A 56,338-nucleotide genomic window follows, 5' to 3' on the forward strand; every position below is an offset into this window, starting at 1 on the left:
CGACGAGGTCCTCCGGGGGGACCGCCGCTTCCCCGCCTCCGGAGGGAGCGCTGGTAGTCACTGTCATGCGTTCACCTCCGTGTGCTTGTCCGCCCAGGCCGTCGACCTGGCCGGGTCGAAGGGGCAGCCGCGGCCCGTGATGTGCTGCTCGTACTCGTCGCGGAAGTACTTGAGCGAGGAGAAGATCGGCGAGGCGGCACCGTCGCCGAGGGCGCAGAAGGACTTGCCGTTGATGTTGTCGGCGATGTCGTTGAGCTTGTCGAGGTCGGACATCACGCCCTTGCCGGCCTCGATGTCGCGCAGCAACTGCACGAGCCAGTAGGTGCCTTCGCGGCAGGGCGTGCACTTGCCGCAGGACTCGTGGGCGTAGAACTCGGTCCAGCGGGTGACGGCCCGGACGACGCAGGTCGTCTCGTCGAAGCACTGGAGTGCTTTCGTGCCGAGCATGGAACCCGCGGCGCCCACTCCTTCGTAGTCAAGAGGGACGTCGAGATGCTCGTCGGTGAACATCGGGGTCGAGGAGCCGCCCGGCGTCCAGAACTTCAGCCGGTGACCGGCGCGCATCCCGCCGCTCATGTCGAGGAGTTGGCGCAGCGTGATACCGAGCGGCGCTTCGTACTGGCCCGGGCTGGTGACATGGCCGCTGAGCGAATAGAGCGTGAAGCCAGGAGACTTCTCGCTGCCCATCGACTTGAACCATTCCTTGCCCTTTTGGAGAATTGCGGGAACTGACGCGATGGACTCGACGTTATTCACAACAGTCGGGCACGCATAGAGTCCCGCGACAGCAGGGAAAGGAGGGCGGAGCCGCGGTTGTCCACGGCGGCCTTCGAGCGAGTCGAGCAGCGCGGTCTCTTCACCGCAGATGTACGCGCCCGCGCCCGCGTGCACGGTGAGCTGGAGGTCGAGTCCGCTGCCCAGGATGTTCTCGCCGAGGTAGCCCGCCTCGTACGCCTCGCGTACGGCTTCGTGCAACCGCCGCAGGACGGGGACCACTTCACCCCGCAGATAGATGAACGCATGCGAAGACCTAATGGCATAACACGCGATCACAATGCCCTCGATGAGGCTGTGCGGGTTCGCGAAGAGGAGCGGGATGTCCTTGCAGGTTCCCGGCTCCGACTCGTCGGCGTTGACAACTAGATAGTGTGGTTTGCCGTCTCCCTGCGGAATGAACTGCCATTTCATTCCGGTGGGGAATCCGGCGCCGCCGCGGCCGCGCAGTCCGGAGTCCTTGACGTAGGCGATCAGGTCGTCCGGCGACATGGCGAGTGCCTTGCGCAGGCCCTCGTACCCCTCGTGCCTCTTGTAGACGTCCAGCGACCAGGACCTGTCCTCGTCCCAGAAGGCCGACAGCACGGGTGCGAGCAGCTTTTCGGGACTGGTTTCGTTGATCTCTGCTGCCAAGGTCATCACTCCCCCTCCTCTGCGACCGGACCCGCCGGATGGGACGGGTCGGAGGCCGACGTGTCCTGCGGCGCGTCGTGCGAACTCTGGTGTCCGGCCGGCGGCTGCCCGGGCGGCGTCCGGTCCTCGGAGGTCCTCTCCCGGGGTGCCTCTCCGCCTCGCGGATGCACCACGCGCGCGGGGGTGCTCTCCCCCTTGGCCAGCCGCAGGCCGACCAGGGAGGCGTGGCCCGCGCTGCCGCCGCCCTCGACGGCGCCCTCGCGCTCGTCGGGGAAGCCGGCCAGGATCCGGGCGGTGTCCTTGAAGGTGCACAGCCGGGCGCCACGGGTCGGTTCGACGTCCGCTCCCGTGCGCAGGTCGTCGACGAGGCGCTTGGCCGAGTCCACGGTCTGGTTGTCGAAGAACTCCCAGTTGACCATCACGACCGGGGCGAAGTCGCAGGCCGCGTTGCACTCGATGTGCTCCAGGGTGACCTTGCCGTCGCCGGTGGTCTCTCCGTTGCCCACGCCGAGGTGGTCCTGCAGTGCCTCGAAGATGGCGTCGCCGCCCATCACGGCGCAGAGGGTGTTGGTGCAGACACCCACCTGGTAGTCGCCGCTCGGCTTGCGCCGGTACATCGAGTAGAAGGTCGCGACCGCGTTGACCTCGGCGGTCGTCAGACCGAGGACGTCCGCGCAGAACCGCTGCCCGGTGCGCGTGACGTGGCCCTCCTGCGACTGCACGAGATGCAGCAACGGAAGGAGCGCCGAGCGGGAGTCGGGGTAGCGGGCGATGATCTCGCGCGCGTCCGCCTCCAGCCGGGCTCGGACGTCGTCCGGGTAGTCGGGCGCGGGCAGTTGGGGCATGCCCAGGCTGACGCCCTCGGGGGTGGTGGTCACCGGTCGACGCCTCCCATCACGGGGTCGATGGACGCGACGGCGACGATGACGTCGGCGACCTGGCCGCCCTCGCACATCGCCGCCATGGCCTGCAGGTTGGTGAAGGACGGGTCGCGGAAGTGGACCCGGTAGGGGCGGGTGCCTCCGTCGGATGCGACGTGCACCCCGAGCTCGCCCTTGGGTGACTCGACGGCGACGTACGCCTGTCCCGGCGGCACGCGGAAGCCCTCGGTCACCAGCTTGAAGTGGTGGATCAGGGCCTCCATGGAGGTGCCCATGATCTTCTTGATGTGGTCGAGCGAGTTGCCGAGACCGTCGGGGCCGAGCGCGAGCTGGGCGGGCCAGGCGATCTTCTTGTCGGCGACCATGACCGGGCCGGGCTGCAGCCGGTCCAGGCACTGCTCGACGATCAGCAGCGACTGGCGCATCTCCTCCAGGCGGATCAGGAAGCGCCCGTAGGAGTCGCAGGTGTCGGCGGTCGGGACCTCGAAGTCGTAGGTCTCGTAGCCGCAGTAGGGCTGGGACTTGCGCAGGTCGTGCGGCAGGCCCGCCGAACGCAGGACCGGGCCGGTGGCACCGAGGGCCATGCAGCCGGCCAGGTCGAGGTAGCCGACGTCCTGCATACGGGCCTTGAAGATGGGGTTCCCGGTGGCGAGCTTGTCGTACTCGGGAAGGTTCTTCTTCATCTTCTTCACGAACTCGCGGATCTGGTCCACCGCGCCCGGCGGCAGGTCCTGGGCGAGTCCGCCGGGGCGGATGAACGCGTGGTTCATCCGCAGGCCGGTGATCAGCTCGTAGATGTCGAGAATGAGTTCACGATCACGGAAGCCGTAGATCATGATCGTCGTGGCGCCCAGCTCCATGCCGCCGGTGGCGATGCACACCAGGTGGGAGGAGAGCCGGTTCAGCTCCATCAGGAGCACGCGGATGATCGTGGCGCGGTCGGGGATCTGGTCGGTGATCCCGAGGAGCTTCTCGACGCCGAGACAGTAGGCCGTCTCGTTGAAGAACGGCGTGAGGTAGTCCATGCGCGTCACGAACGTGGTGCCCTGGGTCCACGTGCGGAACTCGAGGTTCTTCTCGATGCCGGTGTGGAGGTAGCCGATGCCGCAGCGGGCCTCGGTGACCGTCTCGCCGTCGATCTCCAGGATGAGCCGGAGCACGCCGTGGGTGGACGGGTGCTGCGGGCCCATGTTGACGATGATGCGCTCGTCGTCGGACTTGGCCACGGACTGGGCGATCTCGTCCCAGTCGCCGCCGGTGACCGTATATACGGTGCCCTCGGTCGTCTCGCGGGGCGAAGCGGCCGATGCCCCTGAAGGGGTCTGCGTGCTCATGAGTACGACCTCCGCTGGTCCGGAGCCGGGATCTGGGCGCCCTTGTACTCGACGGCGACGCCGCCGAGGGGGTAGTCCTTGCGCTGCGGGAAGCCCTGCCAGTCGTCAGGCATCATGATCCGCGTCAGCGCGGGGTGACCGTCGAAGATCAGCCCGAAGAAGTCGTACGTCTCGCGCTCGTGCCAGTCGTTCGTCGGGTAGACGGTGACCAGGGACGGGACGTGCGGGTCCGCGTCGGGGGCGCTGACCTCCAGGCGGATCAGCCGGTTGTGGGTGATCGAGCGCAGGTGGTAGACGGCGTGCAGCTCGCGGCCCTTGTCGTGCGGGTAGTGGACCCCGGAGACGCCGGTGCACAGCTCGAAGCGGAGCGCCGGGTCGTCGCGCAGGGTCTGCGCGACGCGGACCAGGTGCTCGCGTTCGATGTGGAAGGTGATCTCGTCGCGGTCGACGACCGTCTTGTCGATGACGTTCTCGGGGACGAGTCCCTGTTCCTCCAGGGCGCCCTCCAACTCGTCGGCCACCTCGTCGAACCAGCCGCCGTAGGGGCGGTTGGCCGAGCCGGGGAGCCGGATCGAGCGGACCAGGCCGCCGTAACCGGAGGTGTCGCCGCCGTTGTTGGCGCCGAACATGCCGCGCTGGACGCGGATCTCCTCACCCTGGTCGCCTCGCTGGCCGGGGAGGTTGGAGGCGCTGAGGTCCTTCTCGGGGTTGACCCCGTTGCCGTTCGCGTCGCTCACCGCAGCAGGCCCTTCATCTCGATGGTGGGGAGCGCCTTGAGCGCCGCTTCCTCCGCCTCGCGGGCCGCCTCCTCGGCGTTGACGCCGAGCTTGGAGGTCTGGATCTTCTGGTGCAGCTTGAGAATCGCGTCGATCAGCATCTCGGGCCGCGGCGGGCACCCGGGCAAATAGATGTCGACCGGGACGATGTGGTCGACTCCCTGCACAATGGCGTAGTTGTTGAACATTCCGCCCGATGAAGCACAAACCCCCATGGAAATGACCCACTTGGGGTTGGGCATCTGGTCGTAGACCTGTCGCAGCACCGGCGCCATCTTCTGGCTGACCCGGCCGGCCACGATCATCAGGTCGGCCTGGCGGGGCGACCCGCGGAAGACCTCCATACCGAAGCGCGCCAGGTCGTATCGCCCGGCGCCGGTCGTCATCATCTCGATGGCGCAGCAGGCGAGTCCGAATGTCGCGGGGAAGACGGACGCCTTGCGCACCCAGCCCGCGGCCTGCTCGACCGTTGTCAGCAGGAATCCGCTCGGCAGCTTTTCTTCGAGTCCCATGTCTTAAAGGCCCCTCAGTCCCATTCCAGGCCGCCGCGCCGCCATACGTACGCGTACGCCACGAAGACGGTGAGCACGAAGAGCAGCATCTCCACGAGCCCGAAAACACCCAGGGCGTCAAAGGTGACGGCCCAGGGGTAGAGGAAGACGATCTCGATGTCGAAGACGATGAAGAGCATCGCCGTCAGGTAGTACTTGATGGGAAAGCGCCCGCCGCCGGCCGGCGTGGGGGTCGGCTCGATGCCGCATTCGTAGGCTTCGAGCTTCGCGCGGTTGTAGCGCTTCGGACCGATCAGCGTGGCCATGACCACGGAGAAGATCGCAAAGCCTGCCCCGAGGGCTCCCAGTACGAGGATCGGCGCATACGCGTTCACGCTCCTCGCTCCTCTCAGTCGGCACTGACTGGTGGCGGTTCCAGGGCCTGAACACCCGCCTCGCCAGCGCCGCGAACCTCACCCGTCCCGGCGAAGATCGCGGACATGTGAAGCAGGTCACAAGCCCAACTGCCTCGCATCTTATGCCCGGCGGTCTGTGATCTGCGACACGGGGTATTGCACAAGCTTTGTGATCTCCACCACCTGACGAACGATCATGAAGTCGGATGAGCGGTGATCTTCGTACGCGAAGCGTCCGGTCGATCACCAGACGTGACATTTCCGCTCGTCACCGCAGGTCCGAGGCGTCGTCTCCATATCAAGAGACTTCCGACGCATGCAAATTGGTGCTGGACGAGCGGCCTTGATAGAGGACGGCGTTCACACTTCAGGGGAGCGGAGCGGACGGGTGTGGACGCGTGCACGCGTTCACGAGCGGAGGGAAGCCCGCCGCTCGCGCGGGACGCGACCAGCCCGCGGACCGTTCCGTGACCTGCGCCACATCTACCTGTGAGTCAGATAAGCCGGGCTTGGCCATGGGACTCAACCGATGGTAGGTCGCGGGCAATTCGGACGTATTACTGAAAGGCCATGATCACGGGCTCGGTGGACGTTGTCCGCAATGCCCGTTACGGCGTCAATAAGGAGTGACGCGCGTTGAATTCGGCCGTCGATTGAACAACTGTGGCGCACCACACGTTTCTTGAAGGTATGGAGGAGCCCCTGGTACCGCTTGTACCCATGTCCCACACCGCTCACATACGAAGCCACCGAAAGCCCCGTCGCAACGCGTCGTCGCTCGCGATGCGCGCCGGAGTTGCCGGTGGCGTTCTCAGCACCCTGGCCGTCGCCGGGGCGGCTGGTTCGGCGAACGCTGCCGAGCCCGTCACGCAGACGCTCGAACTGCCGACCCTGACGGCCGACCTGGCCACGCAGGTCGCGCAGTCCGCGGACGCCACCCAGCAGACCGCGGCCAACTACGAGCTCCAGGCGGAGCGCGACGCGGCCGCCGCCAAGGCCGCCAAGCAGGCCAAGGCCGACCTGGCCGACGCCAAGAAGAAGGCGGAGGCCAAGAAGAAGGCCGAGGCCGCACGGAAGGCCGCGGCGGCCGAGGCCGTCTCGCGTTCCTCGGAGCGCACCGTTCTGTCCGCTTCCGCCGGTTCGTCCACCTCGACGAACGTGGCCGCCCCGGCCAGCGGCAGTGTCGCGACCGTCGTCGCCTTCCTGAAGGCTCAGGTCGGCGACGCGTACGTCATGGGCGGCACCGGACCCAACGCGTGGGACTGCTCGGGTCTGGTGCAGGCGGCGTTCAAGCAGGTCGGTGTCGACCTGCCGCGCGTCTCGGAATCCCAGTCGACGTCCGGTACGCCGGTTTCGCTGTCCGATGTCCAGGTCGGCGACATCCTGTACTGGGGTTCGGCCGGCTCGGCGTACCACGTCGGTGTGTACATCGGTGGCGGGCAGTACCTCGACGCGGCCAACCCGTCCAAGGGCGTCGTGATCCAGGACCTTTCGGGCTACCCGGCGACGGGCGCGGTGCGGGTGCTCTGACCCGCGGGTGACCTTCGGCGGACCGCTTCCCTCAGGGGAGGCGGTCCTTCGGGTTGTCCGGGCTCCTCACCCCGTTCGGGCACGACGCGCTCCGCCTCTGCGGGAGAGTGGGCTCCGGCGCCGGGGAGTCGGCGGGCCGCCGTCGGCCGCGGTGCCCGCGCACCCGAAGGAGACAGCGATGCCCCGTGTGTTCGTCCAGGGAAACCCCGTCGGCTCATATCCCCCGCTCACGCCGGAGGCCCGCCGAGGCACGGTCCGGCGGATCACCGAGGTCGGTGAAGAGGTCCTGCACCGTCCCTGCCGGGACGTGACCGAGTTCGGTCCCGACCTCGCCGCGCTCATCGACGACATGTTCCTGACCATGTATGTCGCCGACGGCGCGGGCCTGGCAGCGAACCAGGTCGGTGTCGGTCTGCGCCTGTTCGTCTACGACTGCCCGGACGACGACGGGAACCGTCACGTCGGCCACATCGCCAACCCCGTCCTGGAACGCCTCGCGCCGTCCGGCCGGCGGCTGCTGGACGAGGGTGAGGGCTGTCTGTCCGTCCCGGGGGCCGTCGTGGACGTGCCACGGCCCGACCGTGCCGTCGTGCGCGGCGTCGACAAGGACGGGAACACCCTGGTCGTCGAGGGGACGGGGTACTTCGCGCGGTGCCTCGCGCACGAGAGCGACCACGTCGACGGCCACGTCTATCTGGACCGCCTCGCCCGGCGCGAGCGGAAGGACGCCCTGCGGCAGGTGGCCGAGCGGCGCGACCAGGTCCTGGCCCGCCGCGCCGCCAGGGAGTCCGAGCTGACGGGCAGCCGGGGCTGACGGCGGCGAGCGGCGGCCCCGGTCGATCGGGCCGCCGCTCGCTGTGTCCGTCAGACGGGTCGGGCCGGTCGGGTCAGGCCTTCGGCGCCACCTTCGAGAGGCCGTTGATGATGCGGTCCGCGGCGTCACCGCCGGTGGGGTCGGTGAGGTTGGCGAGCATCTTCAGCGTGAACTTCATCAGCATCGGGTGGGTCAGACCGCGCTGGGTGGCGATCTTCATGACCTTCGGGTTGCCGATGAGCTTCACGAAGGCGCGGCCGAGGGTGTAGTAGCCGCCGTAGGTGTCCTTGAGGACACGCGGGTAGCGCTGGAGGGCGAGTTCACGCTGGTCCGGGGTGGAGCGCGCGTGAGCCTGGACGATCACGTCGGCGGCGATCTGGCCCGACTCCATGGCGTAGGCGATGCCCTCGCCGTTGAAGGGGTTCACCAGACCGCCGGCGTCGCCGACCAGCAACAGGCCCTTGGTGTAGTGCGGCTGGCGGTTGAAGGCCATCGGCAGGGCGGCGCCGCGGATCGGGCCGGTCATGTTCTCCGGCGTATAGCCCCAGTCCTCCGGCATCGAGGCGCACCAGGCCTTCAGTACCTCGCGCCAGTCCAGCTCCTTGAAGGAGTCGGAGGTGTTGAGGACGCCGAGACCCACGTTGGACGTGCCGTCGCCCATACCGAAGATCCAGCCGTAGCCGGGCAGCAGCCGGTCCTCGGCACCCCGGCGGTCCCACAGCTCCAGCCAGGACTCCAGGTAGTCGTCCTCGTGACGCGGCGAGGTGAAGTACGTACGCACCGCGACGCCCATCGGGCGGTCCTCCCGGCGGTGCAGGCCCATCGCGAGGGAGAGACGGGTGGAGTTGCCGTCGGCCGCCACCACCAACGGGGCGTGGAAGGTCACCTCCCGCTTCTCCTTGGAGTCCGCGTCGCCGATCTTCGCGTGCACGCCGGTGATGCGGCCGGTGCGGTCGTCGATGATCGGGGCACCGACGTTGCACCGCTCGTGCAGGCGCGCGCCCGCCTTCTGCGCCTGCCGCGCCAGCTGCTCATCGAAGTCGTCCCGCTTCCGGACGAGTCCGTAGTCGGGGAAGGAGGCGAGATCCGGCCAGTCCAGCTGGAGCCGGACGCCGCCGCCGATGATGCGCAGCCCCTTGTTGCGGAGCCAGCCCGCTTCCTCGGAGATGTCGATGCCCATCGACACGAGCTGCTTGGTGGCGCGCGGGGTCAGTCCGTCACCGCAGACCTTCTCGCGCGGGAAGGCGGTCTTCTCCAGCAGCAGGACGTCGAGCCCCGCCTTCGCCAGGTAGTAGGCGGTGGTGGAACCGGCTGGCCCGGCCCCGACGACGATGACGTCGGCGGTGTTTTCGGAGAGGGGTTGGGGCTCGGTCACGGCGGGGTCTCCCCAAGACTCGAAATCAACGTGCCGACGGGCACTGGACATGGGCAGTCTATGCAGCGGTACCGATCACCAGCTGAAGGGCTGCCCCGTGAACCGAGCTCTCCCCGATGTACGACTGCGTGTGCCCACCGACGAGGACGCCCACGCGTGGCACCAGGTGTTCGCCGACCCGGACGTCATGGAGTTCCACGGGGGCCGCGCGGCCGAGCTGTCCGTGTACGAGGAACTCACGGCACGGCAGCGGCGGCACGACGCTGAGCACGGGTTCTGTCTGTGGACGATGGTCGACGCGGAGGGCGAGGTGCTGGGCTTCACCGGCGCCCAGCCGTGGCCTCACGCCTGGGGGCCGGCCGGGCAGATCGAGATCGGCTGGCGGCTCGCGCGGGCGCACTGGGGCAAGGGGTACGTCACGGCGGCGGCGTTGACCACGCTGGAGCGGGTCCGGTCGGCGGGCGTCACGGACGTGGTCGCGATGGTCAACGCGCGCAACGCCCGTTCCATCGCGGTGACGAGACGGCTCGGCATGGAGCTGGCGGAGCGGTTCACCGTCCCCGCCTCGCAGACGGAGGGCCACCGCTACCGGCTGGCGCTCTGAGGGCGGCGCTCTGAGGCCGGCGCTCTGAGGCCGGCGCTCTGAGGCCGGCGCTACGAGGGCGGCGCTCGGAGGGCGGTCTTCCCGCGCTCTCCGCGCTCCTTCCCGAAGCGCACGGCCGAGGCATACCCTGCCGGTACCGCTGGGGGTGACGTCTGTGCGTATGACACCCGGAACACCCGAAGTGCGCGTGCCGCGGCTGGTGGGCCTGATGGCCGTGGACGCGCGGGAGACGGCCGAGGCGCGTGGTGTGCTGCTCGCCGCGCCCGACCGGCCCGACTTCCATCGGACGGTCGTCGACTACGTCGTACGGCAGTTTCCGCAGCCCGGTGCGGAGGTTCCGCGCGGCGCCGTCGTCACCGTGTGGTTCGACCTCGGGGACGCGGAGGGCGGCGCGGGGGTGCGCGAGCCGAGGCCGCCCCGTCCGCCGTCGGGCGGGATGCGGCGCGAACTCGACCGCCCCGGGGACCCGTTCGAGGTGCTCAGGTAGCGGGAGTGCGGGCGGGGCCGCTCTCGGGAAGGGCGCCCCGGGTCGCTCAGGCCTGCTTGAAGCCGCGGTGCAGGGCCACGATGCCGCCGGAGAGGTTGCGCCAGGCCGTCTTCGACCAGCCGGCCTTGCGCAGCCGCTCGGCCAGCTCCGGCTGGGTCGGCCAGGCGCGGATGGACTCGGCGAGATAGACGTACGCCTCGGGGTTCGAGGAGACGGCGCGGGCGACCGGGGGCAGCGCGCGCATCAGGTACTCGGTGTAGACCGTGCGGAACGGCGCCCAGGTCGGGTGCGAGAACTCGCAGATCACGACGCGTCCGCCCGGCTTGGTCACGCGGTACAGCTCGCTGAGGGCGGTGTCGGTGTCCTGGACGTTGCGCAGCCCGAAGGAGATCGTGACGGCGTCGAAGGTGTCGTCCTTGAACGGCAGCTTCGTGGCGTCACCGGCGGTCAGCGGCAGCCAGGGATGGTTGCGCTTGCCCACCCGGAGCATGCCGAGGGAGAAGTCGCAGGGGACGACGTACGCGCCGCTGCGGGCGAAGGGCAGGGACGAGGTCGCCGTGCCCGCCGCCAGGTCCAGGATCTTCTGCGCGGGGCGCGCGTCGACCGCCTTGGCGACCTCCTTGCGCCACACCCGGTCCTGGCCGAGCGACAGCAGGTCGTTCGTCAGGTCGTACCGTTCCGCCACGTCGTCGAACATCGAGGCGACTTCGTGCGGCTGCTTGTCCAGGGATGCGCGGGTCACCGTCCCATTGTGGCAGTACGGGCCGGACGACTCGGCGGCGCCCGGCCGTACGCCCCTCTCCCGCACCCCTTCGGGAACGGCGGCCGCGACACCGGGCCCCGGGGGCGCCCCGGCACGAACGCCCCCGCGACGGCCCCCGGAATCGCCGCGACAGGCGCCCGTCACGGCAGCAGCCGCGGCCTCTTCCTCGCCGCCACGTCCTCGACCCAGCCGAACAGGGCGATCGCGATCCAGATCAGGACCCAGCCGACGGCGAACATGAACCACTGGCTCTCCAGCGGCAGCCACGCCTCGAAGGCGGGGACCTTCCAGAACTGGTCGATCAGGGGGACGGCCAGGATCAGGGCGATCTCGTGCCAGAGGTAGATCGTCACCGCGCGCCCGTTGAAGATCGTCACCGTCCGGTCGAGCCGGCGGAAGCGCGTCAGCCACGCGAAGTCGACGTCGTAGTAGGCCTTGAAGTAGAGGAGCAGGGTCACGAAACCCGCCGACCAGAAGGCCTGGGCGAGGGGGATCTCGTCGAGGTCGTAGGTGCCGAACTCCGACCGGTGCGCGAAGGCGAACCAGCCGCCGTAGGCCAGGGCCGCCAGCGACGCCGTGACCACCGCGGCCGGCCGCAGCCGCTGGAGCACCCCGTCGCGGTGCGCGAAGCCGAGGAGCCAGCAGAACAGGTACGTGGCCAGGTCCCACAGGGCGCTGCCGAACCGGTTGTCCGGCGCCTCCCAGAAGAAGTTCAGGACCAGGACCGGGGCGAGGGACAGGACGAGCACGGGGACCGGGGCGAGCCGGAACGCCCGCAGCAGCAGCGGGGACAGCAGCACGAACCACAGGTACGTCCGCAGGTACCAGAGGATCTCCCAGGCCTGCTCGCCCCACGCGTTGCCCGGCGGATCACCGAGCGGCACGATCCAGTAGACGATCTCCCAGCCCGGCATCCAGCCGTGGACCAGCATCGCCAGGACCACGAAGACGCCCCAGAACCAGAACGGGGGCAGGAGTCTGCGCAGCCGGCTCCGCACGACCTTGGGCGCGGGGCGCTCCAGCGACTTCGCCATGAGCGTGCCGGCCAGGCCGAACATGACCCCCATGGAGGGAAAGACCAGGCCCGCCCAGGCCCAGCCGAACGTGTGGTACGCGACGACGCGCACCAGGGCGACCGCGCGCAGGGAGTCGAAGTAGCGGTCCCGTACGCCCGGGAGCGCGCGCCTTCGTCCCGCCCGATGCCCGCCCTTCGGCGGGGCGCCACGAACGGGTTCCGCGGCCGGCACCGGCGGCTGTACCGCCGGCTGTACCGGCAACTGCGCCGGTGACCGCACCACCGTCTCCGCCTCGGGAACGTACTCGTGGCGCACGGACGAGGGCTGGGGGTGGGGCTGCCGTCCCTGGTGGCCCTCGTACCCGTAGCCGTGCCCGTACTCGTGCCCGGAGCCGTGCTCATGCCCGTGCCCGGAGCCGTGCCCGTGCCCGGAGCCGTGCCCGTGCCCGGAGCTGTGCCCGTGCCCGTACGGCTGGTGCTCCCGGCTCATCGGCCCGCTCCCGCCGGGGTGCCGACCTCGCCCGTGCGCTTGAGCTTCTGCCAGCGCAGCCGGCCGCCGGTCAGGGCCGTGACGCAGGAGTGGATCAGGACCAGGTACATCATCTGGCGGTAGGCGAGCTGCTGGAGCGGGAGCATCGCGAGATAGCGGTACTTCTCCCGGTCGAGGCGGAACGCGTAGGCCGCGCAGACGAGTTGGACGGCGAGCACGGCCAGCCAGGCGAGGACCGCGGCGCGGAGGTCCACGAAGATCATCGAGTAGACGGTGAACACGTCGATGAGCGGCGCGAAGACCGGCGTGACGATCTGGAAGAGGACGACCAGCGGCATGCCCACGCGGCCGAAGCGCCCCGAAGGCCCTTTGTCCGTCAGGGACTTGCGGTGCTTCCAGAGCGCCTGCATGGTGCCGTAGCTCCAGCGGTAGCGCTGCGACCACAGCTGCTTGAGCGAACCGGGCGCCTCCGTCCAGGCCCTGGCGTGCTCCTGGTAGACGACTCGCCATCCCGCGCGGTGCATGGCGATGGTGATGTCGGTGTCCTCGGCGAGGGTGTCCTCGCTCATCCCTCCGACACCGAGGACCGCGTCGCGGCGGAACGCGCCGATCGCGCCCGGGATGGTGGGCATGCAGCGCAGCAGGTCGTACATCCTGCGGTCGAGGTTGAAGCCCATCACGTACTCGATGTGCTGCCACGCGCCGATCAGGGTGGTGCGGTTGCCGACCTTGGCGTTGCCCGCGACGGCCCCGATCTCCGGGTCGGCGAAGGGCTGTACGAGCTGGTGCACGGCGTCCGGTTCGAAGACGGTGTCCCCGTCCATCATCACGACGATGTCGTGACGGGCGTTGCGGACACCGTTGTTGAGCGCGGCCGGCTTGCCCGCGTTCTCCTGCCGGATGACCCGGACGTTGGGCATGCCGAGCAACTCGGCGATCTCGGACGTGTTGTCGTCGGAGCCGTCGTCGACCACGATGATCTCGATCGGATGGGTGCTCTTCGCCAGTGATCTCAGTGTGTTGGCGATGCACTCCTTCTCGTTGTACGCGGGCACGATCACGCTCACCGGCCGGGTGACCGTCGGCCCCCAGCTGAACCTGCCCCCTCCGACGCCCTTGCCGCGTCTGCGATTGCGGTTGCGCTGCCGGTGGTGGCGCCGGGCGAGGACCAGCATCATCCCGAAGCGGCCCATGACGGCGACGCCGACGACGACGAGGAACCACGACAGCGCGGGCACCACCCACTCGGCGACCGCGACGGCGTAGACGAGCGCCCTGCCCTCGTAGAGGGTCGCGCCGGCGGCCTCGTGCTGGGCGGCCTGCGCGGCGCTCTCGCCGCCGGTCCCCGCACCCGAGCCCGCGCCCGCGCCCGCCGAGCCGGGCTGTTGTCCCACGGCGGCCTGGCTCCGGTTCAGCATGGCCTGGGCGCCGCTGACGGTGGTGAAGGTGTAGCCCTTCGCCTTCATCTTCTTGATGTACGTGCCGAGCGCGGTGATCGTCTGCGACCGGTCGCCGCCCGCGTCGTGCATCAGGACAATGGCGCCCTTGTTCTTCTTCGGCGTCGCCCACCGGACGATCTTCGAGACGCCCGGCTTCTTCCAGTCGTCGCTGTCGGTGTCGACGAAGACGCTGGTGTAACCGAGGTTCCCGATCTCCTTGTAGACGGGCCAGCTGTAGTTGTCGACGGCGTCGATCTCCGAGGAGTACGGGGCGCGGAACAGAGTGGTGGTGACGCCGGCCGCACCCGCGAGAGCCAACTGCGTCTGCTTCAGCTCCCGTTGCAGGCGGGCGGCGCTCTGATAGGAGAGGTCGACGTGGGTGAACGTGTGGATGCCGACCTCGTTGCCCTGCTTCACCAGCGACTTCACCACGCTCGGGTAGCGGGAGATCATCGAGCCGACCATGAAGAAGGTGGCGTCGACGTCGTTCTCCCGCAGGACCTCGAGGACCTGAGGCGTCCAGGTCGCGGTCGGCCCGTCGTCGAAGGTGAGCACGATCGTCTTGTCCGGCACGGACTGGGTCTTCGCGGTGCCGCGGTCGAAGGTGAGGATGGGTCCGCCGTCGAGGATCCTGCTCGGGACCTTGTCGTAGGCCGCGCCGTCGCGGACCCGGGCGTCGTTGCCGATCTCGGAGCGCAGATAGCCGTCGAGCAGCATCACGCTGGTGAGCGCGAGCAGGAGCAGCAGGGCGAGGATGACTCGTGGTTTCTGAAACGCCGCGGCCCGTCCGGCGGCCCGCTCCATCCTGGAGGGGGCGCGCCGGCGGCCGCGTGCGGGCGTCGTCGTGGTCATGAAGGTGGGTTCCGTGCCCGTCAGTTGGCGCCGGTGGAGGCGGTAGCCCCGGCGGTCGAGGTGGGGACGGAGAGGGACGCCGACGCGGCGGAGGCGGCCGAGGACGCGGCGTCGGTGGCCGCTCCGGTGGGGGCGCCGCCGGGAAGGCCGGTCGGAGCGCCGCTGGGGAGTGCGGTCGGGCCGCCGGTGGGTGCGGTGCCGGCCCGGCCCGCGCCGGGTCCCCCGCCGCCCGGAGCGGAGCCGGCCCGGCCGCCGTCGAAGGGGATCAGGGAGGACGGCGTCAGCGAGGTGCCCCAGCCCATGAAGGCCATGCCGAGCACGACGGCGTAGCCGAGACACCCGGCGCCGACGAGGAGGCCGACTCTGCGCAGCAGGCGGGCGCGGCGGCCGGAGCTGTCAACGAACACGGGGCCGTCCACGGCCCCACTGCCGCGTTCGCGGCGGCGGCCGCGCACCGGGGCGCGGTTTTCGATGGCGGACTCGGATTGCATTTCCCCGACATTAGGTCGGCTCCTTGTGGCGAAAACTCTGCTTTCCGTGTGAACGGCCCATGAGAGACAGCCATAGCTGTATTTTCTCTATGAGACCCGAGGCGATACGACGGGAATCCACCGCCATCCACGCAGCTCAGGCATGCCCGATACAGGAGAAATGCACCATCGATACGCCCGACATGACCCTTTATCCACCCCTCTCGGCCACTCCCGCCCGCCCTCTTCCGCGGCAATACCGATGAATGACCTCCATTCGGAATTACGTTCCGGGTGTGACACATTCCCTATCAGGAAACGACAGTTTGTTTCCGTCCTGAGACAGACATCACGAGAGCGGGTGCGTACGCAATGAGGAGTTTCCTGAAGCCGGTCGCGGGGCTCGCCTGCCTGGTCGCCCTGGCCTGCGCGGGGTGTTCCTCGGGTGGTTCCACCACGGACGCGGCACCCGCGCGGACTCCCGGGACCGGCTCGTCGGCCTCCGCACCCGCGGCCGCGTCGGCGTCGAGCACGTCGTACGCGCCCTATGTGAGCGCCACGACGCCCGGCGCGACGGACGCGGCGGGCTCTCCGACGACCTACAACCTGGCCTTCGTGATCGCGGACGGCAGCGCCTGCACGCCGAAGTGGAACGGGACGTACGCCATCGGCGACGCGGCCGTGAAATCCCGGATCGCCGCACTCAAGAAGTCCGGTGCGAGCGTACGGGTCTCCTTCGGCGGCGCGTCCGGCAAGGAGCTGGCCTCGACGTGCGACAGCGCGAGCGAGCTGGCGGACGCCTACGGCAAGGCGCTCGACCAAGCCGGCTCGTCCCAGGCCGACTTCGACGTGGAGGGCACCCAACTGGCCGACTCCGCCTCGGTCGCCCTGCGCTCCGAGGCCATCGCGCTCCTTCAGAAGGAACGCGGCGACCTGAAGGTCTCGTTCACGCTGCCCGTGATGCCCTCAGGCCTCGACGACGACGGCCTGGCGCTCCTGGAGTCCGCCAACGACCACGCCGTGAAGGTCTCCACCGTCAACATCATGACCATGAACTACGGGAGTTCGTACGCGGACGACATGGGCGACTACGCGATCACCTCGGCCGGCGCCGCGCACCGGCAGTTGCAGAAGGTCTTCGGACTCTCGGCGGCGAGCGCCTGGCAGGGGCTCGCGCTCACCTCGATGATCGGCGTCAACGACGTGGACAACGAGACGTTCTCCCTCGACGACGCGGCGCAGGTACGGGAGTTCGCCGAGCGGAAGAAGATCGCCTGGGTGTCGATGTGGTCGACGTTCCGGGACCAGCAGTGCGGGGACGACGACAACGCCGACGACGCGGCCACCGACTGCAGTGGCGTGAAGCAGGGTTCGGGGGCGTTCGCGAAGGCGTTCGCGGGCTGAGCCGGCGCCCCCTGCCGTGATCAACGGCTGCGGTACACCAGCCGCCCGCCGATCACGGTCGCCACGCAGGTCCCCGCACCCCGCAGGACCAGTTCTGCACGGTCCGCGACGTCGAACACGGCGAATCGGGCCGGACCGCCCGGCGTGGGGCCCGGCAGCAGGATCAGCGGGGTCGGGGACAGCGCCGCCGGGCCCGCGAGCCGGTCCGGCCGCCGCCCGACCGCGAGACCGGCCCTGCGCACCGCGTCGACCACGGGGCGCGACGTGAGCTCCCCGGCAACCGCCACCGTGCCGTGCGCCAGCAACCGCTGGACCCCACGGCGCGCGCTCGCGCCGACGCGCGAAGGATCGGCGCGGAAGATCCGCCGGGCCCGCTCCCCGCCGATGGGCTCGGTGCCGAAGCCCGCGGCCTCCCGCGGGTCCGGGTGGTACATGGCCTCCAGGAGCTCCGGGCCGTACGGGTTCAGCAGGCCTGGCGTCAAGATGCCGGGCCAGTGCCGCACCCTCGCGCTCGGGTGGGCGGCGGCCAGTTCCTCGTACGGGCCGACGGCGGCGACAGTCGCCCCGTCGGCCAGGACCGCTGTCTCGGGTGACCGCTCGGCGGCGTGGATCGTCAGCATGGGGGCGTCAGTTGGAGGCCAGCAGCTTCAACTCGGGGTGGGCCGTGCCACCGTCGATCGCCGTCGAGGAGATGTGCGACATCACGCGCTCGTCGACCGGGTCGTTCGCCGGGTCGTCGTGGACGACGATGTGCTCGTAGGTCGTGGTCCGCTGCGCGGGGACGCGGCCCGCCTTGCGGATGAGATCGATGATCTCCATGCGGTTGGAGCGGTGCTTCGCGCCGGCGGAGGAGACGACGTTCTCCTCCAGCATGATCGAGCCGAGGTCGTCGGCGCCGTAGTGCAGGGAGAGCTGGCCGACCTCCTTGCCGGTGGTCAGCCAGGAGCCCTGGATGTGCGCCACGTTGTCGAGGAACAGGCGGGCGATCGCGATCATCCGCAGGTACTCGAAGAGCGTCGCCTGCGTGCGGCCCTTCAGGTGGTTGTTCTCGGGCTGGTAGGTGTACGGGATGAAGGCGCGGAAGCCGCCCGTCCGGTCCTGTACGTCACGGATCATCCGCAGGTGCTCGATGCGCTCGGCGTTGGTCTCGCCGGTGCCCATCAGCATGGTGGACGTCGACTCGACGCCCAGACCGTGCGAGATCTCCATGATCTCCAGCCAGCGCTCGCCGGACTCCTTGAGCGGGGCGATCGCCTTGCGCGGTCGGGCCGGGAGCAGCTCGGCGCCGGCGCCCGCGAACGAGTCGAGGCCGGCGGCGTGGATCCGCTGGATGGCCTCCTCGACGCTCACCTTGGAGATACGGGCCATGTGCTCGACCTCGGACGCGCCGAGGGAGTGGATGACCAGCTCGGGGTACGCGCCCTTGATCGCGGCGAAGTGCTTCTCGTAGTACTCCACGCCGTAGTCCGGGTGGTGTCCGCCCTGGAACATGATCTGCGTGCCGCCCAGCTCGACGGTCTCCGCGCAGCGGCGCAGGATGTCGTCGAGGTCGCGCGTCCAGCCCTTGGCGGTGTCCTTGGGGGCCGCGTAGAACGCGCAGAACTTGCACGCCGTGACGCACACGTTCGTGTAGTTGATGTTGCGCTCGATGATGTACGTCGCGATGTGCTCCGTGCCCGCGTACCTGCGGCGGCGTACGGCGTCGGCGGCTGCGCCGAGCGCGTGCAGCGGTGCGTCGCGGTAGAGGACGAGCGCCTCTTCCGGAGTGATCCGCCCACCCGCGGCAGCACGGTCGAGGACGGCTGCGACATCAAACGACGTAAGGTCGGCCTTCTCGGTCACCGGGAGCGTCCCTTTCGTAAGGGTTGTGGACAGACCAAGCCAGCCTACGCCAGCTCCCCGGGCCGCCCGACGTCAGGCCGCGTACGCCCCGATCAGGAGCCCCGCATAGGCGCCCGCGATCAGGAACGGGCCGAACGGGATCGACGTCTTGCGGCCCGCGCGCCGCGCGATCACCAGGCCCAGCCCGTACAGCCCGCCGAACAGGAACCCGACGAAGGTCCCGAGGAACACCGCGCTCCACCCGTACCAGCCGAGGACGGCGCCGAGACCCAGGGCCAGCTTCACGTCACCGAAGCCCATGCCGTTCGGGTTGATGAGGAAGAGGACGAAGTACCCGCCGCCGAGCGCGAGCGCCCCGAACAGCGCCGACGGCCACTCCCCCGCGTGCTCGGGCAGGGCCGCGGCCACCCCGAGCAGGGCGAGCGCCACCGCCGCGAACGGCAGGGTCAGCGGGTCGGGCAGCCGCTGCACCCGGAAGTCGACCACGGCGAGCAGCACACCGAGCGGCGCGAGCAGCAGCCAGACGGCCAGTTCGGGCCGGGTGCCGGTCGCGAGGGCGAGCCCGGCGCACAGGAGGGCGGTGGCGAGGGAGACGAGGAGGGTGCCGGGACCGTAGGGGGCGCCCTGCGACCGCGCGAGCCCGAGCCAGCCGCGCGCCGGGCCGGTGATCGTCCGGCCGTCGGGACAGCTGTCCCGCCAGGGCTCGCCCGGGTCGACGGCGAAGCGGTAGGCGGGCCGCGGCACGAGCAGGCCGGCCGCCGCGCCCCACAGAGCGGCGCCGACGGCCGTCCAGAGATCGAGATCCACGCGTTCCCCCAGGAAGAGTCGGTACGGCGACGGCGGGCGCCCCCGTCACTCCGGGTCCGGCGACCACCGCGCCCCGCCGGGCGGCCTCACGGCCGGTGCCGGGTCCGTCCGCCGCAGGCCCGGCGACCGTACGACGGGTACCCGGCAGTCCGTACGACGGGCTGCCCAGTTCGCCCGGAGACGGTACGTCGGTCGCCGGGGCCGGCGGAACGGAGGGGTGGATCACCCCACGGCTGCCCCGTTCGAACGCCACGCGGGGAGCAGCTCGTCCAGGAGTGCCTCGGTGCGGGGCGGCAGGCCGCGCGCGCCGCTGCGGGTGACCAGGTCGGCGGCGAGCCCCTTCAGCCGGTCGGTGTCGCCCGTGGCATGGGTCGCCCGCAGCAGCTCGTTCCACAGGCGCTCGTCGCGCGGAGCCGAGTTCATCGAGGCGTTCAGCGCCTCGATCGCCTTCTCCGCACGGTCCTTCTCCAGATGGAAGGCGGACAGTGCGAGTCCGATGTCCGCCACGAGCAGCGGCAGTTGGGCGTCGATGATCTCGTGGGTGAGCCAGCCGTAGCGGCCCTGCGGGCGGTCGGCGAGCAGCGGCCCGCGGACGAGGACGAGCGCGTCGGTGAGCAACCGGCCGCGGACGACCCGGCTGTCGACCCCCTTGCCCTGGGTGGCCTCGTGGTAGAGGGAGCGCAGCACGTCGAGGTCGGACACGACGGACTTGGCGAGCGTGAGGCGCCCGGCCTCGTCGGTGCCGAGGCGGGCTGTGCCGTCGGGGTCGGCGCCGAGCCAGTCGCGCAGCCGCTCGACGAGGGCGTCGCGGACGTCGTCGGTGACTCCGCGCGGCCACAGCGCGGCGGACAGCACGCGCGGGTGCACACCCTCGCGGTGCAGCAGGAGCAGCGCGAGGGCCTCGTGCAGCAGCGGGCTGCGTTCGCCGTCGGGCGCGTCCAGGCCGATGATCTCGTACGAGCCGACGAGCCGCGCGTAGACGGCGGGCCGCCCCTGTTCGCTGATGTCGACGAGGAACGGCGGGGTGGTCGTCGGCCCGTCGGGGTCGCGCTCCGGGTCGGCCTCGACGAACAGTTCCACGACCGCCCGCTGCTGTGCCACCGGCAGGAGCTGCGCGTCGAGTTCGAGGCCGAGCAGCGGCGCGAGCAGTTTGCCCTCGCCGGTGATCTCCATCTCCCAGGCGGCGCCCGGCAGATAACCGCTCTCCGTGCCGACGAGGTAGCCGATGCCCAACCGTCCCGCGTCGGCCGCGAGTTCGGCGAGGGTGACCGCGTCCTCGGCGGAGGGCTCGGTGGCGAGGAGGACGAGGTGCGGGGCCCAACGGGTGTGCTGGGCGGGTCCGGTGCGGCCGGTGAGGACGGAGTCGTGACCGGCGGCCCCGAGGGCGCCGCGGCGCTGACGGGTCTCCGCCTCCATGGTCTCGACGAGCGCCTCGACGTCGTCGAGGTGGCGCAGCCGGCTGGGTGCGAGCGGGGTGAGGTCCTCGCCGAAGCCGACGAGGGTGATCGTCATGCGGTCGGACCAGCCGTTGGTGGCCAACTCGGCCGCCACGGAGGCGAAGACGCCCGCGCGGTCGGCCGCGCTGCCGCTCAGCGAGACGATGCCGGGCACGGCCTCCAGGTTGAGGAGCAGCCGCGAGTCGTCCATGGTGCCGAGGCTGACGAGGCCCGGGTACGGAGCGGCCGTGTCGACCTCCTCGTACTGCTCGGCGTCCGCGCGGGCCAGCATCCAGAACGTCTGGTCCTGACCGAGCTGCCAGGGTGTGGGCGGCTTGCCCGCGGGCTGGGCGAGCTGGAGGTGCAGGTCGCCGTTGCCGCCGAGCCAGGCCGCGTAGACGGTGGGCAGCGGGCGGGACTCCGCGGCGAGGGCGCTCGCGAGTCCGCGCAGCGAGAGGTCGAGCAGGCGTACGCCTTCGGGGTCTGCGCCGACGAGCAGCGCGTCCTGGGCGTCCGCGGCGGAGCCGGTGGGAACCGGCGGCTCCATGCCGCGCCGCCCGCCGACCGCGCCGAGCGCGGACTGCCACAGTGCCTGGCGGCGGCGCCGTCCGAGGGCGCCGAGGAGGCCGGCGGCGAGCAGCGGCGCACCGACCAGGGCCTCCGGCAGCCCGAAGGTGAACCCGCTGTCCTCGGAACCCTGCGCGGCATGCGCGGCTTCGGCGGGGGCGGGTTCGCGCCGCTCGTCGCCGCCGGCCGCGGGCTGCCCGGCGGGACGCTGCCGGGGTACGTGGATGTGCGCGGTGTCCCGGTCGCCCTGCTCGTTCTGCCGGTTGGCGGCGCCGCCCCGCTGCTGGTCGCCGGTCTTGGCGTAGTCGTGGATCTGCTGCTGGACCTGCTGGGAGACCTCGGGCGCCGCGTCGGGCATCTCGACGAGTTCGCCGCCGCGGGCGTCGCCGGGCATCTCCAGGATCCAGCCGGGCCGGATGAGGCTGGCCTCGGACAGCTTCGAACCGTCGGGCTGCGTACGGTCCTTGTTGAGCTGGTAGATCTCCTTGTACCGGCGCCCGTCGCCGAGGTGGCGCTGCGCGACCTCCCAGAGCGAGTCGTGGTGCCGGCCCTCGGGGGGCTGGATCCGGTAGTACTTCGTGTCGCCGTGCTCGGTGGCACCGGCACCGTCCGCGTGGGCCGCCGCGTCCGCCGCGTCGGCGGCCTGCTCGGCGACCGCTGCGGCGGCACTGGAGGCGGCCTGCTCCTGCTGCTGCCCGAACAGTCCGGGAGTCTGCTGCGCGGCGGCCACGGAACCGTGCTGGCTGCCCTCCAGGCTCTGGCCGAGCTGCGAGAGGCCCGGCGTGAAGCTGGCGGCGGCCGCGCTGACGAGGAGCAGCGCCGCGACGAGCTGGCGGGCCAGCAACTGGCTGGCGCCGGCGCCCGGAACGCGGTTGGGCATCCCGACGCCCGACAGCGCGGCCTTCACCTCGACGAGTACGCAGGCGGTGAACTGCGCCCACGCGAACCACACGATGACCGTCAGAGCGTTGATGAACGTGCTGACGGAGATCTCCCGCTGGAGCCAGTCCATCTGGGGCGCCCCGTGCGGCAGCGGCCACCCCACGCTGACGGCGAGCGCGCCGGGCACCCCGACGAGCAGCACCAGCAGGGCGACGAACGCCCCGAGCGCCTTCACGAAGTCCCCGAACGTCCTGCGACGCCGGGGCAGGGGCTGCGGCGTCCGATTCCTCGGACTCGGCGAGGTGCCCGTCGAGCTGGAAGTGGTGCGTCGCGCCATGGCGGGTGTCCCGGGGTCGTGTGAGGAGGGAGTGAGGTCGGGGGGTGAACCGAGCCTACTGAGATCTTAAGGAGGGTGTCGAAGCCCGGGCAGAGGCCGGCACAAAGCCACCGCCCGATACACCACCCCCCACCCCAAAAGCCGGAGTTGCGCCTCTCATCCACCTCTCCCCCGCACGGGATCTGCACACCCCCGACACCATTGGCCACGGCCACGCAACGTGGATCCGCACGCGAGAAAGATGCCGAGACGATCCGAGCGACAGGGTGAGAGGCGCACTCGGCCAACACCCTCGCGAAACATCGTTCACCTCTACCCGTAACACCCGAAGGAACCATCAGAATGGCTATCGAGTACGACCTGGACTGCGCTACTCAGTTGCCTCCCATTGAGGTCGCCAGGCGACTGGCGGAAATCGGGAAGGAGACCGGCGTCTTCGACGCGAGCGCTACGAGCCAACAACTCGTCGACGTGCACGAAGGCGTCCTCACCAGACTGGGCACCTGGATCTGCGTAGTCGATGACGGCCGGCTGCAGCCCTGGCACCCCATCATCACGGGCCTCGGCTTCACTCCGACCGTGGGCGTGGGCTTCCGTCTGGCCAAGGGAGTCGAAGTCAGTGACCAACAGCACGACATGATCCGGCTGGTGACACCTCTGCTGGAACGGATCGACGGCGATGCGGTCCTGCACTTCCAGTTCGAGCAGATCTGGATGCTCCGCAGGAAAGGCGAGCTGAGTCTCAGCGAGGACGACACCCTGTGGCGCCCCCAACGTCTCGCCGTCGTGACGCAGCCCTACCGCCGGGAATCCCACAGCATGGACGTGTGAGCCACATATGAGTTTCAGGTTCCGCTCTGCCGACCTTCCTGGTCAGGACACATGGCACGCCGACGCGGATGTCGCCCAGGAGGCGGCATGGAAGGCTCTCCGGGACCAGCACGCTCGAGCCATGCCCGTTTGAGGGAGTGCCGACCGCACCTCCCGTGCCCCCGTTCGACGCAGGCATCCACCGGGCGTCACCATGTCGGCACGCCTTCTCAAGCCCGCCGGATGCCGATCACGTAATCTGAGCGCCCGACCGGGCCCGCCTGCGCGCGCGTTGTAGAGAGGCATGCCATGGCATTGAGGCATGACGTGACCGCGCGGCAGTCGCGTCTGGCGGTCGAGTTGCGGAGGTTGCGGGAGGCGGCGGGGCTCACCTCGCGGGAGGCGGCCATCCTGCTCGCGGTGAACCCCGCGCAGATCAGCCAGATCGAGGCGGGCCTCGCCGGGGTGAGCGAGAAGCGGCTGCGCCGGCTGACGGCCCAGTACGCCTGTGCGGACGAGGCGTTCACCGACGCCCTGGCCGCCATGGCGACGGAGCGGATCCGGGGCTGGTGGGAGCAGTACCGCGGGCTGCTGCCCACGCCGTTCCTCGACCTCGCCGAGCTGGAGCACCACGCCACGTTCCTCCGCGAGGTGCAGTTCCTGTACGTCCCCGGCCCGCTCCAGACGGAGGACTACGCACGGGCCGTCTTCGCCTACCGGGTGCCGGAACTCTCGTACGAGGACGTCGAGTTGCGCGTGCGGCACCGTATGCACCGCCGGGTGATCCTCGAAGGACCGGCCCCCACGCCCTACGACGGTGTGGTCCACGAGGCGGCCCTGCGCATCCTGGTCGGCGAGCGCGCCACCTCCCGGGCCCAGTTGACGCATCTCCTCGAACTCTCCGAGGCGCACCACATCACCCTGCGCGTGATCCCCTTCGACCTGGAGGGATTCGCCGGCGCCACCAGTGCCATGACGTACGCCGGGGGCCGCGTACCGAAGCTGGACACGGTCGTACGCGACGCGCCTCAGGGCGCGGCCTTCATCGACTCGGAAGCCCAACTCGACGCCTATCGAACGCTCTTCCGTAAAGTGGAGGCTGTTTCGCTGGGCGCCAAGCGGTCCCGCGACTTCATCCACAGGTTGGCGAAGGAGCTGTGAGGCACCGATGAACACCCCCCACAACTGGCGGAAGTCGTCCTTCTCCGGCCCGGGCGACGGCGACTCCTGCGTCGAACTCGCCTCCACGCCGAGCACCCTCCACCTCCGCGAGTCCGACGACCCCACCACGATCCTCACCACCACCCCGACCCCGCTCGGCCACCTCCTGGAAGCGATACGCACGGGAACCGTCACGGCGCCGGGCGCGTAACAACCCCTCTACGAAGCCCTGACCGGCGTTCCACCCGAAATGATCAGCGCGATACGTTCCGGCGTACGTCCTGATCCAGAGATCGCAGGTGCTACGGGGGAACACGTGTCGAACAGGCCGGCGGACTGGCACATACTCGACCTGGACCGCGACCCGACACCGGGCGACCCGCAGCGCGTGCGCAAACTCGCCGGTTCTCTGGACGACTTCGCCGACGACGTGTCGGACATCCTCCGGGACATCAAGGGTCTGGCCAACGACGACGCGGTCCTGAAGTGGGCCGGCAAGACGGCGGACTCGTTCGCGTCGGAGTTCGAGGACGTGCCCGGCGAGCTGAAGAAGCTCAAGAAGTCCTACACGCTCGCGGGCGACGCGCTGGCGTCGTACTGGCCCGACCTGGACGACGCTCAGGAGAAGGCGGACAAGGCGCTGCGCGACGGCCGCAAGGCCCGCGACGAACTCGCCACCGCCCAGCACGCGCTGACCGGCGCCGACGACTGGGTACGGACGGCTACGGCCAAGGCCGACTCGTACGACCCGGGCAAGAGCCGGGCCAAGGACGTCCCCCCACCGGACGAGGCCGACGTCCGACGTGCCACACGTAACGCCCAGCACGCCAAGGAACAGCAGACCGCCGCCCAGAAGAACGTCGACGACGCGAAGGGCCTGCTGGACGCCGCGAAGAAGCTCGCCGCCCACGCCAAGGGACTGCGCGAGGACGCTGCCCGCCGCACGGTGAAGAAACTCCACGACGCCTCGGACGCCGGTATCCACAACCGGCACTGGTGGGAGGAGCCCATCGACTGGGTCTCCGACCACTGGGACGAGATCGTCACGGTGTGCAAGTGGGTCGTGACGATCGTCGGCATCATCGTGATGATCGTGGGCGGCCCGCTCGGCTGGCTCGTCTTCGCGGCAGCCCTGGTCGTCCTGGCCGACACGGTGAGAAAAATGCTCAACGGCCAGGCCGGCTGGGGCGATCTCATCTTCGCGGTCCTCGACTGCATCCCTGCGACCAAGGGTTTCACCAACCTCGCGAAGATGGGAAAGCTCTGGAAGGCGGGCGGGCTGCGCGGCTTGGGCGGCGCCTTCATGAAGGGCATCGGCGGAGGCCTCCTGAAGCAGGCCCGACAGCTCAGGTCGGGGGAAGGACTCCGGGCTGTCACCCGGCCGTTCAAGGGTTCGTCACGCCTGTTCGGCGGGACGATCCCCTACCGCGAACTGTCACCGAAGGCACGTCAACTCGCCAAGGCGCTGACCCGCGGCCCCGTGCGCATCGGCCCGAACGAAGTGAGCGTCGGCCACATGGCCGAACTCCAGAGGTTCCATGGCGTCGAGCACGCCGTCCTCCAGAATCCGGCCGGCGAGATGCGGCTGTTCCAGGGCACGGAACTGACGACCAGAATTCCCGACGATCTCGCGGGCGACGGCTACAAGTTCATCGCTCACACGCACCCCGAAGACCGGATACCCGGTCCCCCCGACGAACTGGAAGCCGCGCGGGGCACCAGGAACAGCATGACCCGGGACCTGGAGAACAAGAGAAGTCCGCACACGGAGGTCGTCATCAGCCGGGACGGCAACTTGAGATTCTTCGACGACACCGGGGTGATGGAATTGCCTCAGGGGACCTTTCCACCGGGTGGACCCATCAGCGACCGAGGCGGGCTCGTTCCCGTACCCGGCATCTAGTTCATGCGCTCGGCGATGTACGCTCCCGGGACCTGACCAGCAGGAGAACCATGCCCGACATCAATCGTTGCCAGATCTGCGGCGAGGCGGCACCGCCGGTCGAAGGCCAGTGCGGAGAGATCACCGGCTACCGTCTGGTTCGTGACCCCTGGGCCGGTTCTCCCGCCTTCCTCGACGGCAATCTCCACTTCTCATGCCTGGAACAATCCGACGAGCGAGCCCAATTCCACGCCGAATTCGTGAAGCTCGTCCAGGCAGGGCATGAAGAGGTCGCCGGCCTGGACGGCTCGCAAGCGGCGTTCACCAGGATGGGTCTCGGGATGTTGCCCGTCTTCTCAGGCGACGCGTGCGACATTTTCCAGAGCCAGGTGTCCGACCGCTGGATGGTGGTGAAGAAGAGCGGCCCGTGGTTCGGACTCGGCCTCTCACAGCTCCGCGTCATCGGCGGGGGTGGAACTCCTGCCTCGCCCGCCGACGTGACCCGCTATCGGCTTCCCTCGGATCTGGGGGACGAGATCGGCGGCTACGGCCTTCCCGAGCTTCTGCAACGCCTCGGAGTCACGCATCGATACCCCGACGCGGCCGAGGTGCAATACCGCTTCGTCGACTACTACGCGCCGAAAAACCTCCTCGACTACATCGCGTCCGCTCCCCTTCCCCTGCCGGACGAGGCTCGCGACTTCCTCGCCGCTCACGCGAAGACGTACACACCCGTCACCTTCGACGACGAGGGCGCGTGAGCGGGTACCCCGAAGGCAGGAACCGGGGACCGGGCCCGGCGCGACGAGCCGGCACGCAGTTCGGTACCGGTCCGGAGTCCGGCCGTCGATCACCGGCGACGCATCCGTAGATCCTCACCTCTGACGTCAAGGAAGCGGAACGTGACCACGCGCATCGATGACTCGAAGGACTCGCGCCCGTCGACGGGCTTCGCGCTCGCCGTTCCGGAGTCATGGTGGGAGTTCGACATTCGCCCTGAGGGCAGGGACGCGACCATACGGGCGCTCGTGGACGATCGGGTCCGGGAGACGCCGGAGCTCGCCCCCTACCGGTCCGACCTGACCACCATGCTGCGCAGGATGGCCAAGGACGCGCACGACTCCGGCGCGGTGTACATGGGCTGCATGGCGGAGAACTTCGACGGTGTCCCCCTCTCGGCGACGATCACCGTGTCCGTCGTGGGGGCCAGGAGCGAGCAGGGCGCGGCCCTGTCCACCGACCCCCGGGCCATCGCGGACAGCCTGCGCACCATCACGCCCCGACGCGAGGACGACGCCTGGCGCACGGTGACCACCGTCGAGATCCCCGAAATCGGGCTCACGGCGCGGACGTTCGGCGTCGAGGACGTACCCGTCTCGCAGGGAGACACCCGTACGCTTCGTATGGTGCTGACCCAGACGTACATCCCGGTCCCGGGAACCACCGGCCAGGTCGTTCTCGTCTCCGGGGCCAGTCCCGTGCTGGACCTCGCCGAGGCGTTCCACGACATCTTCGACGCGGTGACCAGCACTTTCCGTTTCGTGTGACCGTAGGTCCGAGTTCCAGGAGGGGGAACCGACATGGGCGGCGGCAAGAGTGACCTCGCGCTCCCGTTGAGCGAGCTGGAGGACTACGGCGGGCGGCTGCGGGACATCAAGAAGCGGCTGAACCACACCAAGAAGCTGTTCGAGTCCTACAAGGACGACCTCGGTGACGACACCGTCTACGACGCCCTGGACGACTTCGAGTCGGGCTGGGAGGACGGCCGGGAGGACATCGGCCAGGCCCTCGACGCGCTCGCCGAGATGTCCGATGCCGTGGTCCGCGAGTTCCGCAAGCTCGACGACAAGCTGGCGAAGGACGTGAAGGACGGGGTGAAGACGGAGGACGGGGGCCAGAAGGGCGGGGGCGGCAAGTAGCCGTGGCCGTCGGGCGGGTGATTCCTGCCGAGCGCGCTCCGTACTCCTACGGCCGCGCCGCCTCAGCCCGCTCCCTCCCCGCCTCAGTCTGACCCGTTCTCCGCTCAGCCCACCTCGTTCTCCGCCACCGCGCGTCCGTGCACCGTCACGTCGCCGCCGTAGAACAGTCCCGTGAACACCGGCGAATAGGTCAACTGGACCTCGACCTCGACCTGTTCGGCGTCGGCGGCCACGCAGTGGGTGGAACCGATGTCCCGGCCGGACATGCCCATCTCGCGGGCGAACGCCTTCACGCGGGCGTCGCAGTTCTGGGAGTTGATCGGGGCGGGGCCGTTCTGGTTGTCGTAGAGGGACTCCAGGTCGATGTCCTGGGCGGCGTACCGGGCGGCCTGTTCGGCGATGTCGGCCGCGCGTTCCCGCTTGGAGATCGACATGCCGCCGTCGATGACGAACGCGGACAGGGACAGGAAGAGGAGCGCGAAGATGATGACCGCGCCGGCTCCCGAGCCCCGGTCGTCCAGGCGGACCCTGCGTGCCGCGGCCCATGCGCGGGCCCGTGTGCCCACGCGTGCGGCGGAGTTCAGCCTCATGCCGTCCTCCGGAACGGGTCGAGGGGCGAGCTGAAGGTGGACTTCAAGGTGGTCGGGACGTCGAGTCCGATCATCGCGAGTCCCCGGACCTCACAGCTCACCTCGACCGAGAAGAGCGTGTCCGGCTCGAACCCCGCGCTGGTCTGCGTCACCGTGACCGGTCCCGAGCAGATGTCCCCGAGGTCGGCCTCGGCCGCCTTGCGCGCCTCGGCCATCGCGGTCCCGTGGTCCTTCTGGATCGAGCCGGCACGCGCGGCGTCCCGGGCGGCGCCGTCCAACGCGCCACGCCCGTCGACCAGTTGCCCGAAGGCCACCAGCACCAGGATGAACAGGATCATCACGGGGGCGAGGATCACCACCTCGATGGTGGACAGCCCCCGGTCGCCACGACGGCCGGACATCCGGGCGCGCAGAGCCGTCGGCGAGGGCTTCGGTACGGTCACGGGCCCGCATCCTTCACGAACCGCTCCACCGGACCCGACGACTGCGCGTGCACCGTCAGGTCGAGGCCGGGGAAGACCGTGGGGATCTTCGCCGTGACCTCGACACCCACGGTGTCCGGGTCGGGCTGAAGCATCCGCACGTCCGGCGAGAGCACCAGCTGCGGGCCTAGCTGGCGGATGTAGCTGTCCACCACGTCCCGCGCGTCACCGCGCCACGCCCCGGGCTGCGCGTCCGCCGTCGCGCGCGCCTTGCGGGCACCCGCCTGCGCCGCCGCCTGTGCCACGTGGTCCGCGAAGAAGTACAACGCGAACTGCACGGTCGCGAAGATCATGAAGAAGAGCACCGGAGTGAGCAGCACGAACTCGATCGCGGTCATGCCGGAGTCGCCGCGGGCGGAGGCTGCCTCCACCCTGCGGCGCACCCAACGACGTACCCCTTGACGTGCGCGCACCCGAATCCCCGTCTACGTCGCGTTCAGCAGGTCTTGCCCGCGTCGGCACCCTTGATGCAGTCGCCGACCTTGTTGGCGCCGTCGCTCAGCGCGGCGTTGATGATCGCGGCGACAACGCCGACGATCGCGACGACGACGGCGGAGATGATGACCCACTCGACCGCGGACGCACCCCGGTCGAGTTCGCCGGAGCGGGCACGCTGCACCCGGCCCTGGAGGAAGGTGATCAGGAAGTCCACCCCCGGGATCCCGGTGTTGAAGTTCCGTCCGTTCATGGTGGGTTGTCCTCTCGGAAGTTGAGTCAGTGGTCGGCTTGCGAGGCGGTGGGACGCTTTTCGGTACCGCGGACGTGCGGACGTACGACGTTCAGACCTGGAACACGCGCATCGCCGCCGGGAAGATCAGGAAGACCAGGAAGCCGGCGCACAGGAGGAGTTGGGCCACGAGCATCGACTGGGACTTCTCGCCCGCGCTGCCCTCGATCTCGGAGAGCTCGCGGTGCCGCATCGTCTCGGCACGCGAGGCGAGCGACTCGCGCACCTTCGCGCCGTCGTCCGCGACCAGGGCCAGCGAGGCGGACAGGTCCTTCAGCTCCTCGACGCCGAGTTCCTCACCGAGCGAGCCGAGCGCCTGCCACTGGCTGATGCCGGTGATCCGGGCGTCGGCGAGCGCGTTGCGGATGCGCTGCGTCGCCCAGCCGTCGGAGATCTCGGCGGCCGCCATCAGCGCCTCGGGCAGACCCCGGCCACCGGCCAGGCTCATCGACACGAGGTCCAGGTACGCGCCGATCACGCGCCGCAGGTCGCGCCGCCTGTCCACCGCGTCCCGCCGCACCTCCAGGTCGGGCAGGAAGAAGAAGACGAGCGCGAAGAGCAGCGCCAGCCAGACCGGGATGATCGGGCTCCTGCCGAAGCCCAGCGTCCAGACGACCGCGAACAGCAGCGGCCCGAAGAACACACCGGCCGCGGCCAAAAGCACCTTCGTCGCGAGGAACCTCTCCCAACTCCGGTCCAGGACGGCCAGGTCGGCGCGCAGCGAGCGCTGCTCCCAGCCCTGCTGGAGATAGAAGTCGGCCACCCGGGTGCCCACTTGGGCGCGCAGCCCGGCGAGCCGGCCGGTGTCCTGCTGCCCGTGGTGCGCGGACTCGTACGCGGCCCCGCGGGCCCGCATCGCGTCGATGCGGGCGACCTGGGCGACCGCGCTGCGGCGCGACGGCATGAGGGCGCGGACGAGGGCGTAGATCCCCAGTCCGAGCACGGCGCCGATCACGATCGGCATGGTCAGGTTCATCGGCGTACCGCCTCATCACCAGAAACCGGCGTACGGGGGCGTACGAACTGCACGGACGCTTCGTCACGCACCAGGAACCGCTCGGGCGTCTCGATGGTGGACAGCTTGCGCAGCCACCAGAAGCCGAGGGCGAACAGGCCGCAGACACAGGCGAGGACGAGCTGGCCGACCGCGGTGCCGTACGGCTCGACGAAATCACGGTTGAAGATCGAGAGTCCGAGGACGAAGGCGATGGACACCGCGACGACGATCTGCACGGAGCGCCGGGTCGAGGCGCGCTGGGCCATCACGCGCTGACGCATGTCGACCTCCTCGCGCGCGGACTTGGCGAGGGCGCCGAGCACCTGCCGCAGTCCCGGGCCGCGCAGCTTCGCGTTGAGGATGAGCGCGGCGACGATGATGTCGGCGGACGCGTCGTCGATCTCGTCGGCGAGCTGCTGGAGCGCCTCGGGCAGCGGGGTGCGCGAGCGCAGCCTGTCCACCAGGGCGTCGAGGTGCGGGCGCAGGACGGGGGCGGAGGCGCGCGCCGAGGCGGGGATGGCCTGTTCCAGACCGACCGCGCCGGCGATGGTGTCGCGCAGTGACTCGGTCCAGGAGGCGAGGGCCTCCACGCGACGCATCGCCGAGCGTTCCTCCGAGGCGCCGCCGAAGAGCTTGTCCCAGAAGAAGACGAGGATGCCGGCGGCGATTCCGGCGACGGCCCAGCGGGTGAGGAGCAGGACGACGAGTCCGGCGATCGCCGCGATCGAACCGCGCTGACCGGCGAACCGGATCAGCTCGTTGGCCCGTTCGGTCGCCTTCTGCTTCTCGTGCTCCGGCTTGGCCGGCAGTCCGCGGACGGCGACGGCGAACAGGGCGAGGCCACCGCCGACGGCCACTCCGCAGCCGAGCGCGTACAGCACGGTCGTGGAGAACAGACCGCCCATGGAGCCGAGCGAGTCGAGCGCCGCGAGGGACGTCATGTCCTTGCTTCCGGTCGTCGTGACGGGCGTTGCGACGGACGTTGCGATGGTGGTCGTGAGGGTCATCGTCGTCACCAATTCCCGCTGCCGGGCAGCCGGTAGCCCTGCGCGATGAGCTCGTCGAGGCAGGCGATGGGCGCGTGCGGCACGATCCGGCCGTCCGGGGCCTCGGCGAACACCTCGCTGGACAGCACCCGTCCGTCGACGCCGTTGACCTCGCGCACGGAGGTCACCATGCGCTGGAGCCTGCCGCCGGACTCGTACTCGTTGCGGCGCTGGATGAAGACGACGAAGTTCACCGCGCCGGCGATGAGCATCTGGCTCGCCTCGATGGGCAGGCGTTCGGTCGCCTGGAGCGCGTACGTGGAGATGCGGTTGAAGACCTCGCTGGAGCTGTTCGCGTGGATCGTGGACAGCGAGCCGTCGTTGCCCTGCGACATCGCGTTCAGCATCGTCACGATCTCGTCGCCGAGGACCTCACCGACGATGACGCGGGAGGGGTTCATACGGAGCGAGCGGCGCACCAACTCGGCCATGGTGATGGCGCCCTGGCCCTCCGAGTTGGGCAGCCGCTCTTCGAAGGCCACCACGTTGGGGTGCAGGTCGGCGAAGGTGTCGAGGCCGAGCTCCAGGGCGCGTTCGACGGTGATGAGGCGCTCGTGCGGCGGGATCTCGTTGGCGAGGGCGCGCAGCAGCGTCGTCTTGCCCGCGTTGGTCGCGCCCGCGATCATGATGTTCTTGCGGGCGCGGACGGCGCAGGCGAGGAAGTGTGCGACCTCGGGGGCCAGCGTGCCGTTGCCCACCAGGTCGGACATGAAGACCTTGCCCATCCGTGCGCGACGGATCGACAGGGCGGGCCGGCGCGTGACGTCCATGACGGCGGAGAGCCGGGAGCCGTCCGGGAGGCGCAGGTCGAGCTGGGGGTTGGCGGAGTCGAAAGGACGGGACGACAGGCCCGAGTAGGCGCCGAGGATCTGGATCAGCTCGATCAGTTCCTCGTCGTTCTCCGCGACGGGGTCGCCCGTGCTCTCCCTGCCGTCGGCGTATCCGATGAAGACCTGGTCGTACCCGTTGATGTCGATGTTCTCGACGTCCGTGTCGTCGAGCAGCGGCTGCAGGCGGCCCACGCCGAACAGCGCGGCGTGCACGGCGGCCGCGTACTGCTCCTCGGTCTCGGCGTCGAGCGGGGTGCGGCCGAGGTTGATCTCGGTGCGGGCGTGGTCCTCGAGTATCTGGGCGATGACGGCGCGCGCGTAGTGGCGCTCGTCCTCGTTGGACATCGGGGTGACGCCGCGGACCTGGTCCTCGCGCCGCTGCTCGGCGATGCGGTCACCGGCGTCCTGCCGGAACCGCTTGACGAGCTGATGGTCGACCGCGGTCATCGCCCGGCTCCGGTGACGGGCTGCCCGTGCGGCCCGGCGGATCCGTGCGGTCCTTCGGCCGGTACGGACCAGGCGGCGCCGTACTGCTGGTAGAGGTCCGCGGTGACCTTGCGGGCCGAGCGGATGAGCAGCGACTTGTCGAGGCGTCCGCGCCGGCGACCGGCCAACTGCTCGGCTCCGGCCGGGTCGTCGGCGAGGGTGCCGACGACGCGCGCACCGGTCTGCGCCGCCACGAGCATGTCGTTGACCTGGTGGACGAGCTTGGCGGAGTCGCCCGGTTCGGCGATGAGGACGACACCGATGAGCGGGGTGGCCATGCTCGCGGCGCCGCGCGGGCCGCCGTGCAGCTTGGCGGAGAGGGCCGTGGCACGGTCGCGGACGCGCGCGATGGCCTCGGGCTCGGTGCGGGACAGCAGGAGCACCAGGGCGGCGTGCGGGAAGAGTTCGACGGCCGGGGTGTCTCCGCTGATGCGGCCGCAGTCGGCGATGACGTCGGCGGGCGCGTTCGGGGAGTCGGCGAGGTGGGCGAAGGCGCGGCCGAGGGTGGGCCAGAGCCCGGCGAGTCCGGCCGCCTGCTCGGCCATGCCGAGGCCGACGAGGACTTCGAGCCCGCCGCTCAACGGCTGTACGTGGTCCCAGAGTTGGTCGGGCACGAGGCCGCGGCGCGCGGTGGCCGCTATCGACAGCATGCCGGTGTTGGGGTTCAGCGGGCCGCCGTGGGCCGCCGCGCTGCGGTACACGAGGTCGCCGCCGGCCGGGTCGGTCTCGGCGAGCAGCACGCGACGGGGCCAGACCGCGGAGAGCGCCACCGCGGCGGTGGTGACTCCGGGGGAACCCTTGTCTGCGGCGAGGGCGATGAGCGCCATGACTGTCTACTCACTCGCCTCTAGTTGCCGGGAACGAGGACGAGGGCGACCTTGCCGGCCGACGAGGCCTGGGCGACAGCCGCGGCGTCCCCGATGTCCACGATGAGGGTGACCGGCAGGTTGGTACTGCTTATCGTCGCGTCCGAACTGGTCTTCACGGAGAGGACCTTGGCCTTCTCGACGATCGGACTGTCGTCCGCGCCGGACGAGCTCGAACCGGCGGAGGCGGACGAACCCCGGCTGCTGGAGGTGTCGTCACCGACCCGGTAGACGGCGACGGTGTCACCGGTCTTGATGTCCGCCGGGTACTGGCCCTCCTTGAGGGAGACACCCACGGAAGCCTTGCCGTCCGGAACCGTCGCGCCGTTGGAGAACATCTCGCCGATGACGAGGGTCCCGGTGTAGATGGTGGACTTCGCCTTGAGCTTCTTGAGCGTGCCGAGCTGCTTCCACTTGACGTAGTTGATGCCGGCGTCGTCCGCGACCATCACCGACGCCACGTGGTTCCCCACGGAGTCACCGGCCTGGATGTCGCTGGTCACCTTCACGACCTCGACGCGGTCGCCGGCCCGCAGCACCAGCATGGTGGCGCCGAGGGCGCCGACGAGGATGAGGAGGACGGCGAGTGCGGCCAGCGCGGGTTTGCGCTCGCGAGGCGGTGTGGGAAGACGGTCGCCCATCACCGGGTGAGCCGACGAGGCGGAACGGTTGTTGCCCGCCCCCGTACGCTCTTGGATCTTCACGCAACCGCTCCCCGTACACCCAAGAAAATGTCTGTCAATTCACGTGCCAAACTGGACACTTCGCCCCCGTGCCCCTTTACGGGACGTACCGCCCGACCTGGCCTGATAGCCAACGCTGGAGCGAGTGTCAGGCCATGGCACCGTATCAGCCGCACATAAGCCCCTCAAGGCGCGTCAAGACACCCGAAGCGCAGCCGACTCGACGTTACCGACGCGCAACCAGAGCCCCATGGTTCCCTGTTGGCCCGGCCATCCTCGCCCCCTCCGACCTGTGCGTCAGCGAATCCCTCACCGCTCCCCTCGACCCCCCTCGTCACCGACCGTGCACGAGGCCTGCACGAGGTGCTCACGGGTGGGGGTGGGAGGGGCGAGGGTTTCAGCCACATGGGGGACCCGCAACTTCCGGGCCAAGGCGACGGACAGCAGTAACTCCCCTGGTCGGAACCAGTCCAGCACCTCAGAACCCCCAAGGACGGGGATGGACCGGGAGCGACGGGTCCTCCGACCGCACGAGGCGGGATTCGACGTCCTCGCCGAGGAGTTCGGTGAGGCGGTGCGCGGCCCTGCCGTTCCAGTAGACGCCGCCCCGGTACTCGGGCACGCGGTACGCCGCGAGGTGGGAGGGGAGCGCCTCCGGGCGGAAGACCGCCTTCGTGATCTCGCCGGTGGTCCTCTTCGGCCGGGACGACCTGCGGGTGTCCAGGCAGTCGACGATCCCCTCCACGAGATAGAGGACGTAGTCGTCCGGCCCGGCGGCATCGGCGGGTGCGGCCCCGTCGGTGGCGACCGGCACGAAGCGGCCCGCTTCCGCGAGGTCGTAGGCGAGGAGGCCGGCGACCCGCCCGCTCAGGACGGGGGCGCCCGGATATCCGCTCGGGAACTCGCTTCCGCGCCACCCGGGATTGCCGTCCCACGTGCCGTCGAACGAGGTCGGAAGATCGGAGTCGGCCCCGATGATCTGCCAGCGGATGAGTTTCCTCAGGGAACTGCCCAGGAGCAGCGTCCTGAACTCGCCCATGCGCGGCAGCAGGCGGTACACGGAGCGTGGGTTCGGGGTGGTGTCGGTCCGGGAGCAGCCGGAACGGAGTGCGGCCGGCGAGGAGCCGAGGCCCGTTTCGCCGGGCTGCCTCGAGGCGGGCCCGCCCGAGTTCCTCGCTCCGTCCGTGACGAAGGCTGCCGTCAAGGTCGGGTCGAGGACCACCGGCTCCTCCGGGTTGGCCTCATCGCCACGGAATCCTCCGTCCGGGAACATCTCGAGTGGTGATCAGTCCCGCAGTCGGTCGGCGGCGAAGACCAGAAGCTCGTCCAGACCGACCTCGCGCGGCGAAGATTCCTCGGCCTCCAACTCAGTGAGCGTCCATCCGCCGTCCCAGTCCGTGCGCCATACCTTGCCGTGCCGGTTCTCGAACTCGACGAAGCCGCCGACCGCGTTCTCCAACTGCGGGATCTCCTGGAGGAGAATCCGCTCATAGCTCAGCGCGCGCCCCGGATTGGTGCTGCCGCCGCCGGTCCGCGGGTTGTCGAACCGCATCTTCAGGAAGGGCACGGGCTCCCGGCCGATCTCGGCGGGGTGAAGCATCTTCGCGTACCTGGCCTCGGCTTCGGCCAGACTCTCGCGGCCGGAGAACTCGCAGGCGTACCCGGGGAAGACGATGTACGTCACGGCGGTGAGGTCCGGATTCTGAGCCTTGTGATGACCGTGCACCTCCGGTAGGGCAGCCGCTACGGTGTCGAACGCGTAGCCGGGCGCGCTGAACCCCTCCGCGAAGCCGATGAAGCGTTCTCCGCCGATGAGTGCCTCCTCGTGTTCGCGGGCGAAGGAGAGCACGGCTCGGGCAAGGCTCTCGTCGTGCTTGCCACGCTGATTCGTCTGGAGAAGGCGCTTCCCGTCACCCGTCAGGGCACCCGCGAAGTGCAGCACGGGATTCAGGTTCCACTGCCATGCCTGTTCCAGTTCGCCGAGCGGTGCCGCGTTGCGGAATCCGGCGACAAGGGACTGAAGATCCATGGTTCCTTCCAAGATGGTCACGGGTGTCAGGAGCAGGCGTAGTTCGGTCCGGTTTCCTGGCTGTATCTGGCGTCCATCATGGCCCCCCCACGAGAGTTCTTGCTCTTCTCCATGGCTTCCATGTTGTCCGGATCGTTGTAGAAGTCGTTGCGGGTGGCACGGCCGGTAAGTCTGCCCTCGCGGTTCCAGTGGTCCACCACGGCTTCGCGGTGCTCGTACGAGACCGTCTCACTGAACGGTTTGGTTCCCGGGTTGCTGGGATCCCAGATGATGTCGCCGTTCCCGTCGAACCACGTCAGCTGATCCCGCGGAATCTTCCGCCCCGCGGAGTCGAGCGGCCGCTCGCCCTGCGCGATGCCCTCATTGGTCCAGTTCTTGGCCATCTCGTCGTGGGTGGACTCCCGATAGCCGGACGGATACTCGGACTTCCGGTTGTGCGCGGTCTCGGGGGCATTGGGGTCCCTCGCGTACTCCCCGTTGTCGGGATCGCGGTAGAGGCCGAGTGGATCGATCCAGCGGTACGGGTTGGCGACGTACGCGGTGTCGTTGGGGGCGGGGCCCAGCCCGAGCGGGTCGGGGCTCGTGTAGTGAGCGGTGGCCGGGTCGTAGTGGCGATGATGGTTGTAGTGCCAGCCGGTCTCCGCATCGGCGTACTGCCCGGGGAAGCGCAGAGGGCAGTCGACATCGCCGTCGGTCGGCTCTCCCTGTCCGCTGCGCCCGTTCGGCAGGGGCAGACCCCAGAGAGTGGTGCGCCGCCGCCAGACCAGCTCGCCCTCGTCGGATATGAGCTCGGCAGGCGCACCCGACAGGTCGGTGACGACGGCGTGGAACCGGGCCCGGGTGTCCCCGCGCCCGGGGCGGTGGTCGATCTGTGTCAGCGGAAGGTGGGTACCGGGCGCGTAGTCCCAGGTGGTGCTGTGGCCACTGCCGTCGATCTGCTCGGCGAGCCGCGCTCCGTCCCACGTGAACCGCGTCTCGTCGGCGACACCGCCGTCGCCACCGAGAAGTTGCTTCGCGACTCTCCGTCCGGCCGGATCGTAGAGATAGCGCCACAGGGCGCCGTCGGGTGTGGTGGCACCGGTGAGCTGGTTGTGGCTGTTCCAGGCGTAGGTGCGGACGCGCTTCTGCCCGTTCAGCAGCCGCCGCACGGATCGAACGATGCGTCCTTCGCCGTCCCGCTCGTAACGGGTGCGACCGCATCTGCGGACGAGGGAGCCGGTGAATTCACGTTCGGTCTCGTCCGCTTCGCTCGCCGGAGACGTTGCCGCACTCAGGTTCCCGACACTGTCGTACGCGTACGTCTCGGACCAGTCGCGTGCGTGCACAGCGGTGATGCGGCCGGCCGGATCCAGATCGAACCGCCGTGTGCCAGTGCCGAGTTCGTCGAGTTCGGCGAGGAGTCCGTCAGCCCGATAGGCGTACGTGCGGTGCTGGAGAAGGGTCTCCGCACCGTCGGGGTGCTGCGAGATCGTCTGCCCGGTGAGCCGGTTCGCCGTGTCCCAGGACTGGTCGAGCATCACCCCGCCGGCCAGCTCGCGGCCGACTTCCCGGCCTGCGGCGTCGAAGTGGAAACCCACGTGGCGCCCCGCGGCCTCGAGGCTGTCGGGTTGACCGGCCGCGTCGTACGACCATGTGGAGATGATTCCGGAGGGCGTACGCCGCTCCGTCCTGCGGCCGATGGCGTCGTATTTGTACTCCGTGGTCCTTCCGTCGATGCTCTCGGCCAGCAGCCTGCCGACCGCGTCGTACCGACGGTCCACCCGCACCTCGGGCCCTGCCTGCTCCACGAGGCGGCCGAGGGTGTCGTAGCCGAGCGTCGTGACATGCCCGTCGTGGTGGACGGACGTTGTCCGGCCCAGAGAGTCACGGCCGTAGAGGACCGTCTCGCCCGCTCCGTTGGTGTAGGACCTCAGACCCCCCATGGCGTCCACGCCGTAGGTGAGCACACGACCGTTGAAGTCCCTCTCGGAAATCAGACGGTTCGCCTCGTCGTAGACGTACTCCCAGGCCGCACCCTGGGGATTGGTCACGCGGGTGAGATTCAGCTCCGTGTCGTAGGTGAAGGAATACCGGGCGCCGTCCGGGCGAATCCGTTCCCGGGCCAGACGGAAATGGGTCGGCGTATAGCTGCTCACCTGCCCCAGCGGATCGGTGTACGTGAGGAGGTTGCCGGCCGCGTCCCATTCGAACCGTTCCTCGTTCCCGTCGGGTGAACGGCGCGACGCCAGTCTGCCCTCAGGAGTCCAGCCGAAGCGGGTCGTTCGGCCGAGTGCATCGGTGAACGCGGTCATGTGACCGAACGCGTCGCGTTCGACGGTGACGGTGCTTCCCAGCGGATTGGTGAGACTCAGCGGCAGACCGGCACGGTCGCAGGTGGCTCGTCGCGTATGGCCCAGGGCATCCGTGACGCCCACGAGGAAGCCTGACCCATCGAAGTCATAACGCGTCTCGGAACCGACCGGATTGATCGTGGCAGTCCGATTGCCTCGATCGTCGTAGGAATGCTGCCAGCTGACCCCTGCCCCTTCCGTCACCGTGACGGGCAGGTGCAGATGGTTGTAGACGGCCGACGTGGTGGTTCCGTCCGGCCTGGTGACACGCGTGAGGTTCCCAGCCTCGTCATAGGCGTAGCGGTACGTGTTACCCAGTGCGTCGGTGCGCGAGACGAGCCGGTCGGACGCGTCCCATTCGTTGTACACGGACGCACCGGTGGCATCCGTGACGGAGACGAGCTGCCGACGCTCGTTGTGGCGGTAGGTGGTGAGGTGGTGGAGCGAGTTCGTGTACTGGGTGGTGCATGCCTCGGAGTCGTAGGCGATGGCGCAGTCGAGCACACCATCGGCTCCCTCACCCCGTACGACGCGGTCATGGTCGTCGTAGGTGAAGCGGTACCAGGACCCGATGCGGTCGGCCCAGGAGACGATCCGGCCGCGGCCGTCGTAAGTGAGCTCGAACGGCAGGCCGGAGGAATCGAAGATCGCGACCAGGTCGCCCGCGGCGTCGTAGGCATAGCGCAGAACGGTGTTGGGGTTTTCGGAGGCGTCGTGCGGGTCACGCAGCCCTAGCCCGGTGATACGACCGGCTTCGGTGTCGACCTCGACGTGGTATCCGCCCGAATGCCGGACCGCCACGGGGGTGCCATCGGATGAGCGCTCGAACCGGACGACATTGCCATGGCGATCCGCAATCGCGTCCAGAGGCATGGTGAACGCCTCGTCGCGTCCCTCTTGCACGGCCACGGGAGCGAAGCGCCGGGTGATTCCGCTCTTGACATCGGTGACGCACAGGGCTCCGGGCTGCTCGGCATCCCATGACAGGGGCCAGCGCGGTCCTTCCAACGGCATGACCGAACCGTCCGGGGCGGGCGGGGGATAGCAGAGGACCATGCCGTCCTCGGTGGCAAGGACCACGCCTTCGTTGTCGAGTTCCAGCCGCTCGTCGAACGTCGAGGCCCAGGAGTCCCCGAACCACCGGCCGGACCGATAGGTCGACAGGTGCGTACGGCGAAGGATCACGGGGAGTACCCCGGGCAGAGCCAGGTCCGTGTGCTCCATCAACATTTCGCCGGAGACCATGTCGATGGGGTCGCCGTTCTTGCAACGTCCCTTGGCGGGCTTGCTCTTGGCGATGGCATCGTCTGCCTCTTTGCGCAGACCCTTCCGTCCCAGCCCCTTGACCATGGCCTTGAGCCCGCCCTTGCCCAAGGTCTTCATGCCTTTGGCGAGTTTGCCCAGGGACGTGATGCCCTTGCCGCCGGGTATGCAGTCCAAGGCGGCGAAGGCGACGTCCAGTAGGCCGGCTTGACCCTTGCGATATTTGTTGAGGGTGTCCGCCAGGACGACCAGGGCGGCGATCAGCACGATCGCGCCGAGGATCGGCCCTCCGATGATCATCGCGATGACGCCCACCACGGCGACGACGACCTTGCACACCGCGACGATGGTGTCCCAGTTGTCGGAGAACCAGTCCCCGACCTCCTCCCACCACTTGCGGTTGTGGATCCCCGCATCCGACGCCTCGTCGATCTTCGACTTCGCGTCCCGCGCCGCCTCCTCCCGCATCTTCCGGGCATCTGCGGCCATCTTCTTCGCAGCGTCCAGCGCATTGCCCGCCGTCGTCACATCCGACTGAGCACTGTCGTGCGCCGACTTCGCGTGCTGCGCATCCCGGGTAGCGGCCCGCACCTTCGCCTCGTCGGGCTTCTCGGTGCCGCTCTTGCTGCCGGTCGGATCGTCCTTGTACTTGTCCGCTTCCTTACCGGCCCGCGTCACCCACGAATCAGCCGACGACAGACGCGACTTCGCCGACGTGAGATCAGCCTGCGCATCCCTGCCCTTCGCCAGCGCCTTGTCCGCCAGCGCCTGCGCCCGCTCCAACTTCGGCCAGTACGCGGCCAGGGCATCCCCCGCCATCTCGTACGACTTCTTCAACTTCTTCAACTGCTTCGGCACACCGGCGAACTCGTCCTGAAACGCCTTCGCCGACTTACCCGCCCACTGCAGAACCGTGTCCTCGTCCGCCATCCCCTTGATCAGACGAAGCGCATCCCCCACGTCATCGGCGAAGTCGAGCAGGTTCTTCGACAGATGCCGCACCCGATCCGGATCACCCGGCGTCGGATCCTTCTCCAGATCCAGCACATGCCAGTCACCCGGCCGATTCCCCACCATGCCGCAACCCCCGTGACAGCAACACCAACAACAACACCGACAACACTCGTATGCATGAGCGAAGTTACTGGATGTGTGCGAGGCGAGGAAGGGACGCCGGGGCGGACCCGGGGGTAGCGGCCGAGAGGTTACGCCGCGAAGCGGAAGGTCGAGGTGATGGCGTCGAAGATGTCGAAGAAGGAGTCCGCGAGGTCGAGAACCTGGCTGCTGCCGGCGACGAGCGCGACTTTGCCCTCCTGGCCGGGCACGGGGATGAACGTCTGCATGAGAACGGCACGGATCGTGCGCTGAAGGGCGTCGTCCGGTACGGCGATGTCCTCGATGCCGTACGTCCGCGCGGCGGGACCGACGCCGGGTATCTCGACCGTCGTCACCTTGCGCCAGGCGTCCCCTTCCTTCTTGGCTTCCCGCACGGCGAGTTGGCCGGCGATGACCTGCGGGTCGGTGGAGAGGGCCTCCCCGGTCTGCGAGCGACCGCCGACGATCGACACGGTGACCGAGCCGGTGATCGGGGTGTCGCCGCCGAAGGACTCGGCCATGCAGCCGCAGTACAGGGCACCGGACTTCCAGGCGTCGGCGGCGGCCTTGCGCAGGAAGGTGGTGTAGGTGTCGCGGTACTGCGCCAACTCCGGCCGCTCGTCGATCCGTTCGGCGACCATCCTCCGTATCGAGTCGTCCCGCGACTCCGGCCGCACGTCGAACTCCCACCACGACTCCGGCACCTTGATCCGGAATCCGCCGCGCTCGATGGTGAGCGTCTCCATGTAGCGGGCCATGACTGCGTCCCCCGGGGTCGTGGTTCGTGGTTCACCGTGCGTCGCTGCCGGCTGCCGTTCGCCACTCCGTTCGGGCCGACGGCTTGGGTCAGGGTACGAGGTGGGGGATCGGGCGGGGGCGGTAGGCGCGACGGGCCGTCTCCCAGAGGGGCGGCTGTGCGTAGCTCGCGCTAACGGGCGCGAAGGGGCCGGGGGTCACACAGAGGCGCCCGTGCACCCGGCTCGGCCCATCCGCCCGTGTCGAGAACGTGGCGGACCTGTGGAGGGATCACGCAGTTGACGCACGGGGAACCGTCCATGGCGGGGAGGGTGTCCCATTGACCAGGGTTTCTCCCCAAGCATCACCATCCCCAGGGAAGTACCTCCTGGCGAAACCAACAGCCCCACGGATACCGTCATTGCCCTTGACTGACTTGACTGAACTGATGTCTCACGGGGAGTCCACTGTGAACCGCCGCTCTTTGCCCGTTGCTGCCGCGTTCGCCGCGACCACGGCACTCCTGCTGACAGCCTGCGGCAGCGGGGACGACAGCTCCAAGGGGAACGACAAGATCGCGGGGGCGGGCCAGAGCGGCTCACCATCGACTTCGGCCAGCGCCTCCACCGCGGACCGTGTTGAGCGTCCCGACCTGACCCTGCCGGGCGATATCAAGGAGACCTTCCAGGGGTGGAAGACGGGCGACGCGACCAAGGACTCCATCCTTGAGGACGCCGGACACGCTCAGACCGCGGTGACTTACGCCGTCGCCAAGGGAGATCCCAAGTCCGAGGCTCTCGCCTTCTATCAGGCCGGTACGGCGTTGCCCGGAAGCCAGGACTGGGTCAAGACCATCGTCGACTCCGGCTCCACGTTCACCGGGGCCGTGCGCTACCACTCGCCCAAGCTCGACGTATTCGACAAGAAGTCGGCGGGACTGTCGTACTGCTCGGACGAGAGCAAGGCGTTCAACAAGAATCGCAAGACGCAGGCGATCAAGAAGACGCCCACGACAAAGGACTCGTACGTGCTCTACAGCACTCGTCTGGAGAAGAACAGCGACGGGATCTGGCAGACCACCAAGCTCGTATCGGAACGGGGCAACAAGACGTGCACGCCGTGACGAAGCGAAGCGGCCGGTGGCTGGTCGTGGCGGCCGTGACGGCAGGAGCCTGCGTACTTATGCCCGGCACGGCGATGGCCGGCGGATGGGGTACCGACGGCAAGTCGAACGGCGCCAAGACGGAGACCAGTGGCGGTCAGTCCGGCTCCGACCTCGTGTCCATGGTCCGCTTCAGCGGCAGTACTCAAGGCACTGGCAGCGGCAGAGGCAATGTCACGCCGGTCACCGACTGGGCCCCGCCGGCTTGCTGGTACGAGCCCCGCACCGCCGCGGACTTCCAGAAATACGTCGAGGACATGTACACCGAGACGGTCAACTATCCCGGGCAGCACAGCTACGCGAAGACCGCCGTCGGACAGTTCCGGGACATGTACAAGGACGGGAAGTACAAGGACTACAACCTCAAGAAGGCCGATGAGGGCACGTGGTGGGTCGCCGTCCAGGACCCTGACCGCTGGATGGAACCCGCCGCTCAGCGCTGCAACGAGGTGCCCTTCTGGGTCGTGAACGGGGACACCCCGGACGTACCCGAGGCCGTCACGCCGAGGGTTCTCGCCGAACTGGCCTACAGCAGGCTGAGGCTCCCGGAGACAGAAGTCACCCTCGCGCCGAAGAACGTCACCAAAGTGAACCTGCCGACGTGGGCTTGGTTGGACAAGGCCAAGTTCAAGCCCGCCGATGTCACCGCGCAGATAAATGTGGGCGGTCTCCACATTCAAGCGACCACAACCGCCAAGCCCGTCGCACTCCGGCTCGAAGCGGGCACAGACGACGCCGAGACGTACCCTGCCTCCGGCGAGTGCCTGATCAACGACGACGGCTCGATCGGTGAACCCTGGGCCAGGGGGAAGTCCGAACGAACCCCGCCCTGCGGCCTCAAGTATCTGCGGTCCTCTGGTGACGGCACGTTCGAACTCAAGGCGACGGTCACCTGGGAGATCAGCTGGACCGGCACGGGCAACCCTGGTCCGACTCGACTCCCCGACGGCACCTTCGGAACGACCCAGGACGTGACCGTCCAGGAGATCCAGTCCGTCAACCGATGACCGCGGCCGCCGGATCCACGCGATCCCGGCCCAGCGACGACTCAGGGAGTCAGAGACCGCATGAGTGACCTTCGCCTCGAGGACACCATCTTCGAGGATCTGAAAAAGACCTTCTCCAGCATCAGCGACCGCATGGAGTCGACCCGCCGCACCCTGCGCGGGACGGACGCCTCGGCGGTGGGTGAGAGCAAACTCGTCGAGGACGTGCAGGACTTCGCCGACGACTGGGGCTACGGCATCAAGCAACTCGGGAAGCACACCCAGGGCGCGGTCAAGATGATCGACAAGATCGCCGACTCGTTCGGGAAGCTCGACCTCGACCTCGCGGAATCCCTCAAGGCCCCGAAGAAGAAGGGCAAGTGACGTGGCCGGACACCGCCCCGCCTTCCCCCACATAGGCTGGGATCCCACCCCCGGCGACGTCGAGGACACCCGGGAGTTGGCCAAGAAGCTCGGGAACCTGGCGAGCGAGCTGGGGACGGCGCTGAAGGAACTCGAACAGATCGAGGCGGGCGCCTGGAAGGGCAAGACGGCCGTCGCCTTCAGCGAGTACATAGGCAAGGACGTCACGCCTCTCATACGCAAGAGCCACGACTCCTTCGACAAGGCCTCCCACGCACTGCACCGCTGGGCGACCGAGCTGCACGAATTCCAGGATGAGGCGACCCGCCTCGAAAAGGCCGCCGGAGAGAAGCTCGAAGCCAAGGAGAAGGCCGAGCAGAAGGCCGACGGCAAGGGCAGCGAGGAACTCGGCAAGGCGTCGGGCGCGGTGGACGAGGTCACCGGCAAGGTCCACGACCTGGAGAGCCGCTATTCGTTGGCGGCGGGCAAGATCAGCAAGGAGCTCGACAAGGCCGGCGACATCGCCCCTGACGAGCCGGGGTTCTGGGACAAGCTGGGGCACGGGATCGCGGACGCCTGGGACGCCACGGGCCAGTGGATCAAGGACCATGCCGACCTCATCGCGTTTATCGGCGACCTGCTGAGTGACCTGACGGCGATCCTGGGGCTACTCGCCATCATCACCATCCCCTTCGAGCCTCTGGGCGCCATCTTCGGCGTTGCAGCCCTGCTCACGAGCGGGCTGGCTCTGTTGGCGCACTCCGTGGCGAAAGCGGCCGGGGCAGAGGTCAGTTGGATGGAAATCGGTACCGACGCGATCGGCCTCCTCCCGGGCATCGGCCTTTTCGGCAAGGGCGTCAAGGTGGCGAAGGTAACAACGGCCGGCGATAGGGCGGCGATGTTCGGCAAGGGAATGCGGGGCTCGACGCTGGCACCTGGCGCACGCAATCTCTTCGCCACCGGAGAGCTGGCGGAAAAGGTAGAAGGAGGGCTCAGCCTGCTGGGCAAGAGAGTCGTTCTCGGCGGCACCTTCGAGAGGATCGGATTCATCAGTTCCGAGTCCGGAACAATGAATCGGCTTGCCAGCCTCGCGGAGGCTGGGTACCACCAGGGCCAGTGGGTCGGGACGAAGGGGCTGAAGCTCGTCACTGGCAATAGGCTGAGCATCGATCCAGAAGGGGCGCTGGGAATCACGATCGACGCCGCCGGCAAGATCGGCCCGAAGATCACCACCATCACGCAGCACATCGGGGAAGCGGTCAACCCTGGCGACCGGTTCCACGCAGCCGCGACCTCTCACTGAAGGCGCTACTCGGATGGCTATTTGGCAACCGCTTCCCGGCGAGACCTCGCTGGCCCGTACCCCGGGTTGCTTCGCTACGGGTACGGCCACTGCGGTCGCCGGCATGCGCTGGTTCCGCGACACGGACCGCAACGACATCCAGGGCGAGCTGCCCGGATGGCCGGACGGCCCGGTCTTCACCATTCTCTCCACATCGCAGCGACGAGCCCACGCGGCAGGAACGTTCGGCATGCGAGCCATTGCTCTCGCGGTCCTGGCAGCGGTGGAAGTAGTCGGAGCAGCCGGCAGTTTCGGCAGCAGTCCCAACGGCCCGGGGCGCACACACGACCATGAGAACGAGGTTGCCGACTTTCCTGTGATGTGGGCCGCCCCGGCAACACTGGCGCGCACACTCCCCTGGCAGCTCGACCCGAGTCGATGCCCCGAGCGCTACCGCACTCATATCGTCGTCACCGACCGGCGCGTACTCGTCATCGGCTTCCCGGACAACAACCTCACACAGGATGAGGTGCTTTGGGAGACCAGCAGGGAGAACATCGCGGATGTAGGCCGGCGAACGTACTCACGAGTGGGCGCGGAAGCAGTGATTACTTTTGTCGACGGCTCGTGGTGCAGGCTTGCCCCGCCAGAAACAAACCGTCACTGGGAGGTTGTGCGCCATCTCGCCTACTCGTCAAAACTCATCAAACCCGAGGCGTTGACTCCCGGTCAAAAACAGGCGGTGGCAGTTTTTGAATCTGAACAGCCCTCGTACGGCACCGTGGTGACCCTTCGCGCCAGCGGCAACTTCACTGTCGAAGTGCAGTCCGATCCGGTACCCGACGCACGCGAGGGTGCCGATCCTCTCGTAAGGGCCATGGGACCGAACGGCGAATCCGTGAAATTCAAACCAGGCGACCTCTGAGCGAGACGACGACTCTGATGACCACCTCCACCGGTACCGTCCCACCCTCGACTGCCGACGACGGCTCCGACATACCACCGATCTGGTTCACCGTCCCGGACGGTCTGTTCGCCCTCCCCATAGCGCGCACCACGGAGGAACGCGACGCCCTGGCCGACTCGTTCGTGCGAGAACTCTACTCGCGGGGTGACGAATCGATCTGGAGCCCGGCTGCGCCCTACTACGCGGGGATCGCCGAATACATGGCGGGGGAAGGCGTTTCCTACGCCGCCATGGGTCTCTTCTCCACCGAGGGCAGTGGTGTCGCCCAGTGCGCCTTCACCGTCGCTGCGGTGAAGACCGACCAGACAGATCCCGACGTCGCCGCGCAGGGCACTCTCGCGATCCTCTCCTCGGACCCGTTGAACGACGCCCGTTGGCTGGACCTCCCCTGCGGTCCCGCGGTCTCGTGTGTGACGCTCCGCGAGTTCACTCTGCGGCCCGAGGTCACGGCAACCGGTGAAGAGACCAAGCTCCTCACCGGCCAGATCCAGATCCACGTCCCCTTCCCCACTGGCCCGTACACGGCGATCCTCACGCTCTACACGGCGTCGACCGAGTACTGGGGCGAGTTCTGCGACATGACGGCCGCGATCACGCAGACGGTGTCCTTCACCGACGAGACATGACGGAGAAGCCCCGGCTGACCTCGGCGCAGATCGAGGGGCCACGACGGTGGTCCCATGCGGACCCGTCGTTCGACCACCGTCTCGCGACGACAGACGAGGACGCAGTGAGTACGAGGATCTGGCAGCCGGAATCGGGAGAGACCCTCCTTGCCCGCGCCCCGGTGACCTTCGCCACCGGAGCTGCCATGCGCGTCCGGGGCAAGCGATGGTTTCGCGACACCGAGCGCCGCGACATTCAAGACGCGCTGCCCGGATGGCCCGAGGGCCCGGTCCACGCGGCTCGGTCGGCGACGGGTTCGGCTGCTCGGAACGCCGTCAAGGTGGCAGCCATGGTCGTGGGAGTAGCCGTCATGGCTGTACTCAGCTCTGCGGGCGGGAATGTCACCGGGACCAACACCCCGAACTCCGGCTCCGGCACCCCGGACGACCGGGATGACGAGGTTCTGGACTTCCCCGTCATCTGGGCGGCGCCCGGGGCCATCGCCCGTACCCTGCCCTGGCAACTCGATCCCGGCCGATCCGACGAGAAGCGCTATTGCACGCACGCGATCGTCACAGATCGTCGACTGGTCATTGTGGGATTCCCCTTCGACAAGAAGGACCTGACGAACATCCTGGACGAGGTCCTCTGGGAAGTCCCCAGGACGGCCGTCAGCCACGTCGAGCGAAAGAACTTCAAGACGGGTAGTGACTTCAAAGTCACCTTCTCCGACGGCTCTTGGTGCAGGTTGAGCAGTATCAGCCGACAGCGGCTGATCCGCTATCTGATGCCGATCGAGCTGATCGCCCAGGATTCGCTGACCGCAGCACTGAGAGCCGCAGTCGATGCCTACGTCTCGAAGGTCCAGCCTCCTGCCGGTGTCTCGCCCGTCGTCAGCCGCCCTCCGGGGGGCAACTTCCGGGTCGAGTTCCTGCTGCCGGAAGATCTGGATGCCTACTTCGGCGCATCGGAGCGGAACACCCTGATCGATGCCGAAGGCAGGAGAGTCGCGGCTGCGGACTACCGCCCCGAGGACCTCTGAAGCCCGCCCCGCCTCCCACGTCTCACCAGCACGGCCCGTATCCGCGCGGCCCGACCGACATTCGCATCCGTGCGTGCGGGAGACCACCACCCCATCCCTTTTTTCCCACCACACACCAAGGCTCGGCACAATGACGATCTGGCAACCTGACGCGAACGAGACACAACTTGCGCGGGTGGCGGTGAGCTTCGCCACGGGCGTTGCCACCCCCGTGGCCGGGATGCGCTGGTTCCGCGACACGGAGCGACGGGACATCCAGAACGAGCTGCCTGACTGGCCCGAAGGCCCCGGCTTCACGGTGCGCGGCAAGAACGAGCGCCGGCTGCGAAGCGGAGCCCGGTTCGGAGCAGGCGTGCTGCTCGTCGCGACGCTCGGCGTGCTCGAATCCCTGGCCGGCTCGGGCAGTACGGGCAACGCGGCCACCCTCGGAACTCCGGAGGAGCCGGAGAACGAGGTTGAGGACTTCCCCGTCATGTGGGCGGCTCCGGGCACGCTCGCCCGTACGCTCCCTTGGCAACTCGACCCGGCCCGCCGCCCCGAGACGGACCGCACGCACTTGGTCGTCACGAACCGCCGCGTCGTCGTACTGGGCCTGCTGGACGACGCGAACGACCTCTTCGACGAAGTCCTCTGGGAGACGGAGCGGTCGAACATCGCCTGCGCCGAGCGGAAGGAGTTCTGCCGCTACGACAAGGACTTCACCATCACGTTCACCGACGGATCCTGGTGCCGGCTCGCGGGGTGGAACAGCAACTGCCGCGACGATGTGACCCGCGCTTTGGAGAATCCGCTTCCCTTGATGGACCGGGAGGACCTCACGCCGGGCCAGCAACGCGCCGTGCAGAAGCTCCTCGAAGGCAAGGATCCCAGCGGAACTCTGCTGATCTACCGCCGTCCGAGCGGCAACGTGTACGTGAACTACCGGCTCGACAACCGAGTGGACCCCACCTTCGGCACTGTCAGCGCAGCCATCAAGTTGATGGACCCGGACGGCGAGAACGCCCGGTATCAGAAGGGCGACATCTGAATGGGTGGGCCCCGACGCGACGCCGCACTACTTCCACTGAAGGCACCTCGTACATGACCACCTGGCACCCCTCCCCCGGTGAGACCTGCCTGGCCCGGACCCCGGGGCGTTTCGCGACCGGCTCGGACAGGGCTGTCTCCGGTATGCGCTGGTTCCGGGACACGGAGCGCAACGACATCCAGAAGGACCTGGCCGGGTGGCCCGAAGGTCCGACGTTCACCGTCCTCTCCGCGTCGGAACGGCGCGCCCGCGCGACAGGAGCGTTCGGCGCTCGACTCGCCGCTCTCGTCGTCCTGACGGCGGTGGAGGCCCTGGCAGCGGCCGGGAGCGCCGGCAGCAGCCCCAGGGGCACCGGCCGCTCACGCGACCGCGAGAACGAGATCGACGACTTCCCGGTCATGTGGGCGGCACCTGGCACGCTCGCCCGCACCCTCCCGTGGCAGCTCGATCCGAGCCGGTGTCCTGAGAACTACCGCACCCATGTCGTCGTCACGGACCGCCGCCTGCTCGTCATCGGCTTCCCCGACGACGACACCACCCAGGACGAAGTGCTCTGGCAGACGGACCGGGCCGACATCGCGAACGTCGAACGCCGGACCTTCTCCAAGGTGGGCCTCGAAGCCGTGATCACCTTCACCGACGGATCGTGGTGCAGGCTCGCCCCGCCGGAGACCAACGGCTACTGGGAGGTTCTGCGCCATCTCTCCTACACCTCGGAACATGTTCCGTACGAAGAGCTGACCTCCGGACAGCAAGAGACCGTCACGGCCTTTTCCGTCGTACGTCCCTCCAGCCGCGCTGTGGTGACGCGGCGACCCAGCGGGAACTTCACGATCGAAGTGCCGTACGAGCCCCTTCCCGACCCACGCGGCGGCAGTGATCCCAGGCTCAAGATCATGGGACGGAACGGTGAACACGTGAATTTCGAGCCGGGCGATCTCTGAGGCATCCCGACGGCCGGCTCCCTCGTCCACGCCGGCGCGGCGCGAACCGGCCCGCCCCCTCGACCGATCTCACCCCCCACCCGTCACCGTGACCGATTCCGCCAGGCCGTCCGTCAGCGCGCACAGCGCGTCGGTGTGGGCGAGGGCTCGCCAGGACGTGAGGAGGACGAGGCCCCACTTCTCGTCCGGGCAGATGCCGTAGGCGCAGGTCTCCAGGATGGTGCCCGTTCCGTCGCGGTCGGGTTCCTGAACGTACGCGTGGCGCACTCGGACGGCGGGCCCGATGGGCAGGGTGCGCCGCTCGGCCTCGGGCGGGCGGAACGAGATGCTGGTCGGTGTGGCCAGGTAGCGGTGCAGGAGGTCCACCGTCACCGTGGGGTACGTGTCGTCGGCGACCAGGGCCGAGAGTTCGACGCGGGCCAGCTCCCCGAGACGGGGATCGGGTACGTACGAGAGCGCGACGATCGGGGCGCGGGTGCGGGCGTCGGCCGCCGCCTCGCCCAGTTCGACGGCCAGCGCCTCGGTCAACCGTGCGTCGGCATCGTGGCCGGCCCGGAGGCGGGCGGTTTCGTGAGCCCAGGAGTCCAGGTCGACCGCGCCGCGCACGGGCAGGGTCACAGCGCCGTCCGGCGCCTTCATGTGGACGGTGGAAGCGGCGTACTCGGGCATCAGGCCATCCACTGGAGAGTGCGGGCGATGGAGTCGAAGAGCGTCACCAGCGCGTCCGCCAGCGGCTCCATCGGGGTGGAGAAGGAGAGCAACAGGCGCTGCTCGCTGCGCGGTACGGCGAGGTGGACGTCGAGGTGCGTGACGGTGAGCCTGTTGCCGTCCGGGTCGTCCGGCGAGGGCGTTCGGCGGTAGAGGTGGCGTACGGCCGGGCCCGCGGGGAGGTCGACGGTGCGGACGTCTGCGCCGGCGACGGCGAGCGACAGAGCGGTGTCGGACAGATCCCCGGCTTCGGTGCCGGGCGGTGGCCGGAGGAGGGTCACGACGAGCCCGGCGGACACCGGGACCTGGCCGATCACCTGGTTGACGAGGTACATCTCGACCCCGCCGTTCGCGTGTGCCGCTTCGGCCTGTGCCCGGACGCGTTCCGCGAGCGCGGCCTTCAGCTGGGGGGTGGCCCGGGTTCTGCGCAGGCCACGGTTGACGAGCTTGTCGATCCGGTGCGGCCAGCGGTCCGGGTCCAGGACGACACGCTCCCAGCCTTCGGGGACGGCCAGACGGTAGTCGGTCGGGGGTATCGGGTGTGTCTCCGCGTCCGTACTGGTTCCGCCTATCGGCTCTTCGGCAACCGTCGTACCGTGGTCGCCGGCCGTCTTGGTCCCGGTCTGCTCAGCAGCCGTACTCTGTCCCGCGTCGCCCGTCATCGCCGGATCACTCTCTTTGCTCACTCAGCCCACTTCGCCACTGTCACGCACCGGGTCCGCCTGTCCGCCCCGCGCGCGGTCGCCCCGTGCGCGGCCCCCGCCGTCCCAGGACCACGGCGCTCACCGGAGCCAGGATCAGCACCGCGGCCGCGCCCAGCGCCGCGATCGCGCCGGCTGTGCCCCCGATGTCGGACCTCGTCCCGAGGAAGGGCCGGTAGTGCCCGGCCGGGTCGACGACGGCGGTGTCGTCGAGACCTACGCGGTCGGCGCACTTCTCCCTGTTGTCGAGCACTTGGTGCACGGAGCCGTCGCTGAGCCTGACCCTGCAGTACGTCTCCCGGGTTCCGTGGGTCCACTGGTGGAGCGGTGCGGCGATCGTCACCGTCTGCTCGGCTCCCCGGGCCTTCAGATACCACTGCTGGGTGTTGAAGGAGACGGTGAACACGAGGGCGGCGTACGCCGCGACGGTGATCCATCGCAGTGCCAGTCCTCCGCGCGACTCGCGGGTCCTCAACGCCGTGAAGAGCACGGCCAGGCCGCAGCCCACGCCCACCAGTACCGCCGTCTCATGGATCACGAGGGTGAGTAGCGCGGTCAGGACGACACCCGCGACAGCGACCGCGAGCAGCAGCGCCCAGGGCCGTACGGCGGCACGCACCGGCGGGCCCTCGTCGTCGCCGGGGCGCCGTGGCTCCTGCTGGGCGGTGAATTCGGAGAGGACGCCACGCACGCGCGCCGTTCCGCCGTCCTGTGCGGCCATGCGGCGCAACTCGGGCAGTCCCATGCCGATCTGCTCGAGCGTTCGCCGCCCGTCCTCCGGCAGGCCCGCGAAGAGTGCGTCGATCGACTCCTCGCCATCCCTCCCCGTCACGACCGGGCCCCCTGCTCCGTCAACCGCTGGAGGGGTTCGGTGCCTGGGCCCCTGCGACGCCGACATTGATCGTCTGTCTCAACCACCGGCATTCCATGTCCAGTTGTAGAAGGGAATGCCGCCGGCCCCGATCCCGGGGATCTCCTTGAGTCCGCTCAGGAGGTTCGGCCCGGTGGCCTTCGTCTCACCCTCTCCGACGGGCGCCAGGTTGGACCAGCCGAGGGCGAGCGGCAGGGTCTGGCTGCCGATGTAGAGGGCCTTTCCGGCCTGCGCCATGGTCTTGAACGAGGATCCCGAGATCTGCGCCAACTTCGGCGCGGCGGCGGTCACCAGGCTGTCCTCGCCCGGGAGTTGGCCCGCCGCGACCCGGATGTCGTTGACGTACGCCCTGACGTTCAGGGACTCCTTGACCACGGACTTCATGCGGGGCAGCAGTTCCGCCGGTCCCTCGGCGAGTGCCTTGCCGATCTGGCCGGGCTTGACCCCGTTGAGCGCTTCGGCGAGGCCCCGGGCCGCCGCCGGATTCAGGCCCACGTCCTTCGCCAGTTGTACGTCCTTCAGGGCGGAGGACCCGCGAGCGGCGACAGCGGCCTCCTTGGCTGTCGTGCCCAGCACTCGGCCGGCGCCGAAGGAGAGCACACCGACGGCGTCAATGGCGACGTCAAGCCATGTGCCCTTGCCGTCGAGGGCGGAGATCGTGTCGCAGACCAGCGCCACGACCGAGGCGATCAGGGCGAGGGCAGCGAGCACCTCGCCGAGTACCGGTACCCAGCTGAGGACGAGGGCCAGTACGCCGAGGACGGCTGCCGCGACTCCGGCCCAGTGCCCGATGTCCGCGACCCAGTCCTTCCAGTTGTCCCACCAGTGGTGCTGGGGATCCTTCAGTCCGTCGTGCTCGACCGCGTCGTGGATGGCCGCCTCGGCGTACCCGGCCTGCGTGTCCCGGTACGACAGGGCCCGCCGGAGGGCCGTCTTCGCGTCCTCCAGGTCCCCGTCGGCGCACTCCTTCTGCTTGTCCAGCTTCTTCTTGTCCGGGTGGTCGTCGGGCCCGGGGTGCTGGTCGATCTGCTGCCGGCAGTGACTGCTGTCGGCGTCGGCGGCCTTGGCCTTCTTCAAGGCGTCCCGCACGAGGTCCTGCGCGTGGTCGAGCGCGGTGGCCCAGTCGCTGTGCTGGTGCTCGTCGGAGGGAGCGGAACCGACCCGAGAGCCCAGGGCGTCCGCGGCGGCCGCGTACCGGTGGTGCGACGCGGTCAGCAGACCGACGGTGTCCTCGGTCTGCTGCTGGAACGCACGGCCCGCGTCGGAGTCCCACCCGTTCCCGTCGACCAGATTGTGAAGTTTGGTCGCCTGGTCCTCGATGAGGGCGGCGGTGTCGGCGATGCGTTTGCCGAGCCGGGCGACCTCGTAGGGGTCACCCGGAGTGAACTCCCGGTCGTCATAGCGGGCGGTCTGCCAGTCGACGCCCGAGAAGTCGTCGCTCACTTGCCGCCGCCTTTGCCGGACTGGGACTTGAGCAGGGCGTCGGCGAGATGCTGATCCAGGCCGTCGTACGCCTTGGCCGCCTCGCCCGCCGTCCTGCCGAGGAACTCCAGTCCTTCGCAGAGCTGCTTGCGCTTCTTCTTCCAGTCGTCCGCGAACGCGTCGAGGGCGTCGGCGACATCACTCGAACCCATCTCCGCGTCGTAGGAGTCGACCAGGTCCTTGGCGTCCTCGAAGTGCGACTTGAGCTTCGCGACGGAGCGGCTGATGTCCCGCAGCTCCGACGTGGACACCGCGATGTGATCCGCCACTGCCACCCCCGTGTGCCTTCCGGCAGCCACCGCGGGCTGCCTCATGCGGCACACCCACCTCACGGCGGCCGCCCTCCACCCTCATGCACGGGTTTTCGAGCCAGCAACCAATGAAGTGCAAAGGGGCCGTACAGAGTCCGTCAGCACGGCCACCCGACATCGGGCCCGGTCGTCATGCCCGGCATCACGACCGGCTCACCCCCGGAACTCCATACCTGCCCGCTGCGCCGGTCACACGCGGAGTCCGACCGAGGCTCCGGTGTCCGACACCGCAGTTCGATGGGGCACCCCGTGGATGCCCCATCGAACTCGGGCTGCGTCGTACGACTCGGGCTTGGTCAGCCCTTGACACCCTTGGCCAGCTGGTCGTCCAGGTCCTCGTACGCCTTCGCGGCGTCCTCGAGGAACTTGGCCATGCCCTTGAGGCCCTCGAGGGTGTCCTTCATGCCCTTGGTGAACTCCTTGAAGGAGTCGTCGAAGGCCTGGGAGCCCTTGGACGTGGTGTAGCCGTCGGCGACCAGGCCGTCGATGTAGCTGTCGAGGCCGTGGAGCTTGTCCTCCATCTTTTCCTTCTCGTGGCCCAGTCGCTTAGCAGCGCCCCGCATCTTCTCGTAAGTGATGTCTGCGTCTTTGCCGCCGGCCATGTGGCGTCCTCCATACTCAACTCGCCGCAGGGCCAACCCCCGTGGCTCCTGGTGCGGATGATGCGATCGTCCGCATTGAGCATGCAGCTTACTTACGACGCTTGCAGGAGCACACCCCGGTTCTGTCACGAGCCCGCACCAGAGGGAGTGCCGGAGGTGGGGCCCGGACGCCTTGCGGGCCGGGGTGCGGGGCCGCCTTCGTCGTTCCCTCACACCGCCCGTTGCCTGCGGGAAGGCGTGAGCGGATATCGTCGGGGGCACTGTGGCCCGCGTTCCGGAAGCGGCCGCGGGTGTCTGGGGGAGGACGAGCGTGCGGCTCACTCTGACCGTCGTCGATCCGCTCGGCGGGGCCACCGCCGACGTCGTTCTTGACGCGGATCCCGAGTCCTCGGTGGGGGACATCGCCAAGGAACTGGCCGAGCACGTCGGGTACGGCGGTGGCGCGCAGATCATCCCGCTCGGGCACCATCAGGGTGCCGCGGGCGGCGGTGCGCCCGTCGCGTACGTCGACGGGTATCCCGTCGATCCCGGCGCGACCATCGGCACCTCCCCGCTGCGCGAGGGTGCCGTCGTCAGCCTTCACGACCCCGCCGGGTGTCTGCCCGGCGAGCCGACCGGGCTCGTCGAACTGCGGGTGGCCGGCGGTCCCGCCGCGGGCGCCGTGCACCGGCTCGGCATCGGCCGCTACGACATCGGCAGCGGCGCCGCCTCGTACATCCGGATCGACGATCCCGAACTGCCCGCCCGCGCGCTGACGTTGTCAGTTGCAACGGATGGAACCTGTCGTCTCGACGTCCATGGCGAGAAAGCGGGTGAGGGCCGGGAGCAGGGCGAGGACGGCGACCGGAAGAGTGGCGTGCGGCTCGACGGGGAGCTCTTCGCCTCCCTCGACGGCGACTCCTGGCCCCTGGGCGGTCAGGTCGCGGTCGGCAAC

57 protein-coding genes (2 of these 57 only partly in view) are annotated in these 56,338 nt (G+C 69.0%); 22 read left to right on the forward strand and 35 right to left on the reverse strand.

The window, feature by feature from the left end; all coding sequences use genetic code 11:
* The 7 genes in view from ABZT74_RS26960 to ABZT74_RS26990 are tightly spaced (at most 29 nt apart) and all read right to left on the reverse strand, a layout consistent with a single transcriptional unit that may run on beyond the window.
* Positions 1-67 carry the beginning of an NADH-quinone oxidoreductase subunit G gene (locus tag ABZT74_RS26960; RefSeq protein ID WP_356438787.1) on the reverse strand. It extends 2,438 nt beyond the left edge of the window, so the window shows 67 of its 2,505 coding nt (coding positions 1-67); it begins with the start codon at positions 65-67; its stop codon lies beyond the left edge, outside the window.
* Complete coding sequence (gene nuoF / locus ABZT74_RS26965; RefSeq protein WP_164369610.1) at positions 64-1,413, reverse strand: NADH-quinone oxidoreductase subunit NuoF; 1,350 nt, start codon at positions 1,411-1,413, stop codon at positions 64-66. The genes ABZT74_RS26960 and nuoF overlap by 4 nt, the downstream gene beginning before the upstream one ends.
* On the reverse strand, positions 1,413-2,252 hold the full coding sequence (gene nuoE, locus ABZT74_RS26970) for an NADH-quinone oxidoreductase subunit NuoE (protein ID WP_356438881.1): 840 nt from the start codon (positions 2,250-2,252) through the stop codon (positions 1,413-1,415). The genes nuoF and nuoE overlap by 1 nt, the downstream gene beginning before the upstream one ends.
* A gap of 29 nt (positions 2,253-2,281) precedes the next feature.
* On the reverse strand, positions 2,282-3,622 hold the full coding sequence (locus tag ABZT74_RS26975) for an NADH-quinone oxidoreductase subunit D (RefSeq protein WP_356176887.1): 1,341 nt from the start codon (positions 3,620-3,622) through the stop codon (positions 2,282-2,284).
* Positions 3,619-4,359, reverse strand: a complete 741-nt coding sequence (locus ABZT74_RS26980) for an NADH-quinone oxidoreductase subunit C (protein WP_356176885.1) — start codon at positions 4,357-4,359, stop codon at positions 3,619-3,621. Before ABZT74_RS26980 ends, ABZT74_RS26975 begins: the two co-directional genes overlap by 4 nt.
* Positions 4,356-4,910: an NADH-quinone oxidoreductase subunit B gene (locus ABZT74_RS26985; RefSeq protein ID WP_053743379.1), complete on the reverse strand. Its 555-nt coding sequence runs from the start codon at positions 4,908-4,910 to the stop codon at positions 4,356-4,358. Before ABZT74_RS26985 ends, ABZT74_RS26980 begins: the two co-directional genes overlap by 4 nt.
* A gap of 14 nt (positions 4,911-4,924) precedes the next feature.
* Complete coding sequence (locus ABZT74_RS26990; RefSeq protein ID WP_007383963.1) at positions 4,925-5,284, reverse strand: NADH-quinone oxidoreductase subunit A; 360 nt, start codon at positions 5,282-5,284, stop codon at positions 4,925-4,927.
* Between the two features lie 711 nt (positions 5,285-5,995).
* Here ABZT74_RS26990 and ABZT74_RS26995 point away from each other — a divergent pair.
* Both ABZT74_RS26995 and def read left to right on the forward strand, forming a co-directional pair.
* Entirely contained in the window at positions 5,996-6,835 is an 840-nt protein-coding gene (locus tag ABZT74_RS26995; RefSeq protein ID WP_355878100.1) for a C40 family peptidase, read from the forward strand.
* Between the two features lie 178 nt (positions 6,836-7,013).
* A complete protein-coding gene (gene def, locus ABZT74_RS27000; protein WP_355878103.1) occupies positions 7,014-7,649 on the forward strand; it encodes a peptide deformylase in 636 nt (211 codons plus the stop codon).
* Between the two features lie 73 nt (positions 7,650-7,722).
* Here the strand turns inward: def and ABZT74_RS27005 are convergent, their stop codons facing one another.
* The gene (locus ABZT74_RS27005; RefSeq protein ID WP_356176883.1) at positions 7,723-9,024 is read right to left on the reverse strand and encodes a geranylgeranyl reductase family protein; all 1,302 of its coding nucleotides are present in this window, start codon (positions 9,022-9,024) and stop codon (positions 7,723-7,725) included.
* 97 nt (positions 9,025-9,121) lie between these two features.
* Between ABZT74_RS27005 and ABZT74_RS27010 the strand changes: the two genes are divergently transcribed.
* Positions 9,122-9,628 carry a GNAT family N-acetyltransferase gene (locus ABZT74_RS27010; RefSeq protein ID WP_355878109.1) on the forward strand — a complete coding sequence of 169 codons (507 nt, stop codon included), beginning with the start codon at positions 9,122-9,124 and terminating at the stop codon, positions 9,626-9,628.
* 160 nt (positions 9,629-9,788) lie between these two features.
* Positions 9,789-10,115 (forward strand): PASTA domain-containing protein, encoded by a 327-nt coding sequence (locus ABZT74_RS27015; protein WP_356176916.1) that lies wholly within the window; start codon positions 9,789-9,791, stop codon positions 10,113-10,115.
* 46 nt (positions 10,116-10,161) lie between these two features.
* On the opposite strand, the gene ABZT74_RS27020 is transcribed toward ABZT74_RS27015, so the two are convergent.
* The 4 genes from ABZT74_RS27020 to ABZT74_RS27035 all read right to left on the reverse strand — a co-directional run bounded on the left by ABZT74_RS27020 (position 10,162) and on the right by ABZT74_RS27035 (position 15,165).
* Complete coding sequence (locus ABZT74_RS27020; RefSeq protein WP_164369603.1) at positions 10,162-10,857, reverse strand: demethylmenaquinone methyltransferase; 696 nt, start codon at positions 10,855-10,857, stop codon at positions 10,162-10,164.
* A gap of 161 nt (positions 10,858-11,018) precedes the next feature.
* Complete coding sequence (locus ABZT74_RS27025; RefSeq protein ID WP_356438791.1) at positions 11,019-12,383, reverse strand: acyltransferase; 1,365 nt, start codon at positions 12,381-12,383, stop codon at positions 11,019-11,021.
* Entirely contained in the window at positions 12,380-14,674 is a 2,295-nt protein-coding gene (locus ABZT74_RS27030) for a bifunctional polysaccharide deacetylase/glycosyltransferase family 2 protein (protein ID WP_356438794.1), read from the reverse strand. Before ABZT74_RS27030 ends, ABZT74_RS27025 begins: the two co-directional genes overlap by 4 nt.
* A 20-nt stretch (positions 14,675-14,694) precedes the next feature.
* Positions 14,695-15,165 (reverse strand): hypothetical protein, encoded by a 471-nt coding sequence (locus ABZT74_RS27035; protein ID WP_355878120.1) that lies wholly within the window; start codon positions 15,163-15,165, stop codon positions 14,695-14,697.
* Between the two features lie 351 nt (positions 15,166-15,516).
* On the opposite strand from ABZT74_RS27035, the gene ABZT74_RS27040 reads away from it, so the two are divergent.
* Complete coding sequence (locus ABZT74_RS27040; protein WP_356438796.1) at positions 15,517-16,548, forward strand: chitinase; 1,032 nt, start codon at positions 15,517-15,519, stop codon at positions 16,546-16,548.
* Positions 16,549-16,568: 20 nt separating this feature from the next.
* Here the strand turns inward: ABZT74_RS27040 and ABZT74_RS27045 are convergent, their stop codons facing one another.
* From ABZT74_RS27045 to ABZT74_RS27060, 4 genes are all read right to left on the reverse strand, one after another.
* Positions 16,569-17,168, reverse strand: a complete 600-nt coding sequence (locus ABZT74_RS27045; RefSeq protein ID WP_355878126.1) for a hypothetical protein — start codon at positions 17,166-17,168, stop codon at positions 16,569-16,571.
* Positions 17,169-17,175: 7 nt separating this feature from the next.
* Positions 17,176-18,390, reverse strand: a complete 1,215-nt coding sequence (mqnC, locus tag ABZT74_RS27050) for a cyclic dehypoxanthinyl futalosine synthase (RefSeq protein ID WP_356176873.1) — start codon at positions 18,388-18,390, stop codon at positions 17,176-17,178.
* A gap of 72 nt (positions 18,391-18,462) precedes the next feature.
* Positions 18,463-19,197 (reverse strand): A24 family peptidase, encoded by a 735-nt coding sequence (locus tag ABZT74_RS27055; protein WP_356438799.1) that lies wholly within the window; start codon positions 19,195-19,197, stop codon positions 18,463-18,465.
* A 222-nt stretch (positions 19,198-19,419) separates the two neighbouring features.
* Positions 19,420-22,419, reverse strand: coding sequence for a BTAD domain-containing putative transcriptional regulator (locus ABZT74_RS27060; protein WP_356438802.1), 3,000 nt, complete (start codon positions 22,417-22,419; stop codon positions 19,420-19,422).
* 342 nt (positions 22,420-22,761) lie between these two features.
* Here ABZT74_RS27060 and ABZT74_RS27065 point away from each other — a divergent pair, with 342 nt between their 5' ends.
* The 7 genes from ABZT74_RS27065 to ABZT74_RS27095 all read left to right on the forward strand — a co-directional run bounded on the left by ABZT74_RS27065 (position 22,762) and on the right by ABZT74_RS27095 (position 28,191).
* The gene (locus ABZT74_RS27065; RefSeq protein ID WP_356438804.1) at positions 22,762-23,250 is read left to right on the forward strand and encodes a SitI3 family protein; all 489 of its coding nucleotides are present in this window, start codon (positions 22,762-22,764) and stop codon (positions 23,248-23,250) included.
* A 288-nt stretch (positions 23,251-23,538) separates the two neighbouring features.
* Entirely contained in the window at positions 23,539-24,390 is an 852-nt protein-coding gene (locus ABZT74_RS27070) for a helix-turn-helix transcriptional regulator (RefSeq protein ID WP_356438807.1), read from the forward strand.
* A gap of 7 nt (positions 24,391-24,397) precedes the next feature.
* Complete coding sequence (locus ABZT74_RS27075; RefSeq protein ID WP_355878140.1) at positions 24,398-24,601, forward strand: DUF397 domain-containing protein; 204 nt, start codon at positions 24,398-24,400, stop codon at positions 24,599-24,601.
* Between the two features lie 105 nt (positions 24,602-24,706).
* Positions 24,707-26,293: a putative T7SS-secreted protein gene (locus ABZT74_RS27080; protein WP_356438810.1), complete on the forward strand. Its 1,587-nt coding sequence runs from the start codon at positions 24,707-24,709 to the stop codon at positions 26,291-26,293.
* Positions 26,294-26,343: 50 nt separating this feature from the next.
* The gene (locus ABZT74_RS27085; RefSeq protein ID WP_356438812.1) at positions 26,344-27,033 is read left to right on the forward strand and encodes a hypothetical protein; all 690 of its coding nucleotides are present in this window, start codon (positions 26,344-26,346) and stop codon (positions 27,031-27,033) included.
* A gap of 141 nt (positions 27,034-27,174) precedes the next feature.
* Positions 27,175-27,819: a hypothetical protein gene (locus ABZT74_RS27090; protein ID WP_356176856.1), complete on the forward strand. Its 645-nt coding sequence runs from the start codon at positions 27,175-27,177 to the stop codon at positions 27,817-27,819.
* A gap of 33 nt (positions 27,820-27,852) precedes the next feature.
* The gene (locus tag ABZT74_RS27095) at positions 27,853-28,191 is read left to right on the forward strand and encodes a hypothetical protein (RefSeq protein ID WP_355878149.1); all 339 of its coding nucleotides are present in this window, start codon (positions 27,853-27,855) and stop codon (positions 28,189-28,191) included.
* Between the two features lie 104 nt (positions 28,192-28,295).
* Here the strand turns inward: ABZT74_RS27095 and ABZT74_RS27100 are convergent, their stop codons facing one another.
* The 13 genes from ABZT74_RS27100 to ABZT74_RS27160 all read right to left on the reverse strand — a co-directional run bounded on the left by ABZT74_RS27100 (position 28,296) and on the right by ABZT74_RS27160 (position 42,373).
* On the reverse strand, positions 28,296-28,781 hold the full coding sequence (locus tag ABZT74_RS27100) for a pilus assembly protein TadG-related protein (RefSeq protein WP_355878152.1): 486 nt from the start codon (positions 28,779-28,781) through the stop codon (positions 28,296-28,298).
* Positions 28,778-29,182, reverse strand: coding sequence for a TadE/TadG family type IV pilus assembly protein (locus ABZT74_RS27105; RefSeq protein ID WP_356176914.1), 405 nt, complete (start codon positions 29,180-29,182; stop codon positions 28,778-28,780). The genes ABZT74_RS27100 and ABZT74_RS27105 overlap by 4 nt, the downstream gene beginning before the upstream one ends.
* A gap of 38 nt (positions 29,183-29,220) precedes the next feature.
* Positions 29,221-29,601 carry a TadE family protein gene (locus tag ABZT74_RS27110; protein WP_355878300.1) on the reverse strand — a complete coding sequence of 127 codons (381 nt, stop codon included), beginning with the start codon at positions 29,599-29,601 and terminating at the stop codon, positions 29,221-29,223.
* A gap of 98 nt (positions 29,602-29,699) precedes the next feature.
* Positions 29,700-29,951, reverse strand: coding sequence for a hypothetical protein (locus ABZT74_RS27115; RefSeq protein ID WP_081218765.1), 252 nt, complete (start codon positions 29,949-29,951; stop codon positions 29,700-29,702).
* A gap of 91 nt (positions 29,952-30,042) precedes the next feature.
* On the reverse strand, positions 30,043-30,966 hold the full coding sequence (locus ABZT74_RS27120) for a type II secretion system F family protein (RefSeq protein WP_356176852.1): 924 nt from the start codon (positions 30,964-30,966) through the stop codon (positions 30,043-30,045).
* Positions 30,963-31,892, reverse strand: coding sequence for a type II secretion system F family protein (locus tag ABZT74_RS27125; protein WP_356176913.1), 930 nt, complete (start codon positions 31,890-31,892; stop codon positions 30,963-30,965). The genes ABZT74_RS27120 and ABZT74_RS27125 overlap by 4 nt, the downstream gene beginning before the upstream one ends.
* 107 nt (positions 31,893-31,999) lie before the next feature.
* On the reverse strand, positions 32,000-33,310 hold the full coding sequence (locus ABZT74_RS27130) for an ATPase, T2SS/T4P/T4SS family (protein WP_355878158.1): 1,311 nt from the start codon (positions 33,308-33,310) through the stop codon (positions 32,000-32,002).
* Entirely contained in the window at positions 33,307-34,176 is an 870-nt protein-coding gene (locus ABZT74_RS27135; protein WP_356438814.1) for a hypothetical protein, read from the reverse strand. The genes ABZT74_RS27130 and ABZT74_RS27135 overlap by 4 nt, the downstream gene beginning before the upstream one ends.
* 20 nt (positions 34,177-34,196) lie before the next feature.
* Positions 34,197-34,919, reverse strand: a complete 723-nt coding sequence (locus tag ABZT74_RS27140) for a hypothetical protein (RefSeq protein WP_356438817.1) — start codon at positions 34,917-34,919, stop codon at positions 34,197-34,199.
* Positions 34,920-35,376: 457 nt separating this feature from the next.
* Positions 35,377-35,958 carry a hypothetical protein gene (locus ABZT74_RS27145; protein WP_356438820.1) on the reverse strand — a complete coding sequence of 194 codons (582 nt, stop codon included), beginning with the start codon at positions 35,956-35,958 and terminating at the stop codon, positions 35,377-35,379.
* A gap of 225 nt (positions 35,959-36,183) precedes the next feature.
* Positions 36,184-36,927 carry a hypothetical protein gene (locus tag ABZT74_RS27150; RefSeq protein WP_356176847.1) on the reverse strand — a complete coding sequence of 248 codons (744 nt, stop codon included), beginning with the start codon at positions 36,925-36,927 and terminating at the stop codon, positions 36,184-36,186.
* A 26-nt stretch (positions 36,928-36,953) separates the two neighbouring features.
* Entirely contained in the window at positions 36,954-41,597 is a 4,644-nt protein-coding gene (locus ABZT74_RS27155; protein WP_356438823.1) for a DUF6531 domain-containing protein, read from the reverse strand.
* A gap of 128 nt (positions 41,598-41,725) precedes the next feature.
* Complete coding sequence (locus tag ABZT74_RS27160; RefSeq protein ID WP_356176615.1) at positions 41,726-42,373, reverse strand: hypothetical protein; 648 nt, start codon at positions 42,371-42,373, stop codon at positions 41,726-41,728.
* 446 nt (positions 42,374-42,819) lie between these two features.
* On the opposite strand from ABZT74_RS27160, the gene ABZT74_RS27165 reads away from it, so the two are divergent.
* From ABZT74_RS27165 to ABZT74_RS27205, 9 genes are all read left to right on the forward strand, one after another.
* Positions 42,820-43,473: a hypothetical protein gene (locus ABZT74_RS27165; RefSeq protein ID WP_355878176.1), complete on the forward strand. Its 654-nt coding sequence runs from the start codon at positions 42,820-42,822 to the stop codon at positions 43,471-43,473.
* A complete protein-coding gene (locus tag ABZT74_RS27170) occupies positions 43,470-44,519 on the forward strand; it encodes a hypothetical protein (RefSeq protein WP_356176613.1) in 1,050 nt (349 codons plus the stop codon). Before ABZT74_RS27165 ends, ABZT74_RS27170 begins: the two co-directional genes overlap by 4 nt.
* 60 nt (positions 44,520-44,579) lie before the next feature.
* On the forward strand, positions 44,580-44,882 hold the full coding sequence (locus ABZT74_RS27175) for a hypothetical protein (protein WP_355878182.1): 303 nt from the start codon (positions 44,580-44,582) through the stop codon (positions 44,880-44,882).
* A 76-nt stretch (positions 44,883-44,958) separates the two neighbouring features.
* Positions 44,959-46,164 carry an enoyl-CoA hydratase/isomerase family protein gene (locus ABZT74_RS27180; RefSeq protein WP_356176611.1) on the forward strand — a complete coding sequence of 402 codons (1,206 nt, stop codon included), beginning with the start codon at positions 44,959-44,961 and terminating at the stop codon, positions 46,162-46,164.
* 13 nt (positions 46,165-46,177) lie between these two features.
* Complete coding sequence (locus tag ABZT74_RS27185; protein WP_356176609.1) at positions 46,178-47,068, forward strand: hypothetical protein; 891 nt, start codon at positions 46,178-46,180, stop codon at positions 47,066-47,068.
* A 17-nt stretch (positions 47,069-47,085) separates the two neighbouring features.
* Positions 47,086-47,736 carry a hypothetical protein gene (locus ABZT74_RS27190; protein ID WP_356176608.1) on the forward strand — a complete coding sequence of 217 codons (651 nt, stop codon included), beginning with the start codon at positions 47,086-47,088 and terminating at the stop codon, positions 47,734-47,736.
* Positions 47,733-48,758, forward strand: coding sequence for a hypothetical protein (locus ABZT74_RS27195; RefSeq protein ID WP_356438826.1), 1,026 nt, complete (start codon positions 47,733-47,735; stop codon positions 48,756-48,758). The genes ABZT74_RS27190 and ABZT74_RS27195 overlap by 4 nt, the downstream gene beginning before the upstream one ends.
* A 73-nt stretch (positions 48,759-48,831) precedes the next feature.
* Positions 48,832-49,785: a hypothetical protein gene (locus ABZT74_RS27200; protein ID WP_356176604.1), complete on the forward strand. Its 954-nt coding sequence runs from the start codon at positions 48,832-48,834 to the stop codon at positions 49,783-49,785.
* A gap of 53 nt (positions 49,786-49,838) precedes the next feature.
* Entirely contained in the window at positions 49,839-50,729 is an 891-nt protein-coding gene (locus ABZT74_RS27205) for a hypothetical protein (protein ID WP_356176602.1), read from the forward strand.
* Positions 50,730-50,798: 69 nt separating this feature from the next.
* Here the strand turns inward: ABZT74_RS27205 and ABZT74_RS27210 are convergent, their stop codons facing one another.
* The 6 genes from ABZT74_RS27210 to ABZT74_RS27235 all read right to left on the reverse strand — a co-directional run bounded on the left by ABZT74_RS27210 (position 50,799) and on the right by ABZT74_RS27235 (position 55,404).
* Positions 50,799-51,398: a hypothetical protein gene (locus ABZT74_RS27210; protein ID WP_356176600.1), complete on the reverse strand. Its 600-nt coding sequence runs from the start codon at positions 51,396-51,398 to the stop codon at positions 50,799-50,801.
* On the reverse strand, positions 51,398-52,123 hold the full coding sequence (locus ABZT74_RS27215; protein ID WP_356176598.1) for a hypothetical protein: 726 nt from the start codon (positions 52,121-52,123) through the stop codon (positions 51,398-51,400). Before ABZT74_RS27215 ends, ABZT74_RS27210 begins: the two co-directional genes overlap by 1 nt.
* A 19-nt stretch (positions 52,124-52,142) precedes the next feature.
* Complete coding sequence (locus ABZT74_RS27220; protein ID WP_356176596.1) at positions 52,143-52,970, reverse strand: hypothetical protein; 828 nt, start codon at positions 52,968-52,970, stop codon at positions 52,143-52,145.
* Positions 52,971-53,048: 78 nt separating this feature from the next.
* Positions 53,049-54,452: a hypothetical protein gene (locus ABZT74_RS27225; RefSeq protein WP_356176594.1), complete on the reverse strand. Its 1,404-nt coding sequence runs from the start codon at positions 54,450-54,452 to the stop codon at positions 53,049-53,051.
* Positions 54,449-54,760, reverse strand: a complete 312-nt coding sequence (locus ABZT74_RS27230; RefSeq protein WP_356176592.1) for a hypothetical protein — start codon at positions 54,758-54,760, stop codon at positions 54,449-54,451. Before ABZT74_RS27230 ends, ABZT74_RS27225 begins: the two co-directional genes overlap by 4 nt.
* Positions 54,761-55,098: 338 nt before the next feature.
* The gene (locus ABZT74_RS27235) at positions 55,099-55,404 is read right to left on the reverse strand and encodes a WXG100 family type VII secretion target (protein ID WP_081218742.1); all 306 of its coding nucleotides are present in this window, start codon (positions 55,402-55,404) and stop codon (positions 55,099-55,101) included.
* A 310-nt stretch (positions 55,405-55,714) separates the two neighbouring features.
* On the opposite strand from ABZT74_RS27235, the gene ABZT74_RS27240 reads away from it, so the two are divergent.
* On the forward strand, positions 55,715-56,338 hold the start of the coding sequence (locus ABZT74_RS27240; protein WP_356438829.1) for an FtsK/SpoIIIE domain-containing protein. The gene runs 3,993 nt beyond the window's last position; 624 of the gene's 4,617 nt are visible here — the first part of the coding sequence; it begins with the start codon at positions 55,715-55,717; its stop codon lies off the right edge, out of view.

This window comes from Streptomyces sp. NPDC005302 (assembly GCF_040607345.1).
Taxonomy (GTDB): domain Bacteria; phylum Actinomycetota; class Actinomycetes; order Streptomycetales; family Streptomycetaceae; genus Streptomyces.

Bases quoted from the DNA above. Each gene is read 5' to 3' on its own strand.
- ABZT74_RS27120 (WP_356176852.1), bottom strand. From the start codon at position 30,966: ATGAACCTGACCATGCCGATCGTGATCGGCGCCGTGCTCGGACTGGGG.
- ABZT74_RS27235 (WP_081218742.1), bottom strand. From the start codon at position 55,404: ATGGCCGGCGGCAAAGACGCAGACATCACTTACGAGAAGATGCGGGGC.
- ABZT74_RS27115 (WP_081218765.1), bottom strand. From the start codon at position 29,951: ATGAACGGACGGAACTTCAACACCGGGATCCCGGGGGTGGACTTCCTG.
- ABZT74_RS27015 (WP_356176916.1), top strand. From the start codon at position 9,789: ATGACACCCGGAACACCCGAAGTGCGCGTGCCGCGGCTGGTGGGCCTG.
- ABZT74_RS27035 (WP_355878120.1), bottom strand. From the start codon at position 15,165: ATGCAATCCGAGTCCGCCATCGAAAACCGCGCCCCGGTGCGCGGCCGC.
- ABZT74_RS27065 (WP_356438804.1), top strand. From the start codon at position 22,762: ATGGCTATCGAGTACGACCTGGACTGCGCTACTCAGTTGCCTCCCATT.
- ABZT74_RS27040 (WP_356438796.1), top strand. From the start codon at position 15,517: ATGAGGAGTTTCCTGAAGCCGGTCGCGGGGCTCGCCTGCCTGGTCGCC.
- ABZT74_RS27095 (WP_355878149.1), top strand. From the start codon at position 27,853: ATGGGCGGCGGCAAGAGTGACCTCGCGCTCCCGTTGAGCGAGCTGGAG.
- ABZT74_RS27070 (WP_356438807.1), top strand. From the start codon at position 23,539: ATGGCATTGAGGCATGACGTGACCGCGCGGCAGTCGCGTCTGGCGGTC.
- ABZT74_RS26975 (WP_356176887.1), bottom strand. From the start codon at position 3,622: ATGAGCACGCAGACCCCTTCAGGGGCATCGGCCGCTTCGCCCCGCGAG.
- nuoE (WP_356438881.1), bottom strand. From the start codon at position 2,252: ATGCCCCAACTGCCCGCGCCCGACTACCCGGACGACGTCCGAGCCCGG.
- ABZT74_RS27130 (WP_355878158.1), bottom strand. From the start codon at position 33,310: ATGACCGCGGTCGACCATCAGCTCGTCAAGCGGTTCCGGCAGGACGCC.
- ABZT74_RS26995 (WP_355878100.1), top strand. From the start codon at position 5,996: ATGGAGGAGCCCCTGGTACCGCTTGTACCCATGTCCCACACCGCTCAC.
- ABZT74_RS27135 (WP_356438814.1), bottom strand. From the start codon at position 34,176: ATGGCGCTCATCGCCCTCGCCGCAGACAAGGGTTCCCCCGGAGTCACC.
- ABZT74_RS27075 (WP_355878140.1), top strand. From the start codon at position 24,398: ATGAACACCCCCCACAACTGGCGGAAGTCGTCCTTCTCCGGCCCGGGC.
- ABZT74_RS27155 (WP_356438823.1), bottom strand. From the start codon at position 41,597: ATGGTGGGGAATCGGCCGGGTGACTGGCATGTGCTGGATCTGGAGAAG.
- ABZT74_RS27160 (WP_356176615.1), bottom strand. From the start codon at position 42,373: ATGGCCCGCTACATGGAGACGCTCACCATCGAGCGCGGCGGATTCCGG.
- ABZT74_RS27045 (WP_355878126.1), bottom strand. From the start codon at position 17,168: ATGCTGACGATCCACGCCGCCGAGCGGTCACCCGAGACAGCGGTCCTG.
- ABZT74_RS27205 (WP_356176602.1), top strand. From the start codon at position 49,839: ATGACCACCTGGCACCCCTCCCCCGGTGAGACCTGCCTGGCCCGGACC.
- ABZT74_RS26985 (WP_053743379.1), bottom strand. From the start codon at position 4,910: ATGGGACTCGAAGAAAAGCTGCCGAGCGGATTCCTGCTGACAACGGTC.
- ABZT74_RS27175 (WP_355878182.1), top strand. From the start codon at position 44,580: ATGAGTGACCTTCGCCTCGAGGACACCATCTTCGAGGATCTGAAAAAG.
- ABZT74_RS27060 (WP_356438802.1), bottom strand. From the start codon at position 22,419: ATGGCGCGACGCACCACTTCCAGCTCGACGGGCACCTCGCCGAGTCCG.
- ABZT74_RS27195 (WP_356438826.1), top strand. From the start codon at position 47,733: ATGACGGAGAAGCCCCGGCTGACCTCGGCGCAGATCGAGGGGCCACGA.
- ABZT74_RS27185 (WP_356176609.1), top strand. From the start codon at position 46,178: ATGGCTATTTGGCAACCGCTTCCCGGCGAGACCTCGCTGGCCCGTACC.
- ABZT74_RS27025 (WP_356438791.1), bottom strand. From the start codon at position 12,383: ATGAGCCGGGAGCACCAGCCGTACGGGCACGGGCACAGCTCCGGGCAC.
- ABZT74_RS27105 (WP_356176914.1), bottom strand. From the start codon at position 29,182: ATGTCCGGCCGTCGTGGCGACCGGGGGCTGTCCACCATCGAGGTGGTG.
- ABZT74_RS27030 (WP_356438794.1), bottom strand. From the start codon at position 14,674: ATGACCACGACGACGCCCGCACGCGGCCGCCGGCGCGCCCCCTCCAGG.
- nuoF (WP_164369610.1), bottom strand. From the start codon at position 1,413: ATGACCTTGGCAGCAGAGATCAACGAAACCAGTCCCGAAAAGCTGCTC.
- ABZT74_RS27100 (WP_355878152.1), bottom strand. From the start codon at position 28,781: ATGAGGCTGAACTCCGCCGCACGCGTGGGCACACGGGCCCGCGCATGG.
- ABZT74_RS27150 (WP_356176847.1), bottom strand. From the start codon at position 36,927: ATGGATCTTCAGTCCCTTGTCGCCGGATTCCGCAACGCGGCACCGCTC.
- ABZT74_RS27210 (WP_356176600.1), bottom strand. From the start codon at position 51,398: ATGCCCGAGTACGCCGCTTCCACCGTCCACATGAAGGCGCCGGACGGC.
- def (WP_355878103.1), top strand. From the start codon at position 7,014: ATGCCCCGTGTGTTCGTCCAGGGAAACCCCGTCGGCTCATATCCCCCG.
- ABZT74_RS27190 (WP_356176608.1), top strand. From the start codon at position 47,086: ATGACCACCTCCACCGGTACCGTCCCACCCTCGACTGCCGACGACGGC.
- ABZT74_RS27125 (WP_356176913.1), bottom strand. From the start codon at position 31,892: ATGGGCGGTCTGTTCTCCACGACCGTGCTGTACGCGCTCGGCTGCGGA.
- ABZT74_RS27110 (WP_355878300.1), bottom strand. From the start codon at position 29,601: ATGACCGCGATCGAGTTCGTGCTGCTCACTCCGGTGCTCTTCTTCATG.
- ABZT74_RS27085 (WP_356438812.1), top strand. From the start codon at position 26,344: ATGCCCGACATCAATCGTTGCCAGATCTGCGGCGAGGCGGCACCGCCG.